54 protein-coding genes and 1 tRNA gene (1 of these 55 running past the window's edge) are annotated in these 57671 nt (G+C 40.5%); 27 read left to right on the top strand and 28 right to left on the bottom strand.

The genetic code is table 11. From position 1 onward, the window contains the following. Positions 1–154, top strand: partial view of a rhomboid family intramembrane serine protease gene (locus tag AB6811_RS11815; RefSeq protein WP_369490674.1) — the end only. 527 nt of this gene lie to the left of the window's left edge; 154 of the gene's 681 nt are visible here — the last part of the coding sequence; its start codon lies off the left edge, out of view; it ends in the stop codon at positions 152–154. Positions 155–199: 45 nt separating this feature from the next. Then, on the top strand, positions 200–580 hold the full coding sequence (locus AB6811_RS11810; protein WP_369490673.1) for a bactofilin family protein: 381 nt from the start codon (positions 200–202) through the stop codon (positions 578–580). Positions 581–657: 77 nt separating this feature from the next. Here AB6811_RS11810 and AB6811_RS11805 read toward each other — a convergent pair whose 3' ends face one another. Then, positions 658–786 carry a hypothetical protein gene (locus AB6811_RS11805; protein ID WP_369490672.1) on the bottom strand — a complete coding sequence of 43 codons (129 nt, stop codon included), beginning with the start codon at positions 784–786 and terminating at the stop codon, positions 658–660. Positions 787–941: 155 nt separating this feature from the next. Here AB6811_RS11805 and atpB point away from each other — a divergent pair, with 155 nt between their 5' ends. From atpB to atpG, 6 genes are read left to right on the top strand one after another with little or no spacing between them, the layout of a single operon-like run. Next, positions 942–2027, top strand: coding sequence for a F0F1 ATP synthase subunit A (atpB, locus tag AB6811_RS11800; RefSeq protein WP_369490671.1), 1086 nt, complete (start codon positions 942–944; stop codon positions 2025–2027). Between the two features lie 18 nt (positions 2028–2045). After that, a complete protein-coding gene (atpE, locus tag AB6811_RS11795; protein WP_369490670.1) occupies positions 2046–2303 on the top strand; it encodes an ATP synthase F0 subunit C in 258 nt (85 codons plus the stop codon). An 11-nt stretch (positions 2304–2314) separates the two neighbouring features. Next, positions 2315–2809 (top strand): F0F1 ATP synthase subunit B, encoded by a 495-nt coding sequence (atpF, locus tag AB6811_RS11790; protein ID WP_369490669.1) that lies wholly within the window; start codon positions 2315–2317, stop codon positions 2807–2809. A 2-nt stretch (positions 2810–2811) separates the two neighbouring features. After that, positions 2812–3366, top strand: a complete 555-nt coding sequence (atpH, locus tag AB6811_RS11785; protein ID WP_369490668.1) for an ATP synthase F1 subunit delta — start codon at positions 2812–2814, stop codon at positions 3364–3366. Between the two features lie 3 nt (positions 3367–3369). Further along, positions 3370–4956, top strand: a complete 1587-nt coding sequence (atpA, locus tag AB6811_RS11780) for a F0F1 ATP synthase subunit alpha (RefSeq protein ID WP_369490667.1) — start codon at positions 3370–3372, stop codon at positions 4954–4956. 9 nt (positions 4957–4965) lie between these two features. Then, complete coding sequence (atpG, locus tag AB6811_RS11775; RefSeq protein WP_369490666.1) at positions 4966–5844, top strand: ATP synthase F1 subunit gamma; 879 nt, start codon at positions 4966–4968, stop codon at positions 5842–5844. A 42-nt stretch (positions 5845–5886) separates the two neighbouring features. Here the strand turns inward: atpG and AB6811_RS11770 are convergent, their stop codons facing one another. Further along, entirely contained in the window at positions 5887–7617 is a 1731-nt protein-coding gene (locus AB6811_RS11770; RefSeq protein WP_369490665.1) for a Na/Pi cotransporter family protein, read from the bottom strand. A gap of 175 nt (positions 7618–7792) precedes the next feature. On the opposite strand from AB6811_RS11770, the gene AB6811_RS11765 reads away from it, so the two are divergent. The 3 genes from AB6811_RS11765 to AB6811_RS11755 all read left to right on the top strand — a co-directional run bounded on the left by AB6811_RS11765 (position 7793) and on the right by AB6811_RS11755 (position 12050). Beyond that, positions 7793–10144 (top strand): efflux RND transporter permease subunit, encoded by a 2352-nt coding sequence (locus AB6811_RS11765; protein WP_369490664.1) that lies wholly within the window; start codon positions 7793–7795, stop codon positions 10142–10144. Between the two features lie 12 nt (positions 10145–10156). Next, entirely contained in the window at positions 10157–11131 is a 975-nt protein-coding gene (locus AB6811_RS11760; protein ID WP_369490663.1) for a polyprenyl synthetase family protein, read from the top strand. A 79-nt stretch (positions 11132–11210) separates the two neighbouring features. After that, complete coding sequence (locus AB6811_RS11755) at positions 11211–12050, top strand: universal stress protein (protein WP_369490662.1); 840 nt, start codon at positions 11211–11213, stop codon at positions 12048–12050. On the opposite strand, the gene mnmH is transcribed toward AB6811_RS11755, so the two are convergent. From mnmH to AB6811_RS11715, 8 genes are all read right to left on the bottom strand, one after another. Continuing rightward, positions 12025–13065 (bottom strand): tRNA 2-selenouridine(34) synthase MnmH, encoded by a 1041-nt coding sequence (gene mnmH, locus AB6811_RS11750; protein ID WP_369490661.1) that lies wholly within the window; start codon positions 13063–13065, stop codon positions 12025–12027. The genes AB6811_RS11755 and mnmH overlap by 26 nt on opposite strands. A 3-nt stretch (positions 13066–13068) precedes the next feature. Continuing rightward, entirely contained in the window at positions 13069–13836 is a 768-nt protein-coding gene (locus AB6811_RS11745) for a TIGR00266 family protein (protein ID WP_369490660.1), read from the bottom strand. Positions 13837–13879: 43 nt separating this feature from the next. Further along, on the bottom strand, positions 13880–14815 hold the full coding sequence (rsgA, locus tag AB6811_RS11740) for a ribosome small subunit-dependent GTPase A (protein WP_369490659.1): 936 nt from the start codon (positions 14813–14815) through the stop codon (positions 13880–13882). A gap of 10 nt (positions 14816–14825) precedes the next feature. Beyond that, positions 14826–15737: a YitT family protein gene (locus tag AB6811_RS11735; RefSeq protein ID WP_369490658.1), complete on the bottom strand. Its 912-nt coding sequence runs from the start codon at positions 15735–15737 to the stop codon at positions 14826–14828. 12 nt (positions 15738–15749) lie between these two features. Next, positions 15750–16826 (bottom strand): glycosyltransferase family 9 protein, encoded by a 1077-nt coding sequence (locus tag AB6811_RS11730; protein WP_369490657.1) that lies wholly within the window; start codon positions 16824–16826, stop codon positions 15750–15752. Next, a complete protein-coding gene (locus tag AB6811_RS11725; RefSeq protein ID WP_369490656.1) occupies positions 16801–17418 on the bottom strand; it encodes a DUF4254 domain-containing protein in 618 nt (205 codons plus the stop codon). The genes AB6811_RS11730 and AB6811_RS11725 overlap by 26 nt, the downstream gene beginning before the upstream one ends. A 44-nt stretch (positions 17419–17462) precedes the next feature. Further along, positions 17463–18713: a peptidase U32 family protein gene (locus AB6811_RS11720; RefSeq protein WP_369490655.1), complete on the bottom strand. Its 1251-nt coding sequence runs from the start codon at positions 18711–18713 to the stop codon at positions 17463–17465. Between the two features lie 96 nt (positions 18714–18809). Beyond that, complete coding sequence (locus AB6811_RS11715) at positions 18810–19682, bottom strand: peptidoglycan DD-metalloendopeptidase family protein (protein WP_369490654.1); 873 nt, start codon at positions 19680–19682, stop codon at positions 18810–18812. A gap of 175 nt (positions 19683–19857) precedes the next feature. Between AB6811_RS11715 and AB6811_RS11710 the strand changes: the two genes are divergently transcribed. The 3 genes from AB6811_RS11710 to AB6811_RS11700 all read left to right on the top strand — a co-directional run bounded on the left by AB6811_RS11710 (position 19858) and on the right by AB6811_RS11700 (position 23688). Further along, complete coding sequence (locus tag AB6811_RS11710; RefSeq protein WP_369490653.1) at positions 19858–20766, top strand: nucleotidyltransferase family protein; 909 nt, start codon at positions 19858–19860, stop codon at positions 20764–20766. Positions 20767–20865: 99 nt separating this feature from the next. After that, positions 20866–22464 (top strand): sodium/sugar symporter, encoded by a 1599-nt coding sequence (locus AB6811_RS11705; protein WP_369490652.1) that lies wholly within the window; start codon positions 20866–20868, stop codon positions 22462–22464. Positions 22465–22647: 183 nt separating this feature from the next. After that, the gene (locus tag AB6811_RS11700; protein ID WP_369490651.1) at positions 22648–23688 is read left to right on the top strand and encodes a hypothetical protein; all 1041 of its coding nucleotides are present in this window, start codon (positions 22648–22650) and stop codon (positions 23686–23688) included. Between the two features lie 65 nt (positions 23689–23753). Here AB6811_RS11700 and deoC read toward each other — a convergent pair whose 3' ends face one another. Genes deoC through dtd form a run of 3 tightly spaced genes read right to left on the bottom strand, consistent with a single transcriptional unit; the run spans position 23754 to position 25478 of the window. Next, the gene (deoC, locus tag AB6811_RS11695) at positions 23754–24653 is read right to left on the bottom strand and encodes a deoxyribose-phosphate aldolase (RefSeq protein WP_369490650.1); all 900 of its coding nucleotides are present in this window, start codon (positions 24651–24653) and stop codon (positions 23754–23756) included. A 37-nt stretch (positions 24654–24690) separates the two neighbouring features. Continuing rightward, a complete protein-coding gene (locus AB6811_RS11690) occupies positions 24691–25026 on the bottom strand; it encodes a nucleotide pyrophosphohydrolase (protein ID WP_369490649.1) in 336 nt (111 codons plus the stop codon). Further along, entirely contained in the window at positions 25023–25478 is a 456-nt protein-coding gene (gene dtd, locus AB6811_RS11685) for a D-aminoacyl-tRNA deacylase (protein WP_369490648.1), read from the bottom strand. Before dtd ends, AB6811_RS11690 begins: the two co-directional genes overlap by 4 nt. Before the next feature lie 90 nt (positions 25479–25568). On the opposite strand from dtd, the gene AB6811_RS11680 reads away from it, so the two are divergent. After that, positions 25569–26129 (top strand): YceI family protein, encoded by a 561-nt coding sequence (locus tag AB6811_RS11680; RefSeq protein WP_369490647.1) that lies wholly within the window; start codon positions 25569–25571, stop codon positions 26127–26129. 2 nt (positions 26130–26131) lie between these two features. Here AB6811_RS11680 and AB6811_RS11675 read toward each other — a convergent pair whose 3' ends face one another. Beyond that, positions 26132–27082 carry an AEC family transporter gene (locus AB6811_RS11675; protein WP_369490646.1) on the bottom strand — a complete coding sequence of 317 codons (951 nt, stop codon included), beginning with the start codon at positions 27080–27082 and terminating at the stop codon, positions 26132–26134. Positions 27083–27338: 256 nt separating this feature from the next. On the opposite strand from AB6811_RS11675, the gene AB6811_RS11670 reads away from it, so the two are divergent. Continuing rightward, entirely contained in the window at positions 27339–27563 is a 225-nt protein-coding gene (locus AB6811_RS11670; protein ID WP_369490645.1) for a hypothetical protein, read from the top strand. A 66-nt stretch (positions 27564–27629) separates the two neighbouring features. Here the strand turns inward: AB6811_RS11670 and AB6811_RS11665 are convergent, their stop codons facing one another. The 6 genes from AB6811_RS11665 to AB6811_RS11640 all read right to left on the bottom strand — a co-directional run bounded on the left by AB6811_RS11665 (position 27630) and on the right by AB6811_RS11640 (position 31347). After that, positions 27630–28115 carry an Lrp/AsnC ligand binding domain-containing protein gene (locus AB6811_RS11665; RefSeq protein ID WP_369490644.1) on the bottom strand — a complete coding sequence of 162 codons (486 nt, stop codon included), beginning with the start codon at positions 28113–28115 and terminating at the stop codon, positions 27630–27632. Between the two features lie 141 nt (positions 28116–28256). Beyond that, positions 28257–28328: transfer RNA gene (locus tag AB6811_RS11660), tRNA-Arg, on the bottom strand. 70 nt (positions 28329–28398) lie between these two features. Then, entirely contained in the window at positions 28399–29499 is a 1101-nt protein-coding gene (locus AB6811_RS11655) for a DUF362 domain-containing protein (protein WP_369490643.1), read from the bottom strand. A 167-nt stretch (positions 29500–29666) separates the two neighbouring features. Further along, positions 29667–30458 (bottom strand): 5'-nucleotidase, lipoprotein e(P4) family, encoded by a 792-nt coding sequence (locus AB6811_RS11650; protein WP_369490642.1) that lies wholly within the window; start codon positions 30456–30458, stop codon positions 29667–29669. Positions 30459–30469: 11 nt separating this feature from the next. Continuing rightward, positions 30470–31072, bottom strand: a complete 603-nt coding sequence (locus tag AB6811_RS11645; RefSeq protein WP_369490641.1) for a LysO family transporter — start codon at positions 31070–31072, stop codon at positions 30470–30472. 2 nt (positions 31073–31074) lie between these two features. Next, positions 31075–31347: a LysO family transporter gene (locus AB6811_RS11640; protein WP_369490640.1), complete on the bottom strand. Its 273-nt coding sequence runs from the start codon at positions 31345–31347 to the stop codon at positions 31075–31077. 96 nt (positions 31348–31443) lie between these two features. Between AB6811_RS11640 and AB6811_RS11635 the strand changes: the two genes are divergently transcribed. From AB6811_RS11635 to AB6811_RS11625, 3 genes are all read left to right on the top strand, one after another. Then, on the top strand, positions 31444–32217 hold the full coding sequence (locus AB6811_RS11635; protein ID WP_369490639.1) for a histidinol-phosphatase HisJ family protein: 774 nt from the start codon (positions 31444–31446) through the stop codon (positions 32215–32217). Positions 32218–32293: 76 nt separating this feature from the next. Continuing rightward, positions 32294–33874 (top strand): L-aspartate oxidase, encoded by a 1581-nt coding sequence (gene nadB / locus AB6811_RS11630; RefSeq protein ID WP_369490638.1) that lies wholly within the window; start codon positions 32294–32296, stop codon positions 33872–33874. Positions 33875–34060: 186 nt separating this feature from the next. Next, positions 34061–34762: a superoxide dismutase gene (locus tag AB6811_RS11625; protein ID WP_369490637.1), complete on the top strand. Its 702-nt coding sequence runs from the start codon at positions 34061–34063 to the stop codon at positions 34760–34762. 41 nt (positions 34763–34803) lie between these two features. On the opposite strand, the gene AB6811_RS11620 is transcribed toward AB6811_RS11625, so the two are convergent. Genes AB6811_RS11620 through AB6811_RS11605 form a run of 4 tightly spaced genes read right to left on the bottom strand, consistent with a single transcriptional unit; the run spans position 34804 to position 39311 of the window. Then, on the bottom strand, positions 34804–35061 hold the full coding sequence (locus tag AB6811_RS11620) for a hypothetical protein (RefSeq protein ID WP_369490636.1): 258 nt from the start codon (positions 35059–35061) through the stop codon (positions 34804–34806). Next, positions 35058–36122: a S28 family serine protease gene (locus tag AB6811_RS11615; RefSeq protein WP_369490635.1), complete on the bottom strand. Its 1065-nt coding sequence runs from the start codon at positions 36120–36122 to the stop codon at positions 35058–35060. Before AB6811_RS11615 ends, AB6811_RS11620 begins: the two co-directional genes overlap by 4 nt. 13 nt (positions 36123–36135) lie before the next feature. Next, positions 36136–38493 (bottom strand): trans-4-hydroxy-L-proline dehydratase, encoded by a 2358-nt coding sequence (gene hypD, locus AB6811_RS11610; RefSeq protein WP_369490634.1) that lies wholly within the window; start codon positions 38491–38493, stop codon positions 36136–36138. 20 nt (positions 38494–38513) lie between these two features. Then, the gene (locus AB6811_RS11605) at positions 38514–39311 is read right to left on the bottom strand and encodes a glycyl-radical enzyme activating protein (protein ID WP_369490633.1); all 798 of its coding nucleotides are present in this window, start codon (positions 39309–39311) and stop codon (positions 38514–38516) included. 856 nt (positions 39312–40167) lie between these two features. Here AB6811_RS11605 and AB6811_RS11600 point away from each other — a divergent pair. Next, positions 40168–41265 carry a TetR/AcrR family transcriptional regulator gene (locus tag AB6811_RS11600; protein WP_369490632.1) on the top strand — a complete coding sequence of 366 codons (1098 nt, stop codon included), beginning with the start codon at positions 40168–40170 and terminating at the stop codon, positions 41263–41265. Here the strand turns inward: AB6811_RS11600 and AB6811_RS11595 are convergent, their stop codons facing one another. The 4 genes from AB6811_RS11595 to AB6811_RS11580 form a co-directional block, all read right to left on the bottom strand. Beyond that, positions 41266–41940, bottom strand: coding sequence for an alpha/beta hydrolase (locus tag AB6811_RS11595; protein WP_369490631.1), 675 nt, complete (start codon positions 41938–41940; stop codon positions 41266–41268). Between the two features lie 63 nt (positions 41941–42003). Beyond that, on the bottom strand, positions 42004–42261 hold the full coding sequence (locus tag AB6811_RS11590) for a F0F1 ATP synthase subunit delta/epsilon (protein ID WP_369490630.1): 258 nt from the start codon (positions 42259–42261) through the stop codon (positions 42004–42006). 6 nt (positions 42262–42267) lie between these two features. Then, the gene (atpD, locus tag AB6811_RS11585; protein WP_369490629.1) at positions 42268–43776 is read right to left on the bottom strand and encodes a F0F1 ATP synthase subunit beta; all 1509 of its coding nucleotides are present in this window, start codon (positions 43774–43776) and stop codon (positions 42268–42270) included. Positions 43777–43846: 70 nt separating this feature from the next. Then, the gene (locus AB6811_RS11580) at positions 43847–46894 is read right to left on the bottom strand and encodes a glycosyltransferase family 117 protein (protein WP_369490628.1); all 3048 of its coding nucleotides are present in this window, start codon (positions 46892–46894) and stop codon (positions 43847–43849) included. Between the two features lie 256 nt (positions 46895–47150). Here AB6811_RS11580 and AB6811_RS11575 point away from each other — a divergent pair, with 256 nt between their 5' ends. The 7 genes from AB6811_RS11575 (at position 47151) to AB6811_RS11545 (ending at position 57628) form a co-directional block, all read left to right on the top strand. Then, the gene (locus AB6811_RS11575) at positions 47151–47489 is read left to right on the top strand and encodes a translation initiation factor (protein WP_369490627.1); all 339 of its coding nucleotides are present in this window, start codon (positions 47151–47153) and stop codon (positions 47487–47489) included. Between the two features lie 4 nt (positions 47490–47493). After that, complete coding sequence (locus AB6811_RS11570; RefSeq protein ID WP_369490626.1) at positions 47494–48753, top strand: T9SS type A sorting domain-containing protein; 1260 nt, start codon at positions 47494–47496, stop codon at positions 48751–48753. 15 nt (positions 48754–48768) lie between these two features. After that, the gene (locus AB6811_RS11565) at positions 48769–51609 is read left to right on the top strand and encodes a hypothetical protein (protein ID WP_369490625.1); all 2841 of its coding nucleotides are present in this window, start codon (positions 48769–48771) and stop codon (positions 51607–51609) included. A gap of 225 nt (positions 51610–51834) precedes the next feature. After that, on the top strand, positions 51835–52380 hold the full coding sequence (locus AB6811_RS11560) for a 5-formyltetrahydrofolate cyclo-ligase (protein WP_369490624.1): 546 nt from the start codon (positions 51835–51837) through the stop codon (positions 52378–52380). A 12-nt stretch (positions 52381–52392) separates the two neighbouring features. Further along, positions 52393–54639, top strand: a complete 2247-nt coding sequence (locus tag AB6811_RS11555; RefSeq protein ID WP_369490623.1) for an endonuclease — start codon at positions 52393–52395, stop codon at positions 54637–54639. Between the two features lie 699 nt (positions 54640–55338). Continuing rightward, positions 55339–55593: a hypothetical protein gene (locus tag AB6811_RS11550; protein WP_369490622.1), complete on the top strand. Its 255-nt coding sequence runs from the start codon at positions 55339–55341 to the stop codon at positions 55591–55593. Between the two features lie 619 nt (positions 55594–56212). After that, positions 56213–57628 (top strand): tetratricopeptide repeat protein, encoded by a 1416-nt coding sequence (locus AB6811_RS11545; protein ID WP_369490621.1) that lies wholly within the window; start codon positions 56213–56215, stop codon positions 57626–57628. Positions 57629–57671 lie beyond the last annotated feature (43 nt).

The following is a 57671-nucleotide window of genomic DNA, read 5'->3' as shown; positions in this document are numbered from 1 at the left end:
AATAACAGGTGCAATACTCGCTTTTGTTTACCGAAGGCAAGGACCTCCTCCACAAACCTGGAGCTGGATGAGCGAAACTGCTGATGATGCTGAAGAAACTTCAGAATATTGGGAAAGTGAAATTTTTGACGAAAGCGATAAGGAAAAACTTTAAACGGAATTTTTATATTTGTAATTCTAAACATTAAACTTTTTACCTATGGCAAAAATAAATGAACCCGAATTTAATGCTAACAACATCAACCTGGTTGGATTTGGCACTGAAATCAATGGCGATATTAAAAGTAGTGGCGATTTGCGTATTGATGGCATTCTGGTTGGTAACCTCAATGTTAAAGGCAAAGTTGTTGTTGGTGAAACCGGTAAAATAAAAGGTGAGTTGGTTTGCAAAAACTCAGATATTTCAGGTGTTGTTGAGGGTAAAATCACTGTCGATGAGCTATTATCGCTCAAATCATCGGCTCGGATAAATGGCGATATTACTGTAGGTAAACTTGCTATTGAACCCGGTTGCAAGTTTACAGGTTACTGCAATATGCTAGGAATGGAAAGCAAAGAAGTTACTTTAGGGCAAGAGTAAACTCAAATGGGTGTTAAAGTAAGATTTTCTATTACTCTTTTAATCATAGTGTTATCCTTACTTTTGGTTCTATGGTTTTATACCAGCGATACATTAGTAAGGATAACTCCTTTAATTCCATCTTCTTTAAGTTTTATTGCCTTCTCCTTAATTTCATCAAAGTCTGTATTGCCCCGAATAAAGTATGTGAGCAAGTATTTTATCATTAAGTCAATCAATGTTTTAGTAAACCTCGTAGCTGTCTTAGTAATTTTTTTAGCCGGTTTTAGTCACAAAATTCTGTTGGTTATCGTATATTTGATATCGTATCTGGTTTTACTTTTGCATTTCACATACTTTATTGTAAAGGATAGGAATACAAGTGAAGAAAAGAATTAACCTATCGGTTTTAATTTTATTGTTACTCATTGCCGCAAGCATAAATTGCGCGCAAGCTGACGAAGTACACAAAAAAGACTCTAAGGGGTTTAATACTGCCGAATTCATATTTGACCACGTAAGCGATTCGTATGAGTGGCATATACTTACCGTAAATCACCATCATATTAGCATTCCGCTTCCAGTAATACTTTACAGCAAAAAAACAGGCTTGCATGTATTTCTTTCCAACAAGTTCCATCATGATCATGGCGTTTATAAAGGTTTCAGGATTGAGACAGAAGGAAAACTTAAAGGTAAAATTGTGGAGTTAAACAATAGGGGAGAAGTTGACGAAACCAATCCATTACCCTATAATTTTTCCATTACCAAAAATGCCTTTTCAATACTATTCACATCAATTTTGTTGGCTTTAATTTTCATTGGCATAGCCCGAAGGTATAAGAAAGATCCCGATTCACCACCCAAAGGTTTACAAAATGTTTTTGAGCCATTTATAATATTTATTCGGGACGAAATAGCAATCCCTTCTATAGGAGAGAAACGCTATAACCATTTCATGCCCTTTTTGTTAACTCTTTTCTTTTTTATATGGTTCTCAAATCTTTTGGGTCTTATTCCATTGTTTCCAGGGGGGGCTAATGTTACTGGTAACATATCCGTAACCATGGCTCTTGCGCTTTTTACTTTTTTTACAATTAACCGGCATGCCAACAAAGATTACTGGAAACATATAGTTAACCCACCGGGTATACCAACATTTTTGAAGTTGCCCATACCAATCATGCCCCTGGTAGAGTTTATTGGAGTATTCATCAAGCCATTTGTTTTAATGGTCCGTTTGTTTGCCAATATTCTTGCTGGGCACATGGTAGCTACGGTTCTGCTTAGCTTGATTTTCATTTTTTCTTCAATGATAGCTTGGTTAGGATTTGCCGTTGCACCCATTTCTCTGGTTTTCCTTATATTCATGTCGTTGCTGGAATTACTGGTTGCCCTTATCCAGGCATATGTTTTTACTTTGCTTACAGCCCTATATATTGGAATGGCTACAGAAGAACATCACTAACAACTTAAATATAAAACTATGAATACATTACTAATTTTACTTCAGTCAATCGATGGCGCATCAATTGCAAAATTTGGCATTGCATTGGGTGCAGCAATAATTGTTTTAGCCGCAGGACTGGGCATTGGTCGCATAGGCTCTTCGGCTCTAAAGTCTATAGCCCGTCAGCCTGAAGCCTCAGGCGATATTCGAACCAATATGATTGTTTCGGCTGCGCTTATTGAAGGGGTTGCATTTTTTGCCCTTATTATACTTATTGTGGCGTTATTTGTATAAAACTTTAACCTATGGGTCTTGTTACACCCGACTACGGCCTACTCTTTTGGGCTTTGCTATCGTTTGGGGTGCTGCTTTTCATTCTTAAAAAGTTTGCATGGAAACCCATACTGCAGGCCTTAAAAAGCAGGGAGGAAAGCATAGCTCGTTCAATGCGCCTTGCCGAGCAAGCTCGTGCCGAGATAGAAAAATTGCAGGAGGAAAGCAAGCTTATGGCCGAAAAGGCTAGGCAAGAACGCGAACGCGAAATTGCCGAAACTAAAGCTTTGAGGGAAAAACTACTGGCGGAAGCCAAAGAGCAGGCTCGCATTGAAACCCAAAAGATGCTCGACAAAGCCCGTGAGCAAATTCTTTTGGAAAAAGAGGCCGCCAAAAAGGAGCTTTATGCCACTGTTGCTGAGTTAACCATAAGCCTAACCGAAAAAGTTTTGCGCGCCCAGCTTAAGGATAAAGAAAAACAACAGGAGTATATTGAACGTTTACTCGACGAAATACCTAAAAACTAAAAATGAGTTCCGGATCAATAGCATCGCGTTACGCAAAAGGGCTTTTTGAGTTCTGTCAGGAAAACAATGAACTTGAAAGCATTTATCCCATTATACGTCATTTGCTTGAAATCCTCTCTAAAGAATCGAAACTGCACGAAGTGCTTGAAGACATTACTCTTACCCCTGACGAAAAAATTAGTCTGATTGAACGCGTTTCCGGAAATACTTTACCTAAAACATTGAAACAATTTATTGCCTTGATTATTAAAAAGAATAGAACTGATATTTTATTCAATGTTCTTTTGATTTTTCGTCGTATTTACCTTAATAGCAAAAATATTCTTGACGTGGAATTGCTTATGGCCGATGAGTTAACACCCCCAGCATTGGAAAAGATTAAGGCAAAAGTGGCAAATACCTTAAATTCGGCTTGTGAAATTGACGTTAAGGTTAAACCTGAGTTAATTGCAGGATATACATTAATTGTAAATGGTAAGGTTTTCGATTCGAGCGTAAAGGGGCAACTTAGCTCTGTAAAGAAAAACTTGCTAGAGAAAAAATTTGATAACAGGTAAGCTATGGCAGGAATAAAACCTTCCGAAATAACTCAACTCATTAAGGATGAACTTGCGGGTATTGAGACCAAAGCAAGATTTGAGGAGACTGGCTTTGTTTTACAGGTAAGCGATGGTATAGCTCGTGTTTTTGGGCTAAACAATGTAAAGTCAAACGAACTGGTTGAGTTTGAATCAGGAGTTAAGGGCGTTGCCCTTAACCTTGAAGAGGATAATGTTGGTATAGTTCTTTTGGGACCCACCGAACAGGTTAAGGAGGGTGACAGGGTTAAACGGCTTGGCGAGATTGCCTCAATTCCAGTTGGTGAGGGACTTTTGGGTCGAGTGGTAAATACTCTTGGCGAACCAATTGATGGTAAAGGACCAATAGCGGGAAAGACTATTATTTTGCCACTGGAACGCAAAGCCCCCGGAGTAATATACAGGCAACCCGTAACCGAACCGTTACAAACCGGTATTAAGGCTATTGACTCAATGATTCCCATTGGAAGGGGACAGCGAGAGCTTATTATTGGCGACCGCCAAACCGGAAAAACCGCTATTGCCATAGATACCATAATAAACCAAAGGAATAACTACTTAAAGGGCGATCCTGTATACTGCATTTATGTTGCTGTTGGACAAAAAGGATCAACGGTAGCAAGCATTGCTAAAACGCTTGAGGATAGCGGAGCAATGGATTACACCACCATTGTTGTTGCCACGGCTTCCGATCCTGCAGCCATGCAGTTTTATGCACCATTTGCTGGCGCTACTATTGGTGAATATTTTAGGGATACTGGTCGGCATGCTCTGGTTGTTTATGACGATTTGTCAAAGCAAGCTGTTTCGTATCGCGAGGTGTCGCTTTTGTTACGCCGCCCTCCAGGGCGAGAGGCTTACCCCGGTGACGTTTTTTACCTGCATTCCCGCTTGCTGGAGCGTGCAGCAAAAATTATTGAGTCTGACGATATTGCTTCGCAAATGAACGATTTGCCATCTGCACTTAAACCTTTGGTTAAAGGTGGAGGTTCGCTAACCGCATTACCAATCATTGAAACCCAGGCAGGTGATGTGTCGGCATATATACCTACAAACGTAATCTCTATTACCGATGGACAAATATTCCTTGAGTCGAACCTGTTCAACAACGGTATTAGGCCTGCCATCAATGTAGGTATCTCGGTTTCACGTGTTGGTGGGAAAGCACAAATAAAACCCATGCGCAAGGTTGCCGGTACTCTTAAATTGGATCAGGCTCAGTATCGAGAGCTTGAGGCTTTTGCCAAGTTTGGCGCCGATTTAGATGCTGCTACACTTGCTGTTCTGGACAAAGGGGCAAAAAACGTTGAGATACTAAAACAGGGTCAATACCAACCTTTGCCTGTTGAACTGCAAGTTGCAATCATTTTCTGCGGAACAAAAGGTCTGCTTAAAAATATCCCCGTTGCAAAAGTTCGCGATTTTGAGAAGGATTTCCTTGAGCGTTGCCAGCTTTTACTAAAAGCGGAGCTGGAGCAAATAGCTAAGGGCGAATTTAATGACCAAATTGCCGATATGCTATCAAACCTAGCCGAAGAGGTTGCAAAAAATTACACGGAATTTAAATAAATTTCTCGGATGGCCAATTTGAAAGAAATACGAACCAGAATAGCATCGGTAGCTTCCACAAAGAAGATTACCAGTGCAATGAAAATGGTTTCGGCAGCTAAATTCAAAAAGGCACAAATTAATGTGTTACGTTTTAGGCCTTTTAACGACCAAGTAAACAATATATTACAATCATCAATTGAATTTATTGGTTCATTAAGTGGCGATTATGTAAACGAAAGAAAACAAGTAAAGAATATCGTTTTGATTGTTATCACCTCCAACAATAGCATGTGTGGAGCATTCAATTCAAATATCATTAAATACTCAATTGAGCAATATAAGTCTATATCGGCTAGACACCCAAGTGCCAGGGTAACATTCTATACTTTAGGTAAAAAGGGACACGAAGCACTAAGCAGAAGGGGTTTTAATGTGATTGAGCTAAACCATAAAATGCTTGATAAACCTAATATTGAAAATACAAAAGATATTTTTAATACCCTGGTTAACGAGTTTAAGCTTGGTTCAGCCGATAAAATCTTTCTAATTTACAATATGTTTAAAAGTGCTGCATCGCAGCAGCAAGTAGCAGAGCAGTTACTTCCAATAAATATATCAAGGACAGCTAAAAAGGCAAATAAAATTAAACCAATAATTGAACCTAACCCACAAGTTTTGGTTGAGCGTATTTTACCTTACTATCTTTTGAACAAGATCCATTCGGCAATTCTTGAAAGTGTTGCAGCCGAACACGGCGCCCGTATGACAGCCATGCATCAGGCCACAGAAAATGCTGTTGCATTACACAATCAGTTACTCCTTGAATACAATAAAGCACGCCAGGCTGCAATTACTAAGGAGATTCTTGAAATTGTATCGGGTGCAAATGCATTGAGCAGTAAGTAAAAAAGCGGGCTACAGCCCGCTTTTTTATATCAGCTAATTAAACTATTTGCCGGTAGGGTAGGATTTATGCTTTACCGGTTTTTCAATTTCAGCAATTGCCTCAGAAACATTTATGATGTAATCGCCCATTTTTTCGGCTTCGTTAAATAAATCGCTATAAATAACGCCAGCCTGATACTTGTACTTATTGGCCTCAATGCTTCTGATATGATCCTCTTTAAGAAAAATTCGGAACTCGTTGATCTTGCTTTCAACCTCATAAACTGGGCCTAAGTTAATGGAAACGCTTCGCTGGCTAATTTCAAGATTCTCCTTCATGATGTTATAGGCCTCATCGAGCATATCAAACAATTTGTTTAGGTTATCGCGCATTTCCTGGTTAAACCAAACCTTTTGTTCACGCTTGCGTTTTAGGGTTCGGGCTAAAGAAAAGTTGCTATCGGCAACCGATTCAATTTCGCTAATTATTCTGAATAAAGCCTGGAGTTTACGTGAACTTTCATCGCTAAGTTCGTAGGTTGAAACCTTGTTAAGGTAAGTGGCAATTTCTACTTCAACCCTATCGCTTATTCCTTCGTATTTTTCGATACGCTGATAGATACTGTCGAACTCCTTGTCGTTGGTTTCATTAAAAAGTTGACGAACAAAACCAAACATTCGGTGAGTGCGCTTGGCAAAAGTAATAACCTCTTTATGCGCTTGCACCAATGAGAGCTCGGCTGTAGTCATTAACCCGGCATTGATGTGAACCAACCTAAACTCTTCGTCCTCTTCCTTTTTCGAAGGGGTTATCCAGGTTACCAGTTTAACGAGCAAAGGTGTAAACCAAACGAGTACGAAGGTGTTTATCAGATTAAACGATGAGTGGAAAATGCTAAGGGCAAAGGGTATCTCAACTGTATCGGTATAAGGCGATTTACCTGTAATATCAAATAAAACATTAGCAATGGTTCGAGTAAATGGAAAGAAAATTATCAACATCCAAATTACTCCAATTACATTAAAAAAGAAGTGAGCTCTTGCTGCACGTTTGGCTGAAACGTTACCGATAATTGCGGCAATATTTGCTGTGATAGTTGTTCCAATATTCTCACCAAGCACCATGGCTGCTGCAATTTCAAATGAAATCCACCCCTGGTTGCACATAACCAGCGTTAATGCCATGGTTGCACTCGACGATTGAATTACTATGGTTAAAAGCGAACCAATGCCCAGAAAGAGTATTACAGACAAAATGCCCATATCGGTGTAATTGGAAAGAAATGCAAACATCTCCGGGTTTTGATCTACTCGCGGTACCGAATTTTTAAGAAATTCCAAACCAATAAAAAGCAATGAGAAGCCAATAAGAAACTCTCCCCAAAACTTGAGGTTTTGCTTACGGGAAAAAAGGAGAGGAAAACCCACTCCAATTAGAGGGATTGCAACAAGTATAATGCTAAACTTGAAACCCAATAGCGATATTAGCCATGCCGTTACTGTTGTACCAATATTTGCACCCATAATAACGCCAATAGACTGAACCAACGATAGCAAACCGGCGTTAACAAAGCTAACAACCATAACAGTTGTAGCCGATGACGACTGAATTACAGTTGTAACAAGAAAGCCAGTTATGATTCCCATAAACCTGTTGGATGTCATGGAACTCAAGATGGCACGCATCTTATCGCCTGCTACCTTTTGGAGCGATTCGCTCATCATTTTCATTCCGTAAAGGAATAGTCCCAACGAACCAATTAAGTTCAAAAGATCAAGAAGTCCGTAATTCATTGGTATATTTTGGTTTAAATAACTAGAAATTATTAAAAATCGGAACAAATTTTTGCAAAGGTAACTTTTACCTGAATAAATCAAAAATCAATATTTTATGTATTGATTAGCTATAGCTGCAACAACATATTCATATTATTTCTAATATTGCTGATTGAATCTTAAAAGTAAAATAATGTTTCATAAACTTGCCCGATTTATTCTGAAGAGACGGTTCATCCTAGTGTCTATTTTACTGGTATTTACTTTGTTCATGGGTTGGAAGGCAAGTAAAGTAAGGCTGTCATACAAACCCATCCCCCTTGTTCCAAAAACCGATAGCATATATATCCAAAACGAGAGATTGGCAAAACTTTTTGGAAAGGGTGAGAATATTATGGTTATTGGGGTAACGGATTCAGCCTTTTTTAGTAGCGATAGAGTTTTGCTTTGGGAGAATTTGTCCAATAAAATCAAGCAAGTAGATGGTGTAGAAAACGTTTTCTCCGTTATCGATATTATTACACTTGAAAAAGATACTATTACCAGGAAGTTCGTTGCTAAAAAGTTGCTGGATAACCTTAATACGATTAGTCCGGATTCCCTTAGTAAGCAGGTTAAAAACCTACCATTCTATAAGGGATTGCTTTATAATGCTGAAACCAACACCTACCTAATGCTTATAACCCTGAACAGAGAAAAGATGACCAGGGTAGACCGCATTAAAATCATAAACCAGGTAAAGGAAGCATCACAAGAATACGAGGCTAGAACCGGAAACGCACTCCACTACTCTGGCTTACCCTACATAAGAGCAGTGGTTGCCGAAATGATTAAATACGAAATGTTCCTATTTGTTGGCCTTGCTGCTCTGGTTACTGCAATTATTCTTTTAGTGCTTTTCCGCTCATTCCGCGTGCTATTTATTTCTTTGGTGGTAGTGGGTACTGCCGTAGTATGGTCGTTAGGTTCGCTTACCCTTTTCGGTTACGATTTAACATTGCTAACTGCAGTTGTGCCTCCATTGTTAATAGTGATAGGGGTTCCCAATTGTATCTACCTAATTAACAAGTACCATCATGAAATAGCCCATCACCGCCATAAAATCAAAGCTCTTTACCGGGTTATATACCGAATTGGTAGTGCAACGTTTTTAACCAATTTAACCACTGCATTGGGTTTTGTAACATTTGTTTTCACTAAAACACAAATTTTACGGGAGTTTGGTTTGATTGCCTTTTTAAACGTTCTAGGTATTTTTCTTATTTCATTAGTTGTTATACCTTTCTTCTTTAGCATAAGCCCTACACCCAAAGCTCGACACTTAAGTCATCTTAATCGAAATACTTTTAAACAAGCGGTTTCACGTATAGTATTAACCACCTATTACAAGCGCAAATGGGTTTTTGCCATTACGGTTTTTGTTTTGATTATTGGAATATTTGGTGCTTCGCTCTTGAAGGCAAACGGTTACATGGTTGATGATGTTCCCCATAATCACCCGGTACAGCGCGACTTGAAATTTTTTGAAAACCATTTTACGGGGGTTATGCCTCTTGAAATAGTTTACAACACAGGAAAACCTAATGGTTACCAAAACTATTCCGTATACCAAAAAGTTGAAAGATTACAGGAAAAACTAATCGATTACCCAGAGCTTTCCAAACCTTTTTCAATAGCCGAGATGGCAAAATTTGCCCGGCAAGCTTACTATAACGGTAATGAGAGCCAATACCGGCTACCCGGCCCCTTTGAACGAGCATTTATAATGTCATATATTCCTCGAAGCATTGGTGTTAGTGATGTTTATGCCCGAATGACCGACTCAACCGGCCAGTATGTAAGGATAATGTACAATGTGGCCGACATTGGTTCTGAAAAAATGAGCATTTTGTTCGACAGCATTAACAATGACATTAAGCAGGTTTTTGAAGATGAGCATACAAATGTTCATATTGCTGGGGCAAGCGTAATTACTACCTATGGAATTAAATATTTAGTACAAAGTTTATCATCGAGCCTAATTCTTGCTGTAATACTTATTGCCCTTGCCATAGCTTGGTTATTCCGTAAGTTTAGAATGGTACTTTTTGCCATTGGAATAAATCTTATTCCGCTAATACTAACTGCTGCCACCATGGGTTTTCTTGGTATAAACCTAAAACCAAGCACCGTAATTGTATTTAGTATTGCTTTGGGTATTGCTGTTGACAACTCAATCCACTTTCTTACAAAGTATCGTCAGGAATTGTATTTAACCAAGTTCAATATCAAAGAGTCAATATTTCATGCAATTCGTGAAACGGGTATTAGCATGATTTATACGTCAATAGTATTACTTTTCGGATTTAGTGTGTTTATTGCTTCACGGTTTGGTGGTACAAAAGCACTTGGGCTTTTAGTTGCCATAACCCTGCTGTATGCCGTTATTACAAACCTATTTGTACTTCCCTCTTTTTTACGTCAATTTGATAAACCCAAGCCATTAAAACCCGAGGAGGAAGAACTTGTAATGGAAATGAGTAGCGGTTTCGACGACGAAGAGTAAAAATCAACCAGAATGTATACACTTGAATCAATAAACCAGAAAGTTGACTCAGCAATTAAGCAGCTTGATTTAACAGGAGAGCCAAGAAACCTCTACGAGCCAATAGCATACATAATGGGTATGGGTGGTAAGCGAATTCGCCCGGCTCTTGTACTTGCAGCGTGTAATCTTTACTCTGAGGATATTGACCGAGCGTTACCAGCAGCTCTAGCTGTTGAGATTTTCCATAATTTTACTTTGGTCCACGACGATATTATGGATAACGCTGATATGCGTAGAGGGTTAGTAACCATTCATAAAAAGTGGAATCCCAATATTGCAATTCTTTCAGGGGATGCCATGACAGTGCTAGCCTACAAGTTGCTTGTTCAGGTTGATAAGTCGATTTTGCCCGAGGTGATTAATATTTTCAACTCTTTTGCCATGGGTTTATGCGAGGGCCAGCAAATGGATATGGATTTTGAGTCGGACATCATGGTTTCTCGCGATGAGTATCTTAAAATGATAGAGCTAAAAACATCAATATTACTTAAAGGGGCTCTGCAGATTGGTGCAGTAATTGGTGGTGCAGGCAGGAATGATGTAGAGCTTATTGGTGAGTTTGGCAGGTCGATGGGATTGGCTTTTCAGCTTCAGGACGATATGCTTGACTGTTATGGCGATTCAAGTACTTTTGGTAAACGCATTGGTGGCGACATTGTGGCATCAAAAAAAACCATGTTAACCATTATTGCAGCCGAAAAGCTAAATGGGACACATAGAAACGACTTTATTGAGCTATACAACAACAAATCATTGCCTGACGAGTTAAAGATTAGCAAGGTAATGGATTACTACAGTAAAGCGGAAGTTCAGCAGGAAATGGTAAGCATTATCGATACATACTTTAATAATGCCACGCAGGCCATCAATCAGCTTAAAGTAAGCGAATCCAGAAAAGATGTGCTTAATCAAATATTAACAAAGTTAATTGGCCGAAAAAATTGAAAATTGGGTTAAAGGATTGATTTTAAATTAAAATTTAGTAAATTTAACTACCCAATTTTAGAACTAAAATGTAAAACCTATGGCAGAAAATATTAACAAATATCTAATTCCTTGGGACTTTACCCCTGTTGCAGAAAATGCACTAAAGCATGCCATAAAGCTGATGAAGCTTGCTAAGGAACCCATTGAAATCAACCTAGTTCATGTTATTCAAACCGGCGGCTTATTCAGTAAAAGTAAGTTTAGCGAGGATGATGCAAGTCAAAAGCTGAAGGACGATCAGCAAAGAATAGTAAACGAGTATGGCGTTGAGGTTAAAACTCACATTTTAGAGGGCAATATTTTTGATACTATCAGCGAGTTTGCCAGTGAAATAAATGCCGAAATGGTAATTATGGGTACCCATGGAATAAAAGGGGTACAAAAGTTAACAGGAAGTTGGGCTCTAAAGGTTATTGCCGGCTCCGAGGTGCCATTCTTAGTTGTTCAGGATGAGCCCGATATGACAAAGGGATTTTCACATATTGTTATGCCCGTTGAGTTCAGGGATGAGGATAAAGAGAAAATTCAATGGGGAATTCGTTTTGCTAAGCTGTTTGGCTCAAAGATCCATGTGATTGTACCCAATGCTTTCGATTCAGGCGTTCAGAAAAAAATTAACAATAACCTATCTTTTGCCAAAATGCATATAGAATCCAGTGGTCTGGACTGGGAAATTCATAATGCCGCAAAGGGCAAAAGTTTTCAGGAGGAAATTGTTAACCTGGCAACCGATATTGAGGCCGAATTGATTATTGTGATGACAACCCCTAATATCGACCTAACCGATTTTGTTTTTGGAGCCCAGGAGCAATACGTTATTGCCAATAAAGCCAAAATCCCAGTACTTTGCATTAATCCGGGAACACTGGGTGTTTAATACTTTTACCAACCGACGTTAGTTTTACAATCATATCGTTGCTTGTACCATCAAAGGTTAAAAACTTTGGTGGTATTTTCTTTTGCTCAATTCCGTAACGATAGGTCTTGTCGTAATATTCCAGCGTAATGGCAATAGCATCGCGCAGATTTCCCGACTCGATATACTCAATACAACGTTTTGCCTTTTCTAACCCCAAGCGCTTTTGTATTCGCAGAATCGAGTTAATTAAGTCCTGTTTATCGCATGCCGTGTAGTCGCTAATCAGCCTGTCGATTCTACTATTTAGGTCAGCTTCAACAATAATGGTTGGACTATTAATAATTTGGTTATAAATTGATAGTGGTATAAAAATTGAACCAATACTTTTACTCTCATCCTCAATCCAGATAGGCAGTGCAGGGTTTAACTTTCGTAGTTCATTAAAAAGTAGATTTTCAAAGTGCTCAGTGGTGGGTTGCTGCGGTTGGTTTATCCAGCCGAACGCAGAACCCTTGTGGTTGGCAAGCCCTTCCAAATCCACAACCTGCTCGTCGTTTTCCTTAAGCTTTTTAAGAAGTTCGGTTTTACCGCAGCCGGTCATACCGCCAAGGACAATAAATTTATATTTCTTATCGAAAGCAGCCTGAGCGTATCGCCTGTATGACTTATAACCACCTTCCAACGTAAAGGGCTTAAAACCAGCTAAGCCAAAAAGCCAACTCATGCTGGCACTTCGCATTCCACCACGCCAGCAGTAAACCAGAATGTTTTTTTGGTTAACCATTGAACTTAATGAATCAACAAACCAGTTTAGCTTAGTAGCAACCAGCTCAAGTCCCAGTCTAACGGCTTGTTGTCGTCCTTCCCTCACATATTTAGTTCCTACAGCAGCGCGTTCCTCGTCGGAAAAAAGGGGAATATTAAATGCACCTGGAATATGTCCACGAGCATATTCCGAAGGTGAGCGCACATCAACAACGGGGTAAATATCTGATAGTTCAATAAATTTATCGATACTAATGGTTGAAGCCATTTTTTAATCTTCTAAAAGATTGCCAAGTATTGAACTATTTTCTTTTCCTCTATTTCTGCCGTAAGGAGCAAGAGCCTGAACCAGTTTCTTGATAGGCATGGACTGTAACCAAACCTGACCGGAACCGGAAAGGGTGGCAAGGAACAAACCTTCGCCGCCAAAGAGCATGCTTTTTAGATTTCCGCTTGTTTGAACGTCGAAATCAATTGTTGGCTCAAAGGCAACAATGCAACCGGTATCGATTCGTAAGGTCTCATTGTTGAGGTGCTTTTCAATCACCGTGCCGCCGGCATGTACAAAGGCTAAACCATCGCCGCTGAGGCGCTGAAGAATAAAGCCCTCACCACCAACCAAGCCCGCTCCCAGTTTTCGGTTGAAATGGAGCGAAATACTTGTACCAAGCGCCGCACACAGGAACCCGTCCTTTTGGACTATAAGATTACCCCCCACCTTTGACAAATCGATTGGCACAACAGTGCCGGGGTAGGGTGCGGAAAAAGCTACTTTCCTTTTGCCAATACCATGGTTTGTGAAGTGAGTCATAAAAATCGATTCACCGGTTATAGCACGAGCTCCAGCCGAAAGCAGTTTCCCTAAAAACCCTGAACTGGGATTTGAGCCGTCGCCAAGCTTTGTTTCAAAATCAATTCCACTTTCCATGTAAACCATTGCACCTGCTTCCGCAATTACAGTTTCATGTGGGTCAAGCTCAATCTCAACCAATTGAATGGATTCACCAATAATTTTATAGTCAATTTCGTGCGATTTCATAAGCAATTGGATTTAAATTATTAAAAACTTTACCAATGATCTATTACTTTAATTTTGGTCGATATTTCTCATTTTCGTCATCGTATATGCTCAAGTAACTCAGGTAGCGCGATGGTGCAATTTCGCCCTTGTCAACAGCCTCAATAACAGCACAACCGGGCTCATGGATATGAGTGCAATTGTAATATTTGCATTTGTCGGATAGCTTAAATATCTCAGGGAAGAAATGGTATAGCTCATCCTTTTCAATGTCAACCAAACCAAAACTCTTAATTCCCGGTGTATCAATAATAAATCCACCAAAGCTTAGCTCAAAAATTTCGCTAAAGGTTGTAGTATGCCTACCCTTAAGGTGAGCATTTGAAATTTCAGCGGTTTTAAGATTCAAACCGGGCTCAATAAGGTTAATTAATGTAGATTTACCTACCCCTGAATTTCCGGAAAGCAAGCTAACCCTTCCTTGAAGTATTTGTTTAAGTAAATCGAGATTTTGACCTGTTTTGGCAGAAACTTTTAGGCACTTATATCCAATGGGTTCGTATATTGAGATGTAGCTATCGAGCACGGGTTGAATGGTTGAATCAACTAAGTCGATTTTATTAAAGACAATAACAGTAGGAATGCGATAAGCTTCAGCGGTAACCAGGTAACGATCAATAAATGCCAATTGGGTTTCGGGCTGAGTAATTGTAACCACCAGTAAAGCCTGATCAATATTAGCAGCAATGATGTGAGCCTCGCGAGATAGGTTTGTGGCTTTACGAATAATATAATTTTTTCGCTCTTGGATGGCGGTTATTAAACCTACTCCGTTGGAGTTAAGCTCAAGGCTTACCCAATCGCCAACAGTAATAGGATTGGTTGTTTTTATCTCGTTAAGCCTAAGTTTACCCCGTGGTACACACTCAACCACGCGGCCATCATCCAATCGAACCCTGTAATGGCTTCCGGTACTCTTTAACACCAATCCCTTTTCCATATGTAAAACGCTACATACTGTCGTTTAACGGTTTAAAACCGTTTCCAAGAATTTCATTGGCATCAATTACAGTGATAAAAGCATTCGGGTCAATTTGCTGGATGTAATCCTTTAGCATATGAACCTCGCGACGCGATACGTTTGTGAAAATCATTTTCTTATCGTGTCCGGTGTACATACCTTGCACGTTAATAATGGTTCCGCCGCGTTCAATATCGTTAATAATCTTGTTTTTAACTTCTTCGTGCCTATCGGTAATAATGAAAAGGGCTTTATCGTAGCTAACCCCTTGAATGGTCATATCAATCACCTTACCGGTAACGTATATTACCACCCAGGAGTATAAAGGAATTTTCCAGTCCTGAAAAGCTACCAAAGCTAAAAGTACGATGGTTGAATCAACGTAAATCATCAGCTGGCCCAAGGGGAGACGAGTATACTTGGCAATAACCATTGCAATGATATCGGAACCGCCCGAGGTTGCTTTAGATTTAAAGATTAAGCCCAACCCAAAGCCAATGAGTACACCGCCAAAAATTGAGGAAAGCAGCATATCGTCAACAAGGGGGTCGTAACCAAGCCAAAGGTGTAAAGTATCAATAAAAACTGAAGAAAGTACAAAACCAACTACCGTTTTAATTCCAAACATTGGGCCTAAAACCCTAATACCAATAATGGTAAGTGGAATATTTAGCAGCAAACCAACAGTACCAATAGGAAAACCATCGGGTGCCCAAGAGAACATCCCTTTTGTGAGGTAATGGACAATAATACCAATACCATATACACCACCAGGGGCAATTCGGTGTGGGTCGATGAATAGTACAAAACCTGCTGCAAGTATGAACGATCCAACCAGTATTAAAGCATATGCTTTAAACCATTCCCTGCTGAATAGCTTTTCTTTGGTTACGTAAGTCATAATTATTTAATTTTAAATTCTGTTGAAACGGTCAATTACCGTGTTGATTTTATTCACCACCACCTCCGGCTCAATACGGTTTAAGCAAGCATAATCCTTTCGGAAACAGGGTTTATTCCCATAAATGGAGCATGGCCTGCAGTAAAGGTCAACCTGAACGGCACTTGTGGGGTTTTGCTTCCATCCGTAAAAGCCTGCATAGGGATGTGTAGCACCCCAAATGCTTACAACTGGGGTGTTTACTAACGATGCAAAATGCATGTTTGCTGAATCCATGCAAACCATTACGTCGAGGTTCGAAATTATCTTGAGTTCATTTAGAATGCTGTACTTTCGGGCAATGGAAATGGTATTAGGATATTTTTTCTCCCAGCCCTCAAGTATTTCTTGCTCTTTTCCACCTCCGCCAATTAGAATGATTTGATTGGTTTTTGATGCGGAAAGGATTTCAACAACTCGCTCCATTTTATCGAGCGGGTAAATTTTTCCCTTATGTTTGGCAAAAGGCGCAATACCAATCCACCGCTTATCCTTGTATCCAAGGTGGATTGTAATGTTTTCGGGTAATCGAGCCTCGCGGAATAGGTAATCAAACTCATCATTGATTGTGTACCCTAGCCTAAGGAGCACATCCATATAGCGTTCAAGGGTGGTTTTAAGTGGAACGAGCCGCTTATTCTTTAGCCTAACCAGTTTGCGCTTTTCACTTCGCCCTTTATTGATAACGGATATTTTTTTTAGCCCCGAGAGTAAAAATAAGTTTCGGAGAATTTGGCTACGAATAACATTGTGAAGGTCGGCTAAAGCATCGTACCTATCTATTTTACGGAGATCGGTGAACAATCGCCATATTCCCAACAACCCCTTGTGTCGGCCTTTGGTATTTGCCTCCACAAATAAAACTCCAGGAATTTGGTTAACTATATCGCGGGCAAATCCTTGCGATACAAAGGTAACCTGCACATCGGGGTGGTTTTTAACCAACGACCAAATTGCAGGCACGGTCATGGCCACATCGCCAATGGCGCTAAGCCTAACCACAAGTAGTTTTTTAGGATATCCGTTAACCTTTTTGCTGTTTTGCTCCATATAGTACAGGATTAAGCGATGGGTCGTTGTACATTTTCATCTGCTTGTAAACCTTCATGTACTTGCGCCCGTGCTCAATATCGTCGAGTAGCTGATCGATTGCTGTTGATAAATCGATCCGTTGCTCAAGCAGGATGTTTAGTTTATTTTGGCAGCTGTCAATATGCTCTTTTGAAACATCGGTTCGTTTAACCTCTTGCTCCATATGGTAAATTTTTAGGGCAAGAATGGAGAGGCGGTCAATGGCCCATGCCGGACTTTCAGTGTTTATAGTAGCGTTGGATTGAGGTTTGATGTCCTTATACTTTTCCAGAAAGTAGCTATCAATCATTTCAACCAAATCGGTTCGGTCCTGATTGGATTTATCGATACGGCGTTTAATTTTTAACGCTTCTACCGGATCAATTTTGGGATCGCGGATGATATCCTCGAGGTGCCATTGAACGGCATCAATCCAGTTCTTTGTAAAAAGCGAGAATTCAATGGTTCCTGGCTGGTAAGGAATGTTAGGTTGGGCATCAACATTATCCATGGTGTGATAGTGCAGGGTGCAGTCCCAAAAAATCTTGTTGCAAAGTTGGCTGAAGCTCATATCAATAGGAGTTTTAATTAAACATCTAATTTACAAATATTTTACTAATCGGAATTCATTTTTACTATTCGGTAAAGCTTATCGGCTCTGCGCACTTTTTCTGGAACCGGAATGGAACATTTTACCCCTTTGGGTGAAAACTCTGCGGGTTTTTCATCGACCTGAAGTTCCTTTACCTCATATTCAATAACGCCGGTTGTTGGGCCAATAATTAGAATTTTGTCGTTGAGGTAAAGCTCCGAGGCCTCAACGGTTATTTCGGCTACACCCAGCCTGGAGAAGTAGTTGGTTATTTTTCCTACATACTGTTTGCGTTCAGTGGCAATGTTGCCATAAGCTTTGCTCCACTCGCCTAGCCTGCGGCCAAGATAGTAGCCATCCCAGAAACCGCGGTTAAATACCGTAGAAAGGCGCTGCATCCAATTTTCAACCTTTTCGGGCGTATAGGTTCCATTGCAAACCGATGTAACTGCCTCGTTATAGCATTGTGTTACCGTTTTTACATATTCAGGGCCTCGGGCACGGCCTTCAATTTTTAGAACTCTAACGCCCGCATCAAGGATTTTATCCAGGAAGTTAATGGTGCACAAATCCTTGGGCGACATTATATACTCATTATCAATCTCCAGCTGAGCACCAGTTTCATTATCGGTTACGGTGTATGAACGGCGACAAATTTGAAGGCAAGCACCCCTGTTTGCCGACGAGTTAGCCTCATGTAAACTTAGGTAACACTTTCCCGATATAGCCATGCAAAGCGCCCCATGAGCAAAAAGTTCTATTTTTATGGGATTGCCATTTGGCCCAGTAATATTCTGCGAGTGAATGTTTTGGTAAATAGTTTTTACCTGATCAAGATTTAGCTCTCGCGCTAAAACAACTACATCGGCCCACTGTGAGTAGAACTTTAGTGCCTCAGTATTACTAATATTCAGCTGTGTTGAAATATGCACCTCCATTCCCCTTTTGCGGGCGTAAAGCATGGCAGCCTGGTCGGAGATAATGAGTGCGCTGACACCTGCTTCGGCAGCGGTGTCGATAATTTGGTGCATGTAAGGAATGTCGCTATCGTAAATTACCGTGTTAACGGTAAGGTATGTTTTTACCTTGTTCTTTTTGCAAATGCGAACCACTTCCGGTAAATCGTCCACAGTAAAATTTATTGACGATTTAGCGCGCATGTTGAGGTTTCCAACACCAAAGTAAACCGAATTTGCTCCTCCCTGTATGGCTGCCATGAGCGATTCAAAATTGCCCGCTGGAGCCATAACCTCAATGTCCTCGCGTTTTAGCATTTGCAAATTTTTTGCAAAAATAGGAAAAATAGTTAGTGTTTACCCTAATTTAAAATTGTTTAGGGCATTGTGAATCCTTTTTCCTAAAGTTGAACCCTATTTGGTTTCAACCAAATATCCCTTGGGGTCAACTGGGATACCCTTTATACGAACCTCATAATGAAGGTGTGGTCCAGTGCTTCGACCAGTACTGCCAGTATAACCTATAACATCGCCTTTTCTTATAGGGCTCCCCTTGGAAACCTTTATTTTATCCAAATGGGCATAAACCGAACTTGTTCCATCATTATGTTCAATAATGATATAGTTTCCGTAGGTGCTGTTGTACTGGGCAAGAACAACTTTGCCGCTCGATGCTGCATAAACCTCAGCCCCACGCCCTGAGCCAAAATCCACACCGTTATGTTTAATAGGCCGGCCTAGGGTTGGGTGAATTCTTACACCGAAAGGCGATGTAATTTTGGCTAGTCTTTTGGGTAAAGGTGTAAGTACTGGTATTCCATCGCGAGTGCCAGCCTCAGGTTTAAATGTTGATGACGACACTTCAGGCTTTTTATCTTCAACATTTACATTCTCAGCTTCTGTTTTAACTTCTTCCTTTTTTGAAACTTCGGACTTGGTATTGGCTTCCACTTTTTCCTTTACCCTTTCGGGAATTTTGTATCCCAATGTTTTGGCAATCGTGTTTTCGTAATCAATGATATCCTGAACGGTTTGAGCCTTTTCGGGTTCCTTTTTCTCAACATAATGCTTCTTTAGCTCAGTCATTTCATTGTAGTAGTCCAGGTACTCCTGTTCCATTTTTTTTAGTTCAGCTTCGCGCTTTTGCTTGAAATTCTGAAAATCCTGTTCACGCTCCCTCTTAAATTTTTCAAAATCGGCTTCCAGCTGATTTTTAGTTTTGTTCTGTGCATTTGTGCTTATTATCAAAACATTAAGGAGTGCAACTAAAAAGATAAACCTTTTCATGGCCAATAAAGTTTTTGTTTTTATATCCATTCAATAACTTTGCCGAAATGGCAAAATAACGACATAAAAATTTACTGAAAGCAAAAAATTGCCTTGTGTGATCATGAATCAATCAGTTGTTAATAATACGGCAAAAAATTGATTTTAAAGTAATTTTAACTAAGTATCTTAAGATATGAAACCTACACTTGTTATTTTGGCTGCTGGCATGGGTAGCCGTTATGGTGGTTTGAAGCAGGTTGATGCATTAGGACCCAATGGCGAAACAATAATTGATTACTCCGTGTACGATGCTATTCGTGCTGGTTTTGGGAAAGTTGTTTTTGTTATTCGCAAGAGCATTGAAAAGGATTTTTGGGAAGTATTTGGTAACCGTTTCGGCTCCGATGTAAGAGTTGAAATTGCCTTTCAGGAACTCGATATGCTTCCGCAGGGTTTTAAAGTACCTGATGGCCGCGAAAAGCCATGGGGAACTGCACATGCAGTATGGGTAACCCGTCATTTAATTAATGAACCTTTTGCTGTGATTAATGCTGATGATTTCTATGGTTTCGACACCTTTAGGGTTCTTGCTCAGGAACTATCCAAACCCAATCTGGAAAAGGGAAGCTACTTTATGGTTGGTTACAAGCTTGGAAACACCCTTTCGGAACAAGGCGCTGTTTCACGCGGAGTATGCTCAACCGATGAAAATGGATACCTATTAGATGTTGTTGAACGCACTCACATTGAGCGTGTTGAAGGCGAGGTAAAGTACAAAGATGAAAATGGAAATTTAGTAAAGGTTGATGAAGGCGTTCCCGTATCGATGAACTTCTGGGGTTTCACCACTGACTTTTTCGGCTACACCGAGAAGCTTATGACCGACTTTTTCAACAACCAAATTGGAAATGTTAAGGCAGAATTTTACATTTCCACGGTTGTAAACCGAGCCATTAAAGAGGGTATTGCCCGCTGTAAGGTTTTAGAAACCAAAGCGGAGTGGTTTGGCGTTACATATCCCGGTGATAGGCCCATGGTAGTTAACCGACTTAAAGAGTTAACGGAAAAAGGAGTGTATCCATCACCTTTATGGAGTAGGTAAAATTTAGGTGTGTGATACTATTGATGTAGCTCATTGGGGCTAGATATTTTGCTCTTAGTTTTACTTTTGCTTTTAACCTTAAACCAAAACCTTACTGATATGTCGTTTGCAACAGTCGATTACATTGTGTTTGTAGCCTATGCTTTACTTATAGTTAGTTTAGGCTTGTGGGTTTCGTTTCGTAAGCGCGATTCGGAAACCAACTCAGGCGATTACTTTTTAGCTGGTAGGGCATTGCCCTGGTGGGCTATTGGTGCATCGCTAATTGCATCAAATATCTCCGCTGAACAATTCATTGGGATGTCAGGTTCAGGCTATGCAATTGGATTGGGAATTGCATCGTATGAATGGATGGCTGCTTTAACGCTAATACTGGTGGCCGTTTTCTTTCTGCCAATATTTTTGGAGAAGAGGATTTTTACCATGCCACAGTTTCTTGAAGTCCGCTACGATAAACGTGTTAAAACAGTAATGGCTGGCTTTTGGCTACTGGTTTTTGTTTTCGTTAATCTTACCTCTATAATTTACCTTGGTGCACTAGCCATGCAGCGAATAATGGGTATAAATATGACCTACGCCATAATTGGTTTAGCCTTTTTTGCTGCACTCTACTCCATTTATGGTGGCCTAAAGGCTGTAGCATGGACCGATGTTGTGCAGGTTGTTTTTCTTGTTGGAGGAGGTTTAGTAACAACATACTTTGCTTTAGATTACCTAAGCGATGGTCATGGCCTTATTGCTGGATTTAAAGCCTTACTCCAAAAGGCCCCTGAAAAATTTGATATGATTCTGGAAAAAGGCAAACTGATGATACCTGATGGGAAGGGTGGACAAAAGGATGCCTATATTGATTTACCCGGTATTAGCGTACTAATTGGCGGTATGTGGGTTGCAAACCTCTACTACTGGGGTTGTAACCAGTATATCATTCAGCGTGCCCTAGCTGCCAAAAGCATTAAGGAGGCACAGAGCGGATTAGTATTTGCTGCATTCCTAAAGGTTTTACTTCCACTTATTGTAGTTATCCCTGGGATTGTTGCCTTTGCATTACATGCCGACATTGCAAAATCGGACGAGGCGTATCCTTGGCTACTTCACAGCTTTGTTCCTACTGGAGTAAAGGGCTTGGCTTTTGCTGCATTGGTAGCGGCAATTGTAAGCTCACTGGCATCGATGATGAATAGTGTTTCAACAATATTCACTATGGATTTTTATAAAGAATATATAAACAAGGATGCCTCGGAACACAAACTTGTTACAGTTGGTCGTATAGCAGCCTTCGTAGCGTTACTAATAGCAGTATTCATTGCACCTATGCTTTCAAACCTCGATCAAGCTTTTCAGTATATTCAAGAGTTTACAGGATTTGTAAGTCCTGGCGCATTAGCAATTTTCCTAGCCGGATTTTTCTACAAAAAAGCAACAGCCAATGGTGCTTTAGGTGCAGCAGTTGGAACATTCGTGTTCTCGCTACTATTTAAGTTACTTCTACCCAACCTGCCCTTTATGGATAGGATGGGAATTGTTTTTCTAATCTGTTTAGCAATTATCTGGATATTTGCTATGGTTGAGGGGAATAAGCAGCATGTAAAAGCTATAACAATTTCAAAAGAACTCTTCTCAACGGGTAAGGGATTTAAGATAGGCTCAGCAATAATTATAGCCCTTTTGATTATTCTTTACGCTATCTGGTGGTAGTGTAAGTCATGGTTTAGACCAAAAAGGCGTGAAATTAATTCACGCCTTTTTTATCGTTAATTTAGTACGTTTCGTATATAAAAATACAAGATTCATAAAATATAATTTAAAATGATTCTAAATATATTGACATAAATAATCGTTATTCATACATTTGTTTGAACTTTAAAAATTTCAAGAAGTATGAACAAACTATCAATTAGCGGCAAAGTACTTGGTATTGTTGCCCTTCTATTTGTAGCAGTCTCCTGCCAGAAGGAAGACTCTCAGGTTATGGCACCTTTAGCAGCCATGAAATCGAATGTTGTTCCCATGAAAGCAATGGCTCAGGAACCAATTGCTTACTGTGGAACACCAACCGTTGTTATGTTAACTGCTGGGCAGCATATTGATGCAGGAACGGTAACAGTTGGTAATGATGCAAATTTCCTATATGTTACTTACACATCAGCAAATGGTTACTTAATTAATGAGACCCACCTGTATGTTGGGCCAAAGAGTGGTGTTCCTGTGAATAAGAAAGGAAATCCACAGATTGGACAATTTCCATACGGTGAGACATTTACAACTCCTGTAAACGAGGTTACCTATCAGTTTAATCTTGCTGATTTTGATGATTGTTTCATTGTTGCTGCACATGCTGTTGTTTCAAAATATGATGGAACGACTATTGTAGATCAGCAAACTGCATGGGGTGCTGGAAATCAATTTATTGTTAGTGGAAGTTGGGCAATGTACTTTGATTACTGCAAACAGGAATGCACAAATGATCCCGAACCTGTATATGTTCAGGAAACTGCTTTTGCATACGGTTACAACTATGCTACCTGTTTCCTTGATTGGGGATTTTCACGTTGGGGTTGGTCAAATGCCATTAATGAAGGCAATTATTCTTTCGAAATTTGGGCTGCTGCAGGACAGTGCGATCTATCAAAGGGAACTCTGGTTGGTAATTTATTAGTAAACTACGCAAACGGTGTTGCAACTGTAACCTATTCCATGAATCAAGGTTTTGTTATGCTTGAAAATCACCTTTATGTTGGCGCAAACCGATTACCCCTTAAAAATGGAGTTGAAACTGTAGCCCCTGGCCAGTATCCAATTGTTGTTGGTAATTTGTCTACCACAAGTACAACTTACACCATAAACAATCTTTCCGGACCAATTTATGTTGTTGCTCACGCAGTTGTTGAGTGGGAAGTGGAGGGAAATTATTCTATGTAAATTTTTAAAAATAGTAGAAAAAAAGAGGGATAAAATCCCTCTTTTTCTATTTAAGAGTTTATTATTTAATACTTTGCGATGGAAGACTGGCTAAAATATTTTACTTCCTTACCTAATATATCTGAAAGCAATATATCAGCTAGTTTGCTAGTTCCAAACCGGAATAGTCCAGTATAAAGCCACTCCTGACCTAGAACCTGCTCAACAATAGTATAGAAAAGCGCAGCATCGTAGGAGTTTGAAACTCCTCCAGCAGGTTTCATACCTACCATGCGTCCGGTTTTTTCATGGAACTCCTTAATGGCTAAACACATTACGTAAACCGCTTCAGGGGTTGCTGCGGGTTCTAACTTGCCGGTTGAGGTTTTAATGAAATCGGCACCAGCCTCCATGGCTAAAAACGAAGCGAGTTTTATGTCTTCAAGGCTTGGTAATGCGCCAGTTTCAAGAATGACTTTAACCTTGGCGTTCTCAGCCACCTCTTTAATTTGTTGAAGTTCGCTGAAAACGGTAAAGTAATCACCCTCAAGGAAAGAGCCTACCGATATCACCACATCGAGCTCATCGGCGCCTTGCTCAAGGGCCATTTCACATTCGGAAAGTTTAATTTCAAGGAATGTTTGTGATGCTGGAAAACCTGCTGCAACCGAGGCAATTTTTACGCTGGGCGCAGATAGATTTTCTTTTACTGCTGCCACAAGCGAAGGGTAAACACAAATGGCTGCAACGTTTGGCATTCCCGGAAACTGGTTGGGGAATTGGCTTACCTTTTCAGCAAAAAGTTTGCCTCGCTCATAGCCATCGGTTGTATTTAGAGTGGTAAGGTCAATCATGCTAAAGCAGCGCTTTAGAATTTCTACGTCGCCTTTACGTGACTGAGCAATATCCTTGAACTTATTGATTGCTTTTTCAACCTCGGCAGCTTCGACCTCAATGTTAAACTTGTCTTCGAACGATAAGTCCATAGCTTTCTATTATTAGATTGTGATTTTGTTGGCAAAGTTACAACAATTTGGTATTACCCTGGTGCCGTTCGCTATCGCGTTTGGTTTTCTTTTCAATACTTTGAAGAAGGGCTTGGGTAAGGTTAATGCCAGTTTGGTTAGCAAGGCAAATCAGCACAAACAGTATATCAGCCATTTCGGGAGCAGGATCATGGTCGGTTTCCCCTTCCTTGAACGACTGCTCGCCATATCTCCTGGCCATAATTCGGGCTAACTCGCCCACCTCTTCCACCAGCAGAGTCATGTTAGTAAGCTCATTAAAGTAGCGTACCCCTTTGGTTTTAATCCAATTGTCAACCAGTTTCTGAGCATCATCGAGTGTGAGTTGTGTCATAAATCTTTATTTTTTGAGTCGATAATAATGGTTATCGGGCCGGAATTTACCAGGCTAACATCCATCATTGCTCCGAATACACCACGTTCAATCCTTTTACTGGTTGTGTGCTCCAGCATCATTATAAACTTTTCATATAGCGGAATGGCAATATCCGGGGGGGCAGCCTGAACGTACGATGGCCGATTGCCTTTCTTGGTTTTTGCATGAAGGGTAAACTGGCTTACAACCAGTATTTGACCGTTCACATCCATAACGCTGAGGTTCATGATGCCCTCGGCATCGTTAAATATTCGCAGGCGGGCAATTTTACCAACCATCCATTCCAAATCCTCTTCAGTATCGGAATGTTCAAAACCAGCTAGAACTAGAAGTCCGTTACCAATTGAACCGGTTATGTTTCCGTTAACCGAAACGCTAGCCTGACTTACACGCTGTATTACAACTCTCATTGGACACTAAGCAAATATGACCCGCTAAGTTACTAAAAAACAAATTGAAGATTGATTTGTTATTACTGTGTAACTTTAAACAAAAAGAACATGAAATATTTAACATTACTAACAGCACTCCTGGTTAGCACTACAGTTTGGTCACAGGAGTTTATTGCCGATGCGAGTAGTTCCACCCTGAAATGGAATGCCAAAAAAGTAACTGGTGAACATTACGGCAAAGTGAAGCTTAAAGAGGGCAAATTGGTTATCAGAGATAACCAGATTGCTGGCGGAAATTTTGTTATCGATATGGAATCGATAACATGTGACGATTTAGAGAGCCCAGAATGGAACAAAAAGTTGATTGACCACCTAAAGTCCGACGATTTTTTTAGTGTTGGAACATACCGGGTTGCGCTCCTTGGAAATGTTAGGTCGGATAAGTTTAATGGCGATAAGGCCAAAGTAACAGCCGATTTAACTATCAAGGGTATTACAAAGCCAATCACCTTTGAGGTAATTAAAAAGGGAAATGTGTACACATCAACCATTACCGTTGATCGCACCCAGTACAATATTCGTTATGGATCAGGAAAATTCTTTGAGGGATTAGGCGATAAGATGATTTACGACGAGTTTACGATTGATGTAAAGCTGGTTGTGAAATAAAATCATTTCAGAAGAAAGTTCAGATAAATATAAATGGCAGGCAAAGTTGCTATACTCAGTATGGTGGAGACAAACAGATTACCCGCAGCAAGCTGATAGTTTCCACCATACCTTCTGCTCATTACCACTATTATTGTTTGGCAGGGCATAGCCATTTGCATTACAAGAACAATAAAGGCTTCGCTCGAAATTTGCAGGTTAAAAAATCGGAATACCCATAGGTAAATAAAGCCCAAAAAAACTGGTAATAAAATCAACTTATTGAGGCTAAGCAGGTAAATACTTTTATGGCTCACGGATTTACGAATACCCAACCCCATAAGCAAAGCCCCAATGTAAACCATTGATAGGGGGCTGGTAGCCTTACCCAATCCACTCAGGGCATCGATAAAAAACGCTGGAATTTTTATGCCAAAGGCAGTAATTGTAAAACCAATTAGCAAGGCAAAGGTGTTGATGTTAAGCAAACTTTTTAACCCCGATTTTGCTTGACCAGCACTTAGCCTGTATATCCCGTAGGTGAAAGTAACCGAGTTTGAAGCAAGCTGGTATGCTGCTGCATAGAATATTCCAATTCCTCCTGGAAATAGAGCATCAAAGAGCGGGTAGCCCAAAAACACAATATTCCCAAACATGGTGTGAAGGCTATGAACTGTAGTGTTTGCTGGGTTCAAGCCCTGGAGACGTGCTGAAACGGTTCCAGCAAAAAGAGCGATTGCCAGGTTAACAAAGGTAAAACCAAACACCAGTAAACCGTTGATAAGCAGGGTGGGGTTACTATCAATTTTAGCAAAAGTTGAAAAAATCAAGCAGGGAAGGGTAATGTCGATAATGAAGCGCGACAGGAAGTCTTTGGCTTCGTCCTTAATGATTCCGAAGTAGGAGCCCAAAGCGCCCACTACCATTAAAACGCCAAAAATTAGTAACTGGTGGATAATTACCTCGGAGCCCATATAGCAGTTTAAAACTTCACAAATGTACTTAAATGTGTTTATGTAAAAAAAATAGTTATTTGATGAAAAAGTATTGACTTTTATATAGCTGATGTGTAACTTGGTAAAATAATATGCTTTAAACGTAAAAATTTTCACCATACAGTAGGCCAATACCTTGCAACGAAAAAAAAAATACTTAAAATTGCGGTTGATATATTTAATGTTTAACCCTAAATAGTTAAAAAACAAAGGAAACATCTTAATTTGTCTTGTGATGAAGTCAAAGAAAGATTTTCGGAAACCCGTAAAGAACGATTCTTTCGATTCCGACGAGTTAAAGAGAGCCAAAAAGTTGAAACCCGTTAAAAAGGAGAAGAATTTGAAGCGCTCTTTTTATGAAGAGATTGATGAGTTTGAAGATCTGGACGATTACGATTTGAAAGACTCTTTGGAAGAATACTATGATGACGATGCCTATGACGAAGAAGAAGATTACTAAAAAATAAAATAAAAATTAAGGCTGAACCTAGGGTTCAGCCTTTTTTTTGTTGTATGGATTATTGTTTTAACCTTTAATCACACTTCTATCCTTAACATATACGGGGCGCTCAATGGCTTGGTCAAGGGAAATAAAAGTTTCTGTTCTTGAAATACCAGGGATATTCTGAATGGTGTTAACCAACACGTCCATCAGGTGCTCGTTATCGCGGCAGAAAATTTTTAGCAAAAGGGCATATTCCCCTGTGATAAAATGGCACTCCACCACCTCGGGCATCATTTTAAGAGCCTCAATTACTCCTGCGTAAAGATTAGTTGATACAAGCTGTACCCCAACAAAAGCGCAAACATCAAATCCTAGCGCTTTGGGTTTAACAACCATTCGCGAACCGGCAATAATACCGGCATCTTCCATTTTCTTAACCCGTTGGTGAATAGCGGCTCCCGATATTCCACATTCACGAGCAATTTCCAAAAAAGGCATTCGTGCATTCTTAACCAAGTACGACAGTATTTTTTGGTCAATTGCATCAACCTTGTAAGTTTCAGCCATAGAAGTTACAATATGTAATTAAAATTGGTATAAAAATAATGCAATGATAAAAAAAATACAAGAAATGTTACAAACATTTACATATTTTTCCTCATGTTTGGTGGAGTGAAAATAAAAAAAGGGGAAGAACTCCCCTTGTAGTGGCCTTACCAGGACTCGAACCTGGATCTAAAGTTTAGGAAACTTCCGTTCTATCCCTTGAACTATAAGGCCAAATTGCTCGGCAAAGATATTACTTAATTTATTTTTTTGCAACAGGTTTGAGATTGTTGGTTTAGAAACTCTACTCTGAAATTTCTACAGTTTCTTGGTTGTTGTCCAGGTTAAACAGACGATAGCTCATTTCGCCCATTCCTAAGATTTTAGCATACTGAATTTGCCTGTAACCGCTTACACGGTTAACTTCCAGAAATGGATCAGCACATCCGTGGGCTTTAGCCACGAGGTCGTGGCTTGCTTTTTCAATGGCCACAATGTCAGTTGACGCCAAAATACCAATGTTTGGAACAAATGGCTTTCCGGGGTTTCGGGAGCAATCGCACGATGTTGATATATCGACCAAGACATTTATGAAAACCATCTTTTTATGACGGTCGTAAATTGCCTTAGCGTATTCAGCAAGTCGTTCACAGAATACAGTTTGAACATCTACGTCGCCTTTAGGGTAACGTAAAGCTTTATTTGGGCAAACATCAATGCATTTTCCACATCCGGTGCATTTATCTACATCAATCCAAAAAGGATTAGTTGAAATAGCATTTGCCGGGCATTGCTGGGCGCAGCTATCGCAGTTGGTACAGCGATCCCTATCGCATACAGGGTAATTGTTCCTGTGCATGGCTAGTTTTCCTCGAGGGGTAGCAAACCCCATCGATATATTTTTAATGGCTCCCCCAAAACCAGCCGATCCATGACCCTTAAAGTGCGAGATTATGAGGAAGGAATTATACTCATCAATATTTTTCCCGTAGTAAAACTTATTGAAGTGTTTACATCCGGGTACATTTTCAATTACAAGCTCCCCTTTATCATCTAAAATATCGATAGGGGCATAGGTAAATCCATGTTGTTTGGCCAGCGCAATATGGGTTTCGGTTTTTTGTCGCGGACTTTTATATAATACATTGGTTTCAATGAATGTTCCTTGGCAGTCGAGAACAATATCTTTAAATAGTTCCGGTTTAACGTAATAGGTATTGCCTTCTTCGCCAAAATGAACCTTTACGCCTACTTTCCCTTCAAGGTTTTTGGAAATCTGTTTGTAAACCTTCATGAACCCTTCCGGTGTAATATCCTTGGTGAAGTAAACGGTTGGTTCATGGTTTGACTTTGAACATGATAACAGGAAAAGGGCAGGTATTAACAGGTGGACTAAGCTTCTCATAGTATTTTATATTTGATGTAAAACATACTTAATAAAGCAATCACATTCAAAATTAGCAAAATAATACAAGTGGTTAATAAACAAAAGGATGATTAATCATAATTGATATTTTTTCTAAATAAAAAAGGGCGATTTTTCGCCCTTTTTTGGTGAGAGACTTGTTGCTCTTACTTAAAACCCTTTAGTACAGAGCGGCGAGCACTATCCTGCTGGGCAGGCAGCATGCCACGGCTCGGATATATATTTTTTTCCCAGTCGCCGTACATGGGGTTAGGCAAAACTATAAATCGGTTTCCGAATTCATTTTTGAATTTCTCCACGGTGGGTGTACCCCAGCTATCGCTTCTGTCTTCAAAAACCTCAGAAAAATCGTTAAGGTTATCGCCAATAAGCAGAACTATTTCATAGTTTTCCATTACCTTTTCGCGACGTGCTTTTTTGCTACTCTCATTGTCCCTGAGAATTATGAACTCTGGTTTTGCAAAGGCAAAACCCAGCGAATCGAGGTTGCGAAGGGTAGCGTCAAACTCGTTTACCTTTCGGTTGCTGATGTAGAAAATTGGAATGCCCAACGAATCGCAAAGCTTGCTGAACTCAATGGCACCCGGGGTGGCTTCGGCCCTGGCAAGTTGGCTCCACTCGTTCCAGAACTCGCTCGAGAACTCTTTGTTATCAATAATTTCCTGCGCTTGGAATGGAACATTGTTTAGCATGGTCTCATCAATATCAACCACCACTGCTTTAGGTTTTGCAGTTTTTTGTTTCGAGTACTGTTTCAATCTTTCCCCAGCAATATTGAAGCCTTGGTAGTACAGGGCTTTCGTTTCGGGGGAGTTTTGGTACCAAATGGTGGCGTAAATCAGGTGATCCTGATTAAAATTCTCCTTTTCGGTTTTTGTTTTACAGGAGATTAACAGCAAAAACGCAAATGCTGCCAGCAGCAAAGTTTTGATTTTCATGGCTTTGTTATTTAGATTGATAGAATTAACGTTACAATGAAAGGCACCAGTATGGTAAGTATAATTCCATGAATAAGCGATGGAATGGCATACTCTTTCCCCGATGCTCTTGAAATTATTGGCAATGTGGTATCCATGCTTGTGGCTCCACCCGAGCAGATTGGTGCAACTTTACCAAAATAGATTGCCATAAGCGGTGCCAGCAGCAGGGTAATAATTTCGCGAATTACATTCGATAGCAAAGCAACAACGCCAAGTGCATCGCTATGGTTGTTCTTGATAATAATGCTTGAAAGGCTGTAATAGCCATACCCTGCACCAACAGCCATAAGCTCCTTAATTGAGTATCGTGTAACGAAAATTGATATGAACCAAACCCCAATAGCAGTACCAATAATTGTTGCTAAGGGTATCAGCAGGATTTTTAGATTCATGCTTTTGAGAGCTTGTAACGATCGGGTATCGGAACCTATACTAATTCCTACCAAAAACATAAGCAGGTAAAGCGATAGGGAGCTGTAGTCAACGGAACTAAGCCATTCGTTAACTGGAGTATATCGACCAACAATCAACCCCAGCGTGAAAAATGAAAGTATGGTTAAACTCCCTTTCAACTTTAATCGTTTTTAAAAAACAATTTGAACACTACAAACCCCGTTAGAATACTTCCGATTATAGCACCCATTGAGACTATAAGGGCCACAATACCAAGCGTACTCAACGAGTTCATAATTTGTTCGTTTGAACCTATGCTAACGCCCATCATGAAAAGAAGCAGGTATATGGCATAAGTGATAAGTTTCTCATTACCAGAAACAATACGTTGCTTTGCTCTTATAAGAAAACCAAGCAACATACCCCCAGCCATTATGCTAACAACCGTAATCAAATCCTCAAAAATTTTGGCAATAATAGCAATAAATGTGATAAATTTGATATGAACACGAATCGGATGGATTTGTTTATAAACTAAAATCGATATAAAATGTACCCCGACTACCACATGCATACCAACTTTTCTGACGGACATCATACTCACGATGAAATGGTGTATGCGGCAGAGGCTTCAGGGATTTACGAAATAGGTTTCACGGATCATATATCGCTTAAACCTATTGGCTGGGCAATGGATTTGGGAAGGGTTCCTGAACTGATTGATACAGTAAATCGTACTCAGCACAAATCCAATTCAGTAACCATTCGGTTTGGAGCCGAGGTGGATTATATTCCCAATTTGGTTAATGAAACCCGAAGTGTTTTAAAATCTATACCCTTGGATTATACCATTGGTTCGGTTCACTTTATTGATGATTGGAATTTTGATACCGATATTAACGGTTACCAAGGCATTGATATTGATGATTTTTACCGCACCTATTTCAAACTTGTTGGCGAGGTAGCACAAACCGGAATGTTCGATATTATTGGTCATGCCGATTTAGCAAAAAAATTTGCAGTTTACCCCACGTTTAAGCTGCAGAAAGTTTACGAAAGGTGTGCTCAAATTTTTAGCGATTGCGGTGTGGTGGTTGAGCTCAATACCAGCGGAAAAAATAAGCCCTGTGCCGAATTTTACCCATCGGTCGATTTTCTCGAAATCCTTCATCACTACCGGGTGCCCATTACCCTGGGTAGCGATGCTCATGTTGAGCAAAACATTGGGCAGTACTTTGATGAGGCCGTTAACCTCCTTAAATCGTTAGGATACAAGGAAATAATTACCTTTAGCCAACGAAAACGGATACCAATTAATATTTAGTTTTGATAACAGCCTACTAATTCATAGTTTTGCTCAAACATAACACGGCAATTTATTGCTGTATACCTTTAATCCGATGAGCAAGATTGAAACCGATTTCCTAATAATAGGGTCAGGCATAGGCGGGATGAGTTTTGCCCTTAAAGTAGCCGACCACGCAAAGGTTATAGTTGTTACTAAGGATAGATTAGACGAAACCAATACAGCATACGCACAGGGGGGCATAGCCGCTGTAACATACGACCCCGATACGCCCGAAAAGCATATACACGATACCCTCATTTGTGGCGATGGGCTTTGCAATGAGGACGTTGTCCGCATAGTGGTTAACGAAGCCCCTTCCCAGATTAAGCAGCTTATTAGCTGGGGCGTTAAGTTTGACCGAAAGCCCAACGGTCAGTACGATTTGGCTCGTGAAGGGGGACACTCGGAACACCGCATACTACACCATAAGGATAATACCGGCGCTGAAATACAAAAGGTTTTAAGCAACAAGGTAAGAAATCATCCCAACATTACCGTTTACGAGAATTACTTTGCTGTTGAAATAATCACCCAACACCACCTTGGACAGGAGGTTAAACGCGGAAATCCTGATATTACATGTTTCGGAGCATACGTACTAAACCTTAAAACACAGGAGGTACACACTTTCCTGAGCCGAGTAACTGTTTTGGCAACCGGTGGAACAGGTAATATTTACAACACAACTACAAACCCTCCTGTTGCCACAGGCGATGGTATTGCCATGGTTTACCGGGCAAAGGGACAGGTTGAAAATATGGCCTTTGTGCAGTTTCACCCCACATCGCTTTACAATCCGGGCGAACGCCCCTCGTTCCTTATAACCGAAGCCATGCGAGGGTTTGGTGGTGTGCTTAAAACCATCGACGGTAAGGAATTCATGCAAAAGTACGACCCAAGGGGGTCGCTTGCACCGCGCGATATTGTTGCCCGAGCCATTGATAACGAGATGAAGGTTAGGGGCGACGACTATGTTTACCTCGATGTTACCTTCAAGGAACCAAAGGAGATAATTGACCATTTCCCAAACATCTACCAGAAATGCTTATCGCTTGGCATTGACATTACAAAGGATATGATACCTGTTGTTCCAGCTGCACATTACATGTGTGGTGGTATTAAAGTTGATACTAATGCTCAATCAACCATAAAAAGACTTTACGCAGTAGGTGAATGCTCATCAACTGGTTTACATGGAGCCAATAGGTTAGCCTCAAATTCGCTAATTGAGGCAATTGTTTATGCGCATCGTGGCGCACAACATTCCATGGAACACTATAAGATCTATGAAATAAACCACTCTATACCCGAATGGGACTACGAAGGAACAATTCATAACGAGGAGATGGTACTTATCACCCAGAGCTACCGTGAGATGCAGCAGATTATGAGTAGCTACGTGGGAATTGTTCGTTCAAACCTCCGCTTACAGCGAGCATTAACTCGCCTGGAAATACTTTACCGCGAAACCGAGGAGCTCTACAAGAAATCAATTCTTACCCAAAAACTATGCGAACTACGTAATATGATTAACGTTGGTTACCTCATAATAAAATCAGCTCAGGAAATGCACGAGAGTAGAGGGCTACACTACTCAATTGATTATCCAAAGCAAAAAGGGCAGGAGTTTTAGGATATCTGGGTTAATTAATTTTACCCAGACCTATTATTTTACTGCATATCTATCTGTAAACAACGGCCAAAATAAACTCTCATTACTATTTGAGAGTCTTTTAAGTGCTTGTTAAATAAGCAGTAGCACTTATTTTTTTGAACTTTTCACTCCTGTGTGTTGTTTATACAAAAAAATTCAGGAATCATGAATAGGATAATTATTACATCATTAGCCACAGCGATATCAGTACTTTCAATGGCACAGAATACTCTTTTAACACAAAGGGTATCGGAACTCAATTTTTACCAATTGCCTTACCAATACGCAGCTCTAGAGCCAGCAATTGATGCCCTAACCGTTGAAATTCACTACAGCCGTCACCACAAGGCTTACTTCGATAATTTTTTAAAGCAGGCTAGTGACTTAAAGCTGACCGAAAAATCGCTTAATGAAATTTTTGCAAAAGTGTCCGAGTACCCTGCTGGAATTAGAAATAACGGAGGGGGATACTATAACCATTTACTTTACTGGGAAATACTAAAACCTGGTAATCGAAAGGGTTTGAGCCCAACCCTAAACAAAGCAATAGCCGATGAGTTTGGTTCAGTTGAAAACCTTATTGCTCAAATGAACGATGCTGCACTAAAACGTTTTGGTAGCGGTTGGGCCTGGCTTGTGGTCGATGGCAATGGAAAGCTCAAAATTGGCTCTACCCCCAATCAGGATAATCCGCTAATGGATGTGTCCGATTTTAAGGGCATCCCCCTTATAGGGATTGATGTTTGGGAACACGCTTACTACCTTAAATACCAGAATAGACGTGCTGAATACGTTAATAACTTTTGGAGCCTTATAAACTGGGAAGTTGTATCGGAGCTATACAATGAAGCGATTAAGAAAAAGTAATTTTTCCCCTAAAAAATGCAACCCGGTAAAGGTTGCATTTTTTACTTTCTACCAACCGGCATTTCAAGCCATCTTTCAAGGGTGATATAAATACTATCGCGCAACGGTTTTGGGAAATCCTTAATGCGGGTTGAGTGGCTACCTGACGGGCAAACCATTTTAACTGCATTGGTTTTTGTGCCGGGGTCAACTGCGGTTGAACTCCATGCGTCGTTCTGCCCGTAAATGTAAAGCATGTAGTTGCCCGAATCCCTTACCCACCTGTAAACATCGAGCATGGCTGAAGAGTCGTAGCTCACCGTGTGACCCTTAGGAAGGGTAAACTCAAAGGTGATATTTTTTTATCGAAGAGGTAGTTCCTGAATGGCTCTATATTATAGCCATACATTCCTATTTGGGTCATTGCCTGATAGAAGAATGGCCTTACCTTTTCTATCTCTTTTTCCTCAAAAAAGGTAAAGGGATTTACCTGAGACCAATGCTCAAAAAGAACCGAAGGCTGTGAGTTGCCTGCAGGGATATCGGAGCAGCTATACCCCCATTGCCAAAAGGCAAACTCATACTCAAGTACGCTTAAGTCGTAAGCCCGACCAATCCCCATTGTAAATTGCCAGTTGTTTTTTTGAGCAAGGCCCTCGAACATTGGGAGTAAAGTGTTCTTATTCCTAAAGAGAGCAATTTGAAATTCTCTAATTTTTTTTCGGCATTCGGCAGAGCCTACCTTGCTAAGGAATTCGTAAACACGTTTATCTTCACTTGAAAAGTTAAGTGGAGCCACGTAAGGAACGCTAACATCAACGTCGTTTGGGTAAAACCTGCGGTGAAAAATGGTGGCCTGTCCGCTCTTGCTTATACCAGTCGAAATCCATTTCCCCTGGTAGTGGGGTTTAAATGCCGATATTATAGCATGCGCGTCGGCTGCAGCCTGACGTATGTTAAGGTAACTCCATGGAATGGAATCCTTAGGGCGGCTTTTGGAAAAGAACCGATGTTCAATGGTTAGCTGATTTGCTTCCAGAATGCGGGTAAGTTCATTGGGGCGAGAGGTGTACATAGTATACCCGTCAATTACTACCACCATGGGACGCGTAAAGCTTCGGTGCGAATAGTATGCCCTTAAAGGAAATTTTTCGCTATTGGGGTTATTGTGGTCAAGCGGAACGCTAAACCATACCTCGTATGTTGTTTGAAACAAGGGGTCGTTATCAATCAACTTAAAACTATCGACAATAGGTATTGATTTAAGAACTTGCTCAGCAACGGGGTTTTGCCGCTGAAAAGCCAGTAGGAACACGCAAATAGCAATCAAAAGCAAGAGGGGTGAGAAAATTCGCTTCATAACTGTTAGTATAAGGTTCATCTAAAATAATACTTTACAATGATTCATGCTCAGTTCTTCGAATAATTTCGTTTTGCAGGGCCTCGCTCAAATCGTTAAAGTAGTCGGAGTAACCAGCAACGCGAACAATCAGGTCGCGGTATTTTTCTGGATGTTTTTGCGCATCGCGTAGGGTATTGGCGCTCACCACATTGAACTGAATGTGGTGTCCATCGAGCTTAAAGTAGCTGCGTATTAGCATCACAAGTTTATCAAGGCTTTCGTCGGTGCTGAAAAACGAGGGCGAGAATTTTTGGTTAAGTAGCGTTCCTCCTGTTTTAATATGGTCAATTTTGGAGCACGATAGGATTACTCCGGTAGGCCCTTTGCGGTCAGCACCCTGAACTGGGCTAATCCCTTCGCTTAGCGGCTCAAAGGCCTTCCGGCCATCGGGCATTGCTCCAATTTTGCTCCCAAAGTAAACATGGCTGGTGGTGGGTAACATATTTATGCGAAATACCCCACCACGGTATGTAGGGCGTCCGTTTACAGCCTTGTAAAAACTATTAAAAACCATTACTGCATGCCTGTCGGCATACTCGTCGTTGTTTCCCCACTTTGGGGTTTCATAAATCAGTTTATAGCGTAAATCATCGTAACCATCAAAGTTTGATGACAATGCGAACAATATCTCTTTCATTCCAATACTACCATCTTCGTAAACGTGTTTTCTAATTGCGGTAAGATTATCGGTGATACTTCCTAGTCCAACCCCCTGAATATAGCTGGTATTATAGCGGGCACCTCCAGCATTATAGTCGGTAGCGTTGGCAATGCAATCGTCAATAAGTAGCGAAAGGAATGGAACAGGCATATTCATTGCCCAAATTTTTTCAACTACTAGGTTGCCTTCAATTTTAATGTCGATAAAGTAGTTAAGTTGGCGTTCGTAGGCTTCGTAGAGTTCCTCAAATGATTTGAAGTTTTCCGGATCGCCGGTTTCCAGACCAATTTTTTTGCCGGTTAAGGGGTCAACGCCGTTATTGAGCGTGATTTCAAGAACCTTGTTAAGGTTAAAGTAACCGGTTAGGAAGTATGCCTCTGTTCCAAATGCACCAGTTTCCACACAACCACTGGCGCCGCCATTTCGGGCATCAACCAACGATTTTCCTTGACTCAACAGCTGCTGAACTATTGCATCGGTGTTAAAAAACGAGGGTTGACCAAATCCCGTTTTGGAAATTTTTACTGCTCTCTTTACAAACCTATCAGGGTTTTTCTTACTTACCTGAACCATGCTGCTGGGTTGCAGCAATCGCATTTCCTCAATAACGTCGAGAATGATGTATGTAAGTTCATTTACAGCATCAGAACCGTCTTCCTTAACCCCACCAAGGTTAATAAGCGCAAAATCGGTATATGTGTTACTTTCCTGTGCAGTAACACCCATTTTGGGAGGCGATGGGTGATTGTTAAACTTAACCCAGAAAGCCTGCAGCAGTTCTATAGCTTGATCCTCTGTAAGGGTTCCGTTTTTGATATCTTGTTGATAAAAAGGGAAAAGGTGCTGGTCGAGTCTTCCAGGGTTAAATGAATCCCAAGGGTTTAACTCTGTGATAACGCCAACATGAATAAACCAGTAATGCTGAAGCGCCTCGTGAAAGTTTTGTGGAGCATGAGCTGGCACTCTGCGGCAGATGTTTTCCATTTTTAGCAGTTCAACCTTACGGTTTTCATTAGTCTCTTCTATGGCCAACAAGTGCAAAGCATCAGCATAGCGGTTGGCAAAGCCAATTATGGCATTTGCAACAATGCGCATGGCCTCCAGCTCATTAACCTTTTCCTTTGTATTTGGTTCTTGTTTAATGCGTTTAAGCGATGAATCGATGTTGCTAATCAGGTCGAGCATTCCCTTTTGGAATACCTTTTTACCCGATACTGTATGTCCGGGTGCCCTTTGCTCCTGAAACTCAGTAAACACACCTGAGCTATAGGCCTGATGCCATTCATTGCTTAGCGAAGCAAAAATCTTTTCACGTAAGGTTTTACCTGTCCAGTAGGGTATAATGATATTGCGATAAGCTTCACGTGTTTCTTCATCAACCTTAAACGAAACCTTAGGGCGGGAGTTAATAATCTCCAAATCGTCGAGGCTATGCAAGCAAACCTCAGGGTAGGTTGGTGCAGCCTTGGGGGCTGGTCCGCGTTCACCAACAATCAGCTCGCCCGAGTTGATACAAATCTTTTTGTTTAACATGATATGCTCAAAGGCCCTTGCCCTTAGGATGGGTATAGGTAAATTACTATCGGCCTTTTTGTAGTATTCGGTTACCAGCAATGCACGCTCAGCTGAAAGTGTGTTTACAGCATTGAGACTTTGTTTGCGGAGTTGCTGAATTCGTTCTGTCATCATAATATAAGACTTTGTTGTGTTTAACCTCCAATTGTAACAGGAATATCTATATCATTAAAGAGTGATTTTATTTCGCCAAGCTGGTTGGCTGTGTATGGCTTAAGGTTCTCAAGTTCATAGGGTAAATTCATACGACGGTATTTATCCTTAGCCATATGGTGGTAGGGTAGTAAATCGACACGCTTAACACACCTCAATGGTTTTAATATTGATTTAATAGCCTCAAGATTGGTTTGGTCATCGGTTATTCCAGGAATAAGGGGAATCCTTATTATTGTTGGGGCGTTATTAAGCTCAAGTAAGAAAAGGTTTTTGAATATTACATGGTTTGGTTGCCCGGTGTAACTTTCATGCTTTTGGGGCGAAATCAACTTCAAGTCAAAAAGGAAAAGGTTTGTATAGGGTAAAATCAAGTTAAAGACCTCATGCAATGCAAAGCCACAGGTGTCAACTGCTGTGTGAATATCGTTTGCCCGGCAAAGCTTAAGGGTATTTAGTAAAAACTTTGGTTGCATTAGCGGTTCGCCACCTGAGAAAGTTACCCCTCCCCCCGATTCGTCGAATATTGGGATGTGAGTTTTTACTTGGTCAAAAACCTCTTCGGCAGTCATGTAACTACCAATAGTTTCGGATGAGTTGTATTCCTTACCATCGAGTTTGGTTGTTCGTTGAACCTTTTCCGGTTCATGTTTTTGACTTTCGGGGTTGTGGCACCAAACACAGCGCAGTGGACAACCCTTAAGGAAAACAGTAGTTCTAATTCCAGGACCGTCGTGAATCGAAAAATGTCGAATATCAAAAATTAACCCTTTTTCCATTTGAAAAAATTAAATGATTGAATGTCAACTAAAGGGATTAGCGTTCTAATCCTTTTGAAAATAGATATTGGAAAAAGGGAAATCAGCAAATCCAGCAGGCAAAAAGACCCTTGCCGTTGTTGTGGTAAAGCGTATGTAGTGGTTTGCTGCTCATGTGTGCTACTTAGTCATTTCCAAACAAAAATAAGTTTTTTTACACCGAAATGCAATGAGAAAAGTCAGTTTACAGATTCTACCCTTAAGCCCTGAACTCTTTATCGTTGAAGTATTTAAACTTTTTCGAGAATCAACATAAAGTATTTTCTTCAAAATTTTATTGAATGTCGTTTAGTTAACAAAAATATAAATGACTGTCATCCTGCGCGCAGCGAATGATCTCTATTCGACCCCATAAGATGTTTTGCTAACGCTCAACATGACAATAGTTTCACGTACAATGCTTCCAGCCCCGTAGGGGCGTAATATTTGTAACACCATTTACAAAAAAGCAACAAGGATTAAAGGTAAAGAGATGCTTCGACTAGCTCAGCATGACAAGGAAGCAGAAAGAAAGATAGGGTTTTTATCATCCCGAGCAAAGGCGAGGGATCTCTTCAAAGGATTGAAGAGAAAAGAGCAATGAGATACTAAGGCGATGTCTATCCCCATAAATCGGGACTCACTACGACAGTGTGATGTTTCGCTTGCGTGCAACAAGACAAATACCCTTAACTAAACGACATTGAAATTTTATTAAAAAGAAAGCTGCAGGAACTTTACCTTTAGGGAAAAATAGTATTTGTTTGATCTTTTTTTAGTTAACATTGTTAAATAAATTAACAGCGTTAATTATATTTGTATAAAATTCGGTAAATCGATGCGTAATAAACTCCTTAAAGAGAAGCGGATGCGTGGCTACTTCATTGAAGCGGCTAAGGAAATCCTTAAGGGGGAGGGCATCGATAGTATGAGCGTTCGTAACATAGCCGACCAGGCTGGCTACTCCTATGCAACCCTATATAACTACTTTAAGGATGTTACCGATGTTATCAACGAGTGCATAAACGACTTTGCAGAAGAGTGTCAGGAGTATGTTGATGAAAAAACCCAGAACCTGCCCGATGGGCCTGAAAAGCTTAAAGCCATAATAAAAAGCTATGTGGGTTACTTTTTGGAGTACCCCAGCATTTTCGATGTTTTTTTCCTTGAAAAAATCAATAAGATTGAAAAGAAAAGGGACACCTCGCAGCTAATTGTTACACTTCTTGAGCGGTTATGCAAGCCACAATGGAACTACCTGATTAATAATGAGTACATATCGTCGAGTAGCGCTGAGAAGGCAATAACAATTCTTCGGTACCAGATTCCAGGCATGCTTTTATTCTACCTAAATAGGAGCAACCCCGACAGCCCAAAGGAATTCTACTCGCTTATTGATAACCAGCTCGATAAGCTAATTCGATTTGAAATACCAACCCGTACCACACAAACATTTGAGGAGGTAGTGCTAAAATTTATTTTCGATGGCACTTACCTTGGCGAAAACTATTATTTCTTTATTCATTATACCCGTGAAAAGCAGGTAGTTGATTCAATTCTTAAAACTGGTTTCAAGTATATTGAATCGTTTCATAATTCAGCAGAACAAATTATTGATGATAAGCTCGACTTTCTTTATAAGCATAACATTTATAAACCCTACGGGAATTTTATAGTGGTTATAGGGATTTCGAGAAATATTTTTGATAAGTATGCACAGCTAATTCGTAGCAAGGGTATTAATACCTATATCGAAAATATATTGTGCGACACTGCCCCGGAATTTGACGATGAGGCTGAGGAATATAGGTACACTCTTCCAACCCAGTACATCAAGGGATATGTTAACTATGTAACTGGTGAAACCGTAAAAAATCCGAGTTTCAATCCGGATTATGATTCTCCAAACTTTTTGAATAATCTGAACTCGCTCTAGCTATTTCAGCCTACCGAAGAACATGGTAATGGCCAACCAGTAATCGCTGCTGGATGGGTTCGATTTCCAGAGTGCGCTTGAACCGTGTTTACCTTTATCGGTGGGACAAAATTGGGTTACCAGGTTTTGTCGTTTGATAGCTTCAATTAACCCCTTTACGGATGAGCACTCTGCTTTAGATGAAAGCACGATTAAAGGAACAGAGATATCCTTAATTTTTGACGACACAAACTCAGGTGTATCAAAATACTCACCTGGAGAAAATGCAACAACGGCTTTGGTGCGCAAATCCTTGGCGGTTTGAATAAGAGCTAGCGATGCTGAATATGAACTACCCCAGAGCACAAAGGGTAAATCGGTTTGCCTTTTAACGTATGCAATAGCCGCCTCAATGTCGGGTATGGCATCGGTGTAGTTCTGGGGCAAGCCCTTTTCCTTTGCCCTTTTGGCCGTTTCGTTCACAACGCCGTTAACCTCATTGCCCGATCGCAAATCAACAGCTATGCAGTTATAACCGAGGTTAACAATTTTTGGAGCAATTTCAATATATTCACCCCTACTATATCGGGCCTGATGTAAAAGAATAACGTAAGGTTTATCAGAGGCTAAAAAATACAAATCGGCAGTAACCTCTATGCCATCCTTTGCTGGAAACGATATTTTTTGTTGTGCCATAGTTTCATTCAAATTCAGAATGAACGCAAAGAGTATAGTTAACCAAGCGTTTTTTTTCATGGACTAAAAGGTTTGGTTAATCTCCTCCGATACAATTGAAATCACATCATTTTCAACACCCACAAACCCTCCGGCAGGTATGGCAAAGAATAGTTCAGCGCCATCGTTCCTGACTATTTTAACTACTCCAGGTTCAAGCGACGAAATAATTGGGGAATGCTTTTTCAGTATACCAAACGAACCCTTTGTGCCGGGTACTTGAACGTAGTAAACATCCTCAACTTGGAAAAACTTTTCAACGGAGTAGAGTTCGCAAATCATAACCCACTATTTTTTAGCTTCGGCAAGCAAACGTTCGCCTTTCTCTATTGCCTCCTCAATGGTTCCAACCAGATTAAAAGCAGCTTCGGGGTATTGGTCAACCTCGCCATCCATAATCATATTGAAACCCTTTATAGTATCCTTAATGTCAACCATTACTCCTTTAATGCCAGTAAAGGCCTCGGCCACGTGGAAAGGTTGCGAAAGGAATCGCTGAACACGGCGAGCACGATGAACCACCAACTTGTCGTCTTCCGATAGTTCATCCATACCCAGAATTGCAATGATATCCTGCAACTCCTTGTATCGTTGAAGCAGGTTTTTAACCCTTTGAGCTGTGTTGTAGTGTTCTTCGCCCACCACTTCGGGGGTCAAGATACGCGATGTAGAATCGAGTGGGTTAACCGCGGGATAAATCCCTAGCTCCGCTATTTTACGGTCAAGTACAGTGGTTGCATCAAGGTGGCTGAATGTAGTTGCAGGCGCGGGGTCGGTAAGGTCGTCGGCGGGAACGTAGATGGCCTGTACGGATGTAATAGAACCTTTTTTGGTTGAGGTGATACGTTCCTGCATTAAACCCATTTCGGTAGCCAGCGTGGGTTGGTAGCCTACAGCCGAAGGCATGCGGCCAAGTAGTGCCGATACCTCAGAGCCTGCTTGGGTAAAGCGGAAAATATTATCGATAAAGAAAAGTATATCGCGCCCCTGACCATCCTCTCCACCATCGCGGAACGATTCTGCAACCGTTAATCCGGAAAGGGCAACCGTGGCACGTGCCCCGGGAGGCTCATTCATCTGACCAAATATCAGAGTGGCTTGCGACTTTTCAAGTTCTTCGGTATCAACTAAACTCAAGTCCCACCCCCCTTTTAGCATCGATTCCTTAAATTCTTTTCCATATTTTATTACATCGGATTCAATCATTTCCCTGAGTAGGTCGTTCCCTTCACGGGTGCGCTCACCAACCCCAGCAAAAACTGACATACCGCTATATCCCTTGGCGATATTGTTGATGAGCTCCATGATGATAACCGTTTTACCTACTCCTGCACCACCAAATAATCCAATTTTACCTCCCTTTGAGTAGGGTTCAAGCAGGTCAATTACTTTAATTCCTGTATATAGGATTTCCTTTTGGGTGCTTAGCTGGTCAAATTTTGGTGGTTTGCTGTGAACCTGATAGTTACTATGGCGGTCAACCTGTGGAAGACCATCAATCGCTTGGCCAATTACATTTAATAATCGACCTTTTATTTTGTTGCCCACCGGCATGGTTATTGACTTGCCGGTAGCTCGTACTTTCATGCCGCGCGAAAGGCCATCGGTTGAGTCCATAGCAATGGCCCTAACAGTACTTTCACCAATGTGTTGCTGGCACTCCAGAACCAGTATGGTGTTATCGGGCCGGGTCAACTCAAGAGCCTCGTAAATTGAGGGTAACTTTTCCTTGCTGGGAAAGGCCACGTCAACAACTGGACCGATAATCTGAACAACTTCACCAAAATTATCTGACATACTTTTGCTTTTTGCTTACTTCAAATTTATGAAATTCCCGTTGCAAATTCTAACAAAATCAACTATAAATTTACTTTAAAGTTAAGGCTGCTTGTATCATTTTGTTTATGTCAACAGCCACCTCGTTTTGTCCATAGGTTTCAGCAATTGATGCCAGTTCCTGGAGGGTTTGAGCCGTTAGGCCAATGTCGTCCTGGTAGTATTGCTTCATCCTATCATCGAGTGATACGTAGTAGCGAAGTTTTTGTTCGCTAACCTTTGCATAATCCAGGGTCAACTTATTGGCTTTTTGAACCTCGTTCAGCTTGTAGTAACCCTCAATAATGCCAAACATAAAGAAATCGTAAGGGAATTTGGGATGAGGAAGAAGTTCCACTGCCCTGTCAAGTACTTTAAGAGCAGAATCCTTTTTACCCTCCTCGATTAGTTTTTTAGCCAGGCGCGAAAAGCTGTTACGAAGTTTTAAAACCATAGCAGTACGTTGCACGTTATGGTCAATAAACACATCGGGCTCATTTATTCTGCCCCAACGGAATCGGTTCATTAACCTATCGTAAAGAATATCGCTATCAATTCTTGAAATATTCAGGTAGTCCGATGAGTTCGATTTTATTGGAACCAACCTGTAGGCAAAGCCCTCGTGCTGAAGGTAATCGGCAATGCCAATATCACCATCACCAAAAGGTGAAACAAAGTAAATGGGGCGTTCCCAATTATTGTTTGCAATGATATCAAGAATGGCTAATGCGCTTTTAGTAATATACTGCCCTTTGAGCGTCCATTCCATGGTATCGACAATCAAGCTGGCATCCTTTTCCTTTACGGTTCCGCTCGACAGCACTTTATACTTATCAACAGTAAGCTTTATCTTGTTAGTAGGTAAGTAATCGATGGGCTTTTCGCCAGGGATTCTATATTTTTTTGCAGGGTCATCGCTTAAAACGAAATCCATGAGCTGTTTAAGCTCAATCGGTTCGTTTAGCCGGTTTATAATGTAAACCACATCGCGGGTTCCCATTACATACTGGTCGTGTTTCATGGAAATTGGCACGGGTGCTGATTGGTAGCACTTCATTTTCATCTGGTCAATATACCAGTCGGTACCCAGCAGGCTAAGGTTAACAATCCTAACATCGGTACGGATACCTTCCACCTCCTGTGCGTACCAAAGCGGGAAAGTATCGTTATCGCCATTGGTGAACAGGATTGCATTGGGCTCGCAGGAGTTTAGGTAGTTGTAAGCAAAGTCGCGTGCAATGTATCGACCGGAACGGTCGTGGTCGTCCCAGTTTTCGGTTCCCATAATCACTGGCACAACCAGGCAAAGGGTTGTAGCAGCAATTGCCGATGGTGTTTCGGAAAGTTTTTTACGGAGCCACTCATAAACAGCAAGAACACCAAGACCAATCCAAATGGTAAATGCGTAGAATGAACCAGCATAGGCATAATCGCGCTCACGCGGTTGAAGCGGGTATTGGTTCAGGTACATAACAATGGCTATTCCCGTAAGGAAGAACAGCATGAATACAACCCAGAAATTCTTTTTATCTTTTTTGACCTGAAGCTGGAAGTATATACCCAGCAAACCCAGTATTAATGGTAGGAAGTAGTAAGTATTACGCGATGGGTGGCTTTTCATATCGTCGGTCAGGTTGTCCTGGTTTCCAAGGAAAATGGCATCGATAGGTTTGATACCGCTAATCCAGTTTCCGTTTTCAACCCCTCCATGGCTCTGAACGTCATCCTGACGGCCCACAAAGTTCCACATGAAGTAACGAATGTACATGTGGCCAATCTGGTAGCGGAAGAAGAATAAAAGATTTTCGCCAAAGGTTGGCACATATCGGGTTTCGGTTCCACCGTCACGGGTGTTCACCTGAACGGGTTTTCCCTGTATATTAGCCCACTTCTTGTATTCTGCCACATGGTCGGGTTGGTTGCTATACATACGTGGGAAAAGAGTCTTGAACCTATCGTCAAACTCGTACTTTGTTTTCAGGTACCCCCTTACGTACTTACCGTCTTCAGGTATCCATGTTTCTAAGTCCTTACTGTCAGTAACAGGGGCATTGTAGTACTGTCCGTAGAACAATGGTCTATCGCCATACTGTTCGCGGTTCAGGTAGCTAATAAGCGAAAAGGCGTTCGATGGATTATTCTCATTAATGGGTGTATTGGCATAGGCCCTTATTAGTATCATCATGTACGATGAGTAGCCAATTAGTATTACGGTTACACCTACCAGAACGGTATTAAGAATAACCCTACCTTTTTTATGGCTATAGTAAATACCATAGGCAAGGGCTCCAAAAAGTAAAACAAAGTAAAAAAACAAACCTGAGTTATAGGGTAAACCGAATGAGTTAACAAAAAGAAGGTCGAACCATGAGCCAAACTTAAAGGTTCCGGGAATAATTATGTATAGAATACTACCTAAAATAATTGCTGATACTGCAAGGGTTGTTAGAATCCCGTTTCGGGTAGTCTTGAACTTTCTGAAGTAGTAAATAAATGCTATGGCCGGTATTGTAAGTAGATTTAGCAGATGAACGCCAATTGATAAACCCATGACGTAAGCTATAAAAATTATCCATCGGGTTGAGTGCGCCTCATCGGCCTGCTCCTCCCACTTAAGGATTGCCCAGAAAACAAAAGCTGTAAATAACGACGACATGGCGTAAACCTCTGCCTCAACGGCAGAGAACCAAAAGGTATCGGAAAAAGTATAGGCAAGGGCGCCAACTGCTCCACTACCCAGAATGGCAATTAGCTGACCAGTGGAAGTTGCGTAGCTATTACCAACAATTAGCTTGCGGGCAAGGTGGGTTATAGTCCAGAAAAGGAAAAGTATGGTAAATGCGCTTGCCAAAGCCGACATGGAATTAATAAGCGCTGCAACCTTTGTTACATCTGGCGCAAAGAGAGCAAAAAGGCGGGCAATCATCATAAAAAGTGGTGCCCCTGGGGGGTGACCAACTTCGAGTTTGAATGCCGTGGCAATAAACTCACCGCAGTCCCAAAAACTTGCTGTGGGTTCTATGGTTAACAGGTAAACTATTGCCGATATTGCGAACACAATCCATCCGACAATATTGTTGGCTCTACGGAAATTGCTCATGATTTATTTTTTTATTTTGACAATTGTTTATTGCAGCTTACAAGAAAGCAAATGTAGAATATTTTGTTTTACCCTGATTACCAATTTGCAGTTTTTAAGCCTTACGCTAAAATTACCCTTTTTTATATCTGCCTTTCTTGTTGGTTTTTATCCTAATTCAATAAAATACTGGATGAGCTGTAAAATCTGTTAGGCAACCTCTACTTTAAAATAATCGTAAAATGGACTATGTTTGTATATTGTAAATTTTAAAAATATGGATTGGAAGGATAAACTAAATTTTGCCTACTCAACCAACCCTGACTATAAGCCCAACGATGAAGATGATAATACGACCCGGGAAGTTGTCCCTCCATCGAAACAACGGCTAATTGTAGGAATTGAACGCAAGAATAGGGGAGGGAAGTGTGTTACCATTGTGAAAGGGTTTGTTGGTTCCGACGATGAAATCGAAAAGTTAGGCAAAACACTAAAAACAAGGTGTGGTGTTGGCGGAACCGTAAAGGATGGCGAAATCATTATTCAAGGCGAAATAAAACAAAAAGTGGCCTCAATTTTGCAAGAACTGGGTTATAGGGTTACCATTTCAGGATAGGTTTATGCGTACTAAAATTATTATCATAGGATTTTTGCTTTTTGCATATCGGCTATCACTAGCTGATACACTTACCGTTATGCAGTATAACTTGATGTATTACGACAAGGAATACAGCGACTGTAATGCTACAAATAACAATGTTGATGCTAAGGATGGCTATCTGCGCACTATTCTAAACCATGTAAAGCCTGATATCCTTTCCGTAAACGAGGTAAACGATGCCATTGCCAGCGTTGAACGAATTAAGACAAATACCCTTAATTATGGTGGCGAAACCCGCTACAAACGAGCTAATTTTAGCGGCAGCTTTCTGGTTAATATGATTTACTATAATTCTGAAAAGCTGGAGCTGAAGTCGCAGGATGCAATAGCCACATCGCCACGCGAAACAAACGTTTATAAGTTTTACCTTAAAACATCGGGTTTGGTAAATGGCGACACAATTTTTCTTTACCACTTTGTTACCCATCTCAAAGCTGGAAGTTACGAATCCGATGCACAGCAGCGCGCAGTAGCGGCTAATTCCATAATGAGCTACATATCAACCAAAAACATTAAGGGGAACGTAATACTCTCGGGCGATATGAACCTATACAGCGCCTCTGAGGGCGCATTTGTGGCTTTTACTACGCCAGTTGGTTCAAACAATTTCCGCTTTTACGACCCCCTAAATGCAGTTGGCAGCTGGCACTCGAACTATAGCTATCGCTATGTTCATACTCAATCGACCCGAACAGTTGCTAGCGAGGGCTGCTTTTCAACCGGAGGTCTGGATGACCGTTTCGACTTTATTCTTTCCTCAAGCGATATTCTTGCTGGTACCAGCGGTATTAAATTTTATAGCTATAAAACCCTTGGTCAGGATGGGAATCGCTACAACAGTTCCATTACATCGCCCACTAATACAAGCATTCCAACGGATGTGGCTAATGCACTATACGGCATGTCCGACCACCTACCCGTTGTGATGAAGGTCACTTATTCATCGGCTCCCACTCAAGTAAATACCGAAAAAAATCAGGTAAGTATCCTGTATAATAATCCGGTTTACAATACCCTTAACGTCCAAATCCTTGAAAACACATCAATCAAGGCAATAAATGTTTACAACCTGCTGGGTAATTGCATTCTTAGCTTATTCCCTGAAAGCAATAGTCAAAAAGTTGATGTTGACATTTCAAATGCTCCTACAGGTGTTTTACTAGTTGAGGTAAGGTTAAATGACGGTAGGAAAAAAACTATAAAAGTGCTAAAGCAATAAATGATGATAATCAATATGTTTAATAAAAAAATCTACTTTATTACTTTAATACTGCTAATTTTAATAAATAATTCAAAAGCACAATACTATCAAACAGGAGTAGAGCCATTTAAAACCGATTGGAAAAAGAGAGAATATAAAAATATCAGGTTGATATATCCTGCCGAAGCCGATAGCTTAGCCAATCATTACCTTTCCGCTTTAGCTAAATCCGATAGCCTTAACGATATAGATTACAATCTTGGGACAAGGAAAATAGATGTTGTGCTTCACCCAAACACTGTTCTATCCAACGGATTTGTTGCCTGGGCCCCGCGCAGGATGGAACTTGTAACCCAACCCGATGCTGACGGAGATGCATTGCTTTGGCACAAAGCCCTATCCATTCATGAGATGCGCCATGTGAAACAAATGTATGCGCTGAATAGCGGGTCTACCAAAGTGTTATCGTGGCTGTTTGGCCAGCAGGCCGTTGGTTTTGCTTCATCGTTTGTACACCCATGGATTTTTGAAGGCGATGCCGTTTGGGCTGAAACAAATTATACATTTAGCGGAAGGGGACGCTCAGCAACATTTTTTAACCATTACTACGCCCATTCAGTATCAGGGCAAAAACCATATACTTACGATAAATGGCTTTTAGGCTCTTACAAGGATTTTATTCCAAACCATTACCAGTTTGGCTATCAGCTTGTAAGTTTCATTAACCAAAAGTGGGGATCAACTACTATTCCCAAAACTTACAGGTATGTTGGTCGCTATCCATTCAAGTTATTTCCTACCTACCTAAGTCTAAAAAAGTTTACAGGTCAGTCAAGGAAGAGTATCTACCAAAAAGCGTTTTCATACAACGATTCGCTTTGGCTTGTCGATTATACTGAACATTACGGTAACGAGTTGCCTAAAGCTGTAAATGAAGATTTTAAAAATTTAATATACCCCTATCCGCTAACCGATACAACAACAATTGTATATGTAACATCGCTTAGCGATACACCCTATTTTGCGGTTTTGGATAAAAGAGGGGGAATTAAAAAGATTGTGAGTACTGGCATACTAATTGGCCAACCATCGTACAACGACAGTCTTATTGTCTGGGCGGAATACCAACCCCACGCGCGCTGGGAATGGATGAGCAGTAGCGACATCAAGGTTTATAATATTAAAACAAAACGGTTGAACACAATACCGGGTGGCCGATACCATTCCCCCATTATTGACAAGGATAGGATTATCTGCATTGAATATAGTTCAAATGGACAATACAAGTTGATTGGTATAAATTTCCTAGGAGAGAAAAATACTTTGTTAAATTTTGAAGGAGGATATGAAGTACAGCAAATTTGTTTAGATACTAAGGGGAAAAATATTTATGGCATTGCGGTAAGCGAAACCGGCAAAAAAATATTTAAGGTTGATTCTGTATTAACTTTCGATATTGTTTACAATGCAGCTTATCGCGATATCAGAACACTTGCTTGCGATGGCTCAAACCTATTTTTTACTTTTACTGACGGTTACACTGAAAATATATATAAATTTGATATACAGAATAATATAGTATATAAAATAATTAACCTACCACTTAACTCATCGTATCCAACCTATAAAAATCATAAGCTATATTATGCTCACTATACAGCAAATGGCTACCGAATTGCTTTTTTAGATGATATTACAAGTAACAGAAAAATAGTAGATCATATATCACCATATAATGAAATAGTTAAAGTAAAACCAACAACAATTCACGATAATTATGGGATAATTCAAACAGAACCAACCGAATATAAAGGGTTAATAACATTGGTAAACATACATAGCTGGTTTCCATTTTACACAAAGCCGCTAAACGACCCTGCCAATATTGAGGATGAAAGCAACGTTTATCCCGGAATAACGCTACTTTCACAAAACTTAACAGGAACAACCCTTTTTAATGCTGGTTATGGGTATGGCAAGACTAACTTGTTATTTGCGGAGGTAACCTACAATGGACTTTGGCCTGTTTTTAGATTAAATATTGAGCAAACTGATGCAACTGCAAGCCTTTACCGCGTAACACAGTTTTACCCTGAAAATAGGGATTACTATAAAAAGGCAGAGTTTACTTCTATTTTACCTTTTACTTTAGGTGAAAGCATTTATAGTACATCATTACAACTATATAACAAAACCATTTTTAGCAACAGTTATCTATACCGCGAGAGTATTGATGCATATCGTTCAGGCTTAATTACCAATGAGTTTGGTTTTACTTTTTACTCGTTACGACGAATGGCTCATAGGGATTTACAGCCTAAATCGGGCTTAATTTTTAATACAGGATTACTGACAACACCTTGGGATTACGGCAATCTTCCGAATTTGTGGTATAGTCAAGCCAAAATTTACTTACCTGGATTGAACAGAAATCATGGATTTGGAATTACACTATTAGCACAAAAACAGAACATTAAGTATATATACCTAAATAACAAGGTTAATTTTCCTGCTTTTTACACTTCAAGACCTTCGACACGATTCACAGGTATATACTTTAATTACATAATGCCCATAGCTTATCCTGATTTACCCATAAGTTCACTTGTTTATGTAAAGCGTATATCGCTTAACCTTTTCGCCGATTTTGCAAAAAACAGCTATAAATCCTACCAGCAATATGAATTAGTTACATTAACCGATAATTTACAGTCTATAGGTTTTGATGCCATTGTTGATTTTCATTTATTCAGAACATGGTATCCTTTCAGGATTAGGTTTACTCAGGCATTCAATGGTTCCGATTTTAATCCTTACTCAAATATAGTTTTAACTATCAATTTATATTCTACCTTTGCCAGATCAAAAATGTAGTTGGTTTTTCAATGTTATTTGGTTAAGGACTTTTGTCATGTTGAGCGATGCGAAACATCTCAAAACCTCGAAAAATAGATATACTTCTGATTTACTCAGGATGGTAATGGGAGTGTCAGTTTTGATATCTAAACTACATTGGTTGTTGGCTAGAAAATTTGAGTGTCCCCATAATTTGAGTAGTGTTGGATTAAACCTTTCTGGGTTAATTCCGTAATAAAATTTATGAGCAAGAACGAGCTAAAAAATCAAATCCGGAAGGCTATTAAGTCGCATAAGCTATTACTGGATCCTTTCTTGGCAAGGGAAAGGGCGAATTATGTATTTGCAGAAATTGAAAGCATGGAGCAGTTCCAGAAAGCAACGACTGTTCTAGCATTTTGGTCGTTACCGGATGAGATAAATACACATGAATTTGTTATAAAATGGGCAGCCAGCAAGCGCATGGTTTTGCCCGTAGTGGTTGGTGATGAATTGGAGTTGAGGTTATTCAATGGAGTTGAAAACATGGAGAAGAGTGATGGTTTTGGAATAATGGAGCCCAAAACAGGCAGTCTAGTTAACCCCGATGAGATTGATTTTGCCATAATTCCTGGTGTTGCATTTGACAGAGATGGGAATAGGCTTGGCAGGGGGAAAGGTTACTACGATAGAACCCTCCCTTTACTTCGCAATGCAGTTAAAGTAGGCATAGCCTATGAGTTTCAAATAATCGATTCAGTTCCGGTTTCGGAACACGACATTCCTGTTGACTTTGTGGTTAGCAATTAAAAGCTGATTTTTATGATTGGAGGATTTAGGAGAGCACTTACACTCGGGTTACTTATTTTAACCCTATCGGTAAAGATTTTAGCACAAATTCCTGATGGTTACTACGCCACGGCCGAAGGGAAAACAGGTGCTGAGCTAAAAACTGCTTTGTACAATATCATAAAGAACCATACGGTAATATCGTACGATGGGTTATGGACAGCCTTTCAGTACACCGATAAGAAAAGCAATGGAAAGGTATGGGACATGTACTCCGATAAACCCGGCCAAACACCACCTTACGAGTTTACTTTTGTTACTGACCAGTGTGGAAACTATAGTTCCGAGGGCGATTGCTATAACCGTGAGCATTCGTTTCCCAAGAGTTGGTTTAACGATGCATCTCCCATGTATTCCGACTTGTTTCACCTTTACCCTACCGATGGTTATGTAAACAACAGGCGTAGCAATTATATTTTTGGCGAGGTTACATCTGTTACCTGGACATCGCTTAATGGAAGCAAGCTAGGAACCTCTACTGCTTCCGGAACAACATTAACAGTGTTTGAACCCATTGACGAGTATAAGGGCGATTTTGCCCGTACATACTTTTACATGGCAACCCGGTACGAAAACTTAATTGCAACTTGGGCAAGCTACAATACCGAAGCCAAAGCAATACTCGATGGAACCGCCTATCCTGCATACAAGCAGTGGTATATTACTTTACTGCTCAAATGGAATCAGCAAGACCCGGTAAGCCAGAAGGAGATTGACCGTAATAACGTAGTGTATTCCAGCTACCAGCATAATCGCAACCCGTTCATCGATCATCCAGAGTATGCACAGTTAATTTGGGGAAGTACAACACCAATTACATTCACAAGCACGCCTATTACTTCTGCCACCGTTGGGGTGACTTATACGTATAATGTTACAGCAACCGGTGGAAATGGAACACCACTCACCATTTCGGCAACGCAAAAGCCAACATGGCTTACTTTGACAGCCACAGGTAATGGAACAGCAACCCTAAGCGGCACACCAGGCCAGGAAAATGTAGGTGGCAATCAGATAACCTTAAAAGCTACCGATGGAGTAAGTGAGACACAACAAACATTTACCATAACAGTAAGTTCGCCTGTTACCCCTATTCAGTTTACTTCAACGCCCATAACCACGGCAGTTGAAAATCAGCTTTACACATATAATGCTACTGCAACTGGCGGAAATGGGGCACCATTAACCATTACGGCAACACAAAAGCCTGCATGGCTTACATTAACCTCAACCGGAAATGGTACAGCAACCCTAAGTGGCACCCCCGATCACAGTAATGTTGGAAACAGTCAGGTAGTTCTAGCGGCAACCGATGGAACCAACCAGGGTACACAAAGTTTTACAATAAATGTAAGTGCCTCCGGAAACTCTAAGCCTTTAATAACCAATGTTAACATTACCCCAGCATCGCCTGTAACCCGACAGGCCATAACTATTTCCGCAAACATAACCGATAGCGACGGCAGCGTTGCAAAGGTTCTCTTAGGTTGGGGCGTTACTGCTGGCAACTTGAGTAATACCTACGAAATGCAGTTTGAGAATGGTGCATATAGTGCGCCCATTGCTTCGCAAACGAGTCCGGGAACTATCTATTTTCAGCTAGCGGCAATAGATAATTTACAGGATACAGCTTACTACAACGGATCGTTTACAATAAATCTCAATCAAGTACCAACCATTTCTAGCGTTTCACATACCCCAGCAAACCCAACTTCAGCCGATGCGGTTACTGTAACTGCAAACGTAAGCGACCCTGAGGGCCGAATAGGAAATATTTTCCTACTTTGGGGTATAACAGAAAGCAGTTTGAACAATCAGCTACAGATGAGTGGCACTAACGGAGTGTACACCTCGATTATTCCTGCAAATCCATCGCAAACAAGCGTTTACTATAGGGTTAAGGCTTACGATGCCGAGGGGCAACAGACTTTTAGCAGTATTAGTAGTTACATTGTTAATCCAGCTACCGAAATACGAACTGAAACCAGCAAGCAATTTTTGGTTTTTCCAAATCCGTTTAATGCTTTTATACAAGTTGAATACCCTTCAGCTGAAAGCTACTCGGTTACTTTTACAAATCTTATAGGACAGGTAGTTTATAGTAAAACGAGTGTAACCGGTAACCTACGAATAGATTGTAGTGATTTACAAAGCGGAATCTATGTTCTAACCATCAAAAGTGATACTGGCATAGTAACTCAAAAAATGATTAAACGGTAAGCATTTAATGGCTTTATACTAGCAACCGAGCTGCAGTTTTTAGTAACCCATTAAAATGTGAGTAACTATTTCAATGTCGTTTAGTTAACAAAAATATACATGCCTGTCATCCTGAGCGGCCTGTCCCGCCTTAGCGGGGAGCGAAGGATCTCTAATCTACCCCATGAGATGTTTCGCTTGCGCTCAACAAGACAAAGTGAGTGAGGGAACCAATGATGTTGTCATCCCGAGCGTAGTCGAGGAATCTAATATAAGGGTAAAAGGGGAAAGAGTTGCTTCGACTTAGCTCAGCATGACAACCATCTCATGAACCGAGCAACAGCAAGTATCACATAGTTACACTGCGTAACACGGTGTTTCACAGAGCGTGTGACGTGATATTCACGAACAACGATTTACGAGCAACGAACACCGCTTCCCGCCCTGTAGGGGCGTAATATCTGTAACCCCACCTGTTAGCGTGCTTCTCCATACGCGTGCATTATTCGCCCTAAAAGGGCAAATCACATTAGCCCTTGGTTTTAACCCAGGGTATTGAGGTATTCAAAATATTAAGCGATGCACGCTATGGTATTCCAAAGAGCAAGGGTGAATCGTTGCATCGCAGTGGGAAAGTAGGGCAAAGAGCTATTTAAACGTTCTTTCTTGTCTTGATACAAGAAAGAACCAAAGAAAATCAAGGCTGAAAAGCCCGACCCGATGGGTACCCCGTGGGTGGAACTGCTGCGCGATACAATTCGCCACGCCTGTGGCGTGGCTCATGTGGTATCGCTTACAAAGCCCACCGCCACGTTCCACCCCCGACCCATTGCCGGGTCAGGCTTTTATGCCACTGCCTGCATTTTCCGCTCTATTCCCTCTAAGGGAAAAGGCTGGGGTAGGTCGTTTTCCATATTCAACCTAGATGACCCCTCTAAATCTCCCCTGAGAGGGGAGACTTTAGCCCTGCAATAAGCTCTCCTTAATGTTTCTACCCTCTCCTACCAGGAGAGAGGAAGGGAGAAGGTCGTTTTTCACGAACAACGAACAACGTCTTAAGCCCCGTAGGGGCGGAACATTTGTAACCCTATGTCTACTCACACCTGTATAGCGATGCACGCAATATATACGCCAAAGATCAAGATGGAAAAATTGCATCGCAAATGAAGAGCATGGCAAAGAGCGATTTCCAAAGAAAACAAGAATTAATGATTCTAAGGTAAAGCGAAGATTTAGTTAGCTCTGCATGACAAGGGAGCAGAAAGCAAGATAGTGCTTTTGTCATCACGAGCAAATTCGAGTGATCTTTTCTAATGATTGAAGAAAAATGAGCAATGAGATGCTTCAGCTAAGTCTATCCCGATAAATCGTGACTCAGAACGACAGCATAATGTTTCGCTAGCGCGCAACATGACAAATAACCTTAACTAAACAACATTGGTAACTATTTTTCTACCTAGTTAAGCTAATAGGTTACACTTATTGCTTTTTGCAATTCTTTAGCTCCCTAAAACATCAACGTTTATTAAATCATTTTTAATACAACTGTTTACTTGTTTTCATTTTTTCCGTATATTGCTATAAATTGACTTTAGTGTTAAGAATTAGCATCATATCGGCAATACTGACCTTTGCCATGCTATTCAATAGTGGTTTGGCACAGAATCATTCTATTGATAGTCTTAACCAAGCGTTACAAAAGCAAGAATCGGATTTGAATAGGTACAAAACTCTAACCGAGCTAGCCATAGCCTATTCCGATAGCAATTACGAGAAAAGTTTAGAGTACTGGAAAAGTGCCTTAAACATTGCAAACGGGTTGGGGAAAAGAGAGCTTGTAGCCAATGTTTATCACCAGATTGGCTTTAGCTACATGAAGATGGGTGAATTTAAATTGTCGCTCGAAAATTTGGAAAACGCTGGAGCAATATACAGTTACCTCGACAGCACTAAACTATATGCCGGCATACAAAACGACATAGGTCTTATTTACCGCAATTGGGGTAAATACGATAAAGCTCTTGAGTACTACTTAAATGCATTGGATCTATATAGAAAAATTGGTGATGTTGAAGGAATTGGAATTGCTTCCAATAGCATTGGGCAGATTCACTTTTACAGGGAAAACTATCCAAAAGCAATAGAATTTTTCAAGGAATACTTGGAGATTAACGAGGCTAAGGGCAATTCCAGAGCAGTAGCTGGGGCATCGAATAATGTAGCTAGTGCATACTTGGAACTTGGAAAGTACGATGATGCCTTGGAGTACTTTCTTAAATCGCTTCATATTTATGATTCATTAGGGATATCAATAGGTGTAGCAATAATTCAGGATAATATTGGTTCTCTTTACTTTAAGCAAAACCTTTTGGATAACGCCTTACTTTACCACCAGAACGCTCTTGAAATATTTCAATCGCTTAAAAGCGTAACAAGGGTATGCTATACCCAAAAAAACATGGGGCAGGTGCTACTTGCACAAGGGAAAGTGGACCGAGCAATTGATATGTTTCAGGAGTCATTGAATAAGGCTAAGGAGATAGGCTTAAAGGATGTAGCAAGTGATTGCAGCAAGTTGCTATCCGATTGTTATGTAAAAACAAATAACTTTCAAAAAGCATATAGCTTCCTGCTGGACCATATTACCATAAAAGATTCCATTTTGAACTCTGAAACCCTACAGAAAATTGAAGAGTTGCAGGCACAATATGAAAGGGACAAAAAGGAGCAGGAAATTAGCGTTATGAACTCCAAGCTGAGAGCACAACGTTTAACCCTATTAATAGCCACAGGGTTTAGCGTATTGCTTATTAGCCTGTTCCTGTTAGTGGTATTTGAAAATAGAAAAAAGAAAAAAACTTTAGCAAGCTTGGAGTTGCTCCGAAAACACATATTCCAAAATATCTCCCGCAATCTTTGCGACCTACAGTTGGTGATAAACAGCTACGAGGTTGAAGGATATTTTTCTGCTTGGTGGTATGGCCCCCAAAACAAAATGTACAATTTTTGAAAATACACATGGCTGATAATTAGATACATACGAAATTCTCACT

The organism is Tenuifilum sp. 4138str, from assembly GCF_041102575.1.
Lineage (GTDB): Bacteria > Bacteroidota > Bacteroidia > Bacteroidales > Tenuifilaceae > Tenuifilum > Tenuifilum osseticum.
The sequence above is the reverse complement of the archived record's forward strand: the minus strand, read 5'-3'. Positions and strand labels throughout refer to the sequence as shown.

Coding starts and splice junctions, on each gene's coding strand:
- AB6811_RS11735 (WP_369490658.1), bottom strand. CDS start 15,737: ATGACTTACGTAACCAAAGAAAAGCTATTCAGCAGGGAATGGTTTAAA.
- AB6811_RS11555 (WP_369490623.1), top strand. CDS start 52,393: ATGATTGGAGGATTTAGGAGAGCACTTACACTCGGGTTACTTATTTTA.
- AB6811_RS11625 (WP_369490637.1), top strand. CDS start 34,061: ATGAATAGGATAATTATTACATCATTAGCCACAGCGATATCAGTACTT.
- AB6811_RS11635 (WP_369490639.1), top strand. CDS start 31,444: ATGTACCCCGACTACCACATGCATACCAACTTTTCTGACGGACATCAT.
- AB6811_RS11720 (WP_369490655.1), bottom strand. CDS start 18,713: ATGCTAAAACGCGAGGACATTGAGGTTATGGCTCCAGCGGGCAATTTT.
- AB6811_RS11665 (WP_369490644.1), bottom strand. CDS start 28,115: ATGGCTGAAACTTACAAGGTTGATGCAATTGACCAAAAAATACTGTCG.
- AB6811_RS11615 (WP_369490635.1), bottom strand. CDS start 36,122: ATGAACCTTATACTAACAGTTATGAAGCGAATTTTCTCACCCCTCTTG.
- atpD (WP_369490629.1), bottom strand. CDS start 43,776: ATGTCAGATAATTTTGGTGAAGTTGTTCAGATTATCGGTCCAGTTGTT.
- mnmH (WP_369490661.1), bottom strand. CDS start 13,065: ATGGCTTCAACCATTAGTATCGATAAATTTATTGAACTATCAGATATT.
- AB6811_RS11675 (WP_369490646.1), bottom strand. CDS start 27,082: ATGGGCTCCGAGGTAATTATCCACCAGTTACTAATTTTTGGCGTTTTA.
- AB6811_RS11745 (WP_369490660.1), bottom strand. CDS start 13,836: ATGAAATCGCACGAAATTGACTATAAAATTATTGGTGAATCCATTCAA.
- atpG (WP_369490666.1), top strand. CDS start 4,966: ATGGCCAATTTGAAAGAAATACGAACCAGAATAGCATCGGTAGCTTCC.
- AB6811_RS11690 (WP_369490649.1), bottom strand. CDS start 25,026: ATGACACAACTCACACTCGATGATGCTCAGAAACTGGTTGACAATTGG.
- AB6811_RS11560 (WP_369490624.1), top strand. CDS start 51,835: ATGAGCAAGAACGAGCTAAAAAATCAAATCCGGAAGGCTATTAAGTCG.
- AB6811_RS11650 (WP_369490642.1), bottom strand. CDS start 30,458: ATGAAAATCAAAACTTTGCTGCTGGCAGCATTTGCGTTTTTGCTGTTA.
- AB6811_RS11770 (WP_369490665.1), bottom strand. CDS start 7,617: ATGAATTACGGACTTCTTGATCTTTTGAACTTAATTGGTTCGTTGGGA.
- AB6811_RS11595 (WP_369490631.1), bottom strand. CDS start 41,940: ATGGCACAACAAAAAATATCGTTTCCAGCAAAGGATGGCATAGAGGTT.
- AB6811_RS11765 (WP_369490664.1), top strand. CDS start 7,793: ATGTTTCATAAACTTGCCCGATTTATTCTGAAGAGACGGTTCATCCTA.
- AB6811_RS11805 (WP_369490672.1), bottom strand. CDS start 786: ATGATAAAATACTTGCTCACATACTTTATTCGGGGCAATACAGACTTT.
- AB6811_RS11570 (WP_369490626.1), top strand. CDS start 47,494: ATGCGTACTAAAATTATTATCATAGGATTTTTGCTTTTTGCATATCGG.
- atpH (WP_369490668.1), top strand. CDS start 2,812: ATGAGTTCCGGATCAATAGCATCGCGTTACGCAAAAGGGCTTTTTGAG.
- AB6811_RS11700 (WP_369490651.1), top strand. CDS start 22,648: ATGAACAAACTATCAATTAGCGGCAAAGTACTTGGTATTGTTGCCCTT.
- AB6811_RS11715 (WP_369490654.1), bottom strand. CDS start 19,682: ATGAAAAGGTTTATCTTTTTAGTTGCACTCCTTAATGTTTTGATAATA.
- atpA (WP_369490667.1), top strand. CDS start 3,370: ATGGCAGGAATAAAACCTTCCGAAATAACTCAACTCATTAAGGATGAA.
- AB6811_RS11760 (WP_369490663.1), top strand. CDS start 10,157: ATGTATACACTTGAATCAATAAACCAGAAAGTTGACTCAGCAATTAAG.
- AB6811_RS11755 (WP_369490662.1), top strand. CDS start 11,211: ATGGCAGAAAATATTAACAAATATCTAATTCCTTGGGACTTTACCCCT.
- AB6811_RS11575 (WP_369490627.1), top strand. CDS start 47,151: ATGGATTGGAAGGATAAACTAAATTTTGCCTACTCAACCAACCCTGAC.
- AB6811_RS11670 (WP_369490645.1), top strand. CDS start 27,339: ATGAAGTCAAAGAAAGATTTTCGGAAACCCGTAAAGAACGATTCTTTC.
- dtd (WP_369490648.1), bottom strand. CDS start 25,478: ATGAGAGTTGTAATACAGCGTGTAAGTCAGGCTAGCGTTTCGGTTAAC.
- AB6811_RS11580 (WP_369490628.1), bottom strand. CDS start 46,894: ATGAGCAATTTCCGTAGAGCCAACAATATTGTCGGATGGATTGTGTTC.
- atpF (WP_369490669.1), top strand. CDS start 2,315: ATGGGTCTTGTTACACCCGACTACGGCCTACTCTTTTGGGCTTTGCTA.
- AB6811_RS11655 (WP_369490643.1), bottom strand. CDS start 29,499: ATGAGAAGCTTAGTCCACCTGTTAATACCTGCCCTTTTCCTGTTATCA.
- AB6811_RS11710 (WP_369490653.1), top strand. CDS start 19,858: ATGAAACCTACACTTGTTATTTTGGCTGCTGGCATGGGTAGCCGTTAT.
- rsgA (WP_369490659.1), bottom strand. CDS start 14,815: ATGGAAAAGGGATTGGTGTTAAAGAGTACCGGAAGCCATTACAGGGTT.
- AB6811_RS11725 (WP_369490656.1), bottom strand. CDS start 17,418: ATGAGCTTCAGCCAACTTTGCAACAAGATTTTTTGGGACTGCACCCTG.
- AB6811_RS11565 (WP_369490625.1), top strand. CDS start 48,769: ATGTTTAATAAAAAAATCTACTTTATTACTTTAATACTGCTAATTTTA.
- hypD (WP_369490634.1), bottom strand. CDS start 38,493: ATGATGACAGAACGAATTCAGCAACTCCGCAAACAAAGTCTCAATGCT.
- AB6811_RS11705 (WP_369490652.1), top strand. CDS start 20,866: ATGTCGTTTGCAACAGTCGATTACATTGTGTTTGTAGCCTATGCTTTA.
- AB6811_RS11600 (WP_369490632.1), top strand. CDS start 40,168: ATGCGTAATAAACTCCTTAAAGAGAAGCGGATGCGTGGCTACTTCATT.
- nadB (WP_369490638.1), top strand. CDS start 32,294: ATGAGCAAGATTGAAACCGATTTCCTAATAATAGGGTCAGGCATAGGC.
- AB6811_RS11810 (WP_369490673.1), top strand. CDS start 200: ATGGCAAAAATAAATGAACCCGAATTTAATGCTAACAACATCAACCTG.
- AB6811_RS11730 (WP_369490657.1), bottom strand. CDS start 16,826: ATGGAGCAAAACAGCAAAAAGGTTAACGGATATCCTAAAAAACTACTT.
- AB6811_RS11605 (WP_369490633.1), bottom strand. CDS start 39,311: ATGGAAAAAGGGTTAATTTTTGATATTCGACATTTTTCGATTCACGAC.
- AB6811_RS11680 (WP_369490647.1), top strand. CDS start 25,569: ATGAAATATTTAACATTACTAACAGCACTCCTGGTTAGCACTACAGTT.
- atpE (WP_369490670.1), top strand. CDS start 2,046: ATGAATACATTACTAATTTTACTTCAGTCAATCGATGGCGCATCAATT.
- AB6811_RS11590 (WP_369490630.1), bottom strand. CDS start 42,261: ATGATTTGCGAACTCTACTCCGTTGAAAAGTTTTTCCAAGTTGAGGAT.
- deoC (WP_369490650.1), bottom strand. CDS start 24,653: ATGGACTTATCGTTCGAAGACAAGTTTAACATTGAGGTCGAAGCTGCC.
- AB6811_RS11550 (WP_369490622.1), top strand. CDS start 55,339: ATGGGTACCCCGTGGGTGGAACTGCTGCGCGATACAATTCGCCACGCC.